49 protein-coding genes and 1 pseudogene (1 of these 50 only partly in view) are annotated in these 57671 nt (G+C 62.3%); 7 read left to right on the top strand and 43 right to left on the bottom strand.

The annotated features are described in order from the left end of the window. The 15 genes from GYH26_RS06070 to GYH26_RS06000 form a co-directional block, all read right to left on the bottom strand. Nucleotides 1-422, bottom strand: the 5' portion of a protein-coding gene (locus tag GYH26_RS06070) for a glycosyltransferase family 4 protein (protein WP_161540886.1). Its footprint begins 712 nt before the window's first position; 422 of the gene's 1134 nt are visible here — the first part of the coding sequence; its start codon is at nt 420-422; its stop codon lies off the left edge, out of view. Nucleotides 423-450: 28 nt separating this feature from the next. Further along, a complete protein-coding gene (locus GYH26_RS06065; protein ID WP_161540885.1) occupies nt 451-1710 on the bottom strand; it encodes a glycosyltransferase family 4 protein in 1260 nt (419 codons plus the stop codon). A 4-nt stretch (nt 1711-1714) separates the two neighbouring features. Continuing rightward, nucleotides 1715-2860, bottom strand: coding sequence for a glycosyltransferase (locus GYH26_RS06060; protein ID WP_161540884.1), 1146 nt, complete (start codon nt 2858-2860; stop codon nt 1715-1717). A gap of 8 nt (nt 2861-2868) precedes the next feature. Beyond that, nucleotides 2869-4029, bottom strand: coding sequence for a glycosyltransferase family 4 protein (locus tag GYH26_RS06055; RefSeq protein WP_012843647.1), 1161 nt, complete (start codon nt 4027-4029; stop codon nt 2869-2871). After that, entirely contained in the window at nt 4026-4961 is a 936-nt protein-coding gene (locus GYH26_RS06050; protein WP_242006619.1) for a hypothetical protein, read from the bottom strand. Before GYH26_RS06050 ends, GYH26_RS06055 begins: the two co-directional genes overlap by 4 nt. A gap of 169 nt (nt 4962-5130) precedes the next feature. Beyond that, on the bottom strand, nt 5131-6576 hold the full coding sequence (locus GYH26_RS06045; RefSeq protein ID WP_161540883.1) for a hypothetical protein: 1446 nt from the start codon (nt 6574-6576) through the stop codon (nt 5131-5133). Between the two features lie 15 nt (nt 6577-6591). Beyond that, nucleotides 6592-7176: a transposase gene (locus tag GYH26_RS06040; RefSeq protein WP_161542380.1), complete on the bottom strand. Its 585-nt coding sequence runs from the start codon at nt 7174-7176 to the stop codon at nt 6592-6594. A 56-nt stretch (nt 7177-7232) separates the two neighbouring features. Further along, the gene (locus tag GYH26_RS06035) at nt 7233-8393 is read right to left on the bottom strand and encodes a glycosyltransferase (RefSeq protein WP_161540882.1); all 1161 of its coding nucleotides are present in this window, start codon (nt 8391-8393) and stop codon (nt 7233-7235) included. Then, on the bottom strand, nt 8390-9544 hold the full coding sequence (locus tag GYH26_RS06030; RefSeq protein ID WP_161540881.1) for a glycosyltransferase family 4 protein: 1155 nt from the start codon (nt 9542-9544) through the stop codon (nt 8390-8392). The genes GYH26_RS06035 and GYH26_RS06030 overlap by 4 nt, the downstream gene beginning before the upstream one ends. A gap of 6 nt (nt 9545-9550) precedes the next feature. Continuing rightward, nucleotides 9551-10519: a hypothetical protein gene (locus tag GYH26_RS06025; RefSeq protein ID WP_161540880.1), complete on the bottom strand. Its 969-nt coding sequence runs from the start codon at nt 10517-10519 to the stop codon at nt 9551-9553. 6 nt (nt 10520-10525) lie between these two features. Continuing rightward, nucleotides 10526-11713, bottom strand: coding sequence for a glycosyltransferase family 4 protein (locus GYH26_RS06020; RefSeq protein WP_161540879.1), 1188 nt, complete (start codon nt 11711-11713; stop codon nt 10526-10528). Continuing rightward, nucleotides 11677-12744, bottom strand: a complete 1068-nt coding sequence (locus GYH26_RS06015; RefSeq protein ID WP_161540878.1) for an NAD-dependent epimerase/dehydratase family protein — start codon at nt 12742-12744, stop codon at nt 11677-11679. Before GYH26_RS06015 ends, GYH26_RS06020 begins: the two co-directional genes overlap by 37 nt. Nucleotides 12745-12749: 5 nt before the next feature. Next, nucleotides 12750-13529 (bottom strand): sulfotransferase family 2 domain-containing protein, encoded by a 780-nt coding sequence (locus GYH26_RS06010; protein WP_161540877.1) that lies wholly within the window; start codon nt 13527-13529, stop codon nt 12750-12752. After that, a complete protein-coding gene (locus GYH26_RS06005) occupies nt 13523-14542 on the bottom strand; it encodes a glycosyltransferase family 2 protein (RefSeq protein ID WP_161540876.1) in 1020 nt (339 codons plus the stop codon). The genes GYH26_RS06010 and GYH26_RS06005 overlap by 7 nt, the downstream gene beginning before the upstream one ends. 612 nt (nt 14543-15154) lie before the next feature. Next, nucleotides 15155-16096, bottom strand: a complete 942-nt coding sequence (locus tag GYH26_RS06000) for an NAD-dependent epimerase/dehydratase family protein (protein ID WP_161540875.1) — start codon at nt 16094-16096, stop codon at nt 15155-15157. 445 nt (nt 16097-16541) lie between these two features. Here GYH26_RS06000 and GYH26_RS05995 point away from each other — a divergent pair, with 445 nt between their 5' ends. Continuing rightward, nucleotides 16542-16973: a hypothetical protein gene (locus GYH26_RS05995; RefSeq protein WP_161540874.1), complete on the top strand. Its 432-nt coding sequence runs from the start codon at nt 16542-16544 to the stop codon at nt 16971-16973. Here GYH26_RS05995 and GYH26_RS05990 read toward each other — a convergent pair. The 17 genes and pseudogenes from GYH26_RS05990 to GYH26_RS05910 form a co-directional block, all read right to left on the bottom strand. Next, entirely contained in the window at nt 16931-18163 is a 1233-nt protein-coding gene (locus tag GYH26_RS05990) for a glycosyltransferase family 4 protein (RefSeq protein ID WP_161540873.1), read from the bottom strand. The two genes, GYH26_RS05995 and GYH26_RS05990, sit on opposite strands and share 43 nt — an antisense overlap. Before the next feature lie 11 nt (nt 18164-18174). After that, the gene (locus tag GYH26_RS05985) at nt 18175-19029 is read right to left on the bottom strand and encodes a sulfotransferase domain-containing protein (RefSeq protein WP_161542379.1); all 855 of its coding nucleotides are present in this window, start codon (nt 19027-19029) and stop codon (nt 18175-18177) included. Nucleotides 19030-19125: 96 nt separating this feature from the next. Then, entirely contained in the window at nt 19126-19644 is a 519-nt protein-coding gene (locus GYH26_RS15200; protein ID WP_242006617.1) for a sulfotransferase domain-containing protein, read from the bottom strand. A gap of 387 nt (nt 19645-20031) precedes the next feature. Next, nucleotides 20032-20937 carry a sulfotransferase domain-containing protein gene (locus GYH26_RS05975; RefSeq protein WP_161540871.1) on the bottom strand — a complete coding sequence of 302 codons (906 nt, stop codon included), beginning with the start codon at nt 20935-20937 and terminating at the stop codon, nt 20032-20034. Nucleotides 20938-20941: 4 nt separating this feature from the next. Then, nucleotides 20942-21811 (bottom strand): sulfotransferase domain-containing protein, encoded by an 870-nt coding sequence (locus tag GYH26_RS05970; protein WP_161540870.1) that lies wholly within the window; start codon nt 21809-21811, stop codon nt 20942-20944. Then, nucleotides 21811-22770, bottom strand: a complete 960-nt coding sequence (locus tag GYH26_RS05965) for a glycosyltransferase family 61 protein (RefSeq protein WP_161540869.1) — start codon at nt 22768-22770, stop codon at nt 21811-21813. Before GYH26_RS05965 ends, GYH26_RS05970 begins: the two co-directional genes overlap by 1 nt. 157 nt (nt 22771-22927) lie before the next feature. After that, the gene (locus GYH26_RS05960) at nt 22928-23773 is read right to left on the bottom strand and encodes a sulfotransferase family protein (protein ID WP_161540868.1); all 846 of its coding nucleotides are present in this window, start codon (nt 23771-23773) and stop codon (nt 22928-22930) included. After that, the gene (gene hepA, locus GYH26_RS05955; protein WP_242006616.1) at nt 23770-25653 is read right to left on the bottom strand and encodes a heterocyst formation ABC transporter subunit HepA; all 1884 of its coding nucleotides are present in this window, start codon (nt 25651-25653) and stop codon (nt 23770-23772) included. The genes GYH26_RS05960 and hepA overlap by 4 nt, the downstream gene beginning before the upstream one ends. A 521-nt stretch (nt 25654-26174) precedes the next feature. Then, nucleotides 26175-26681, bottom strand: a complete 507-nt coding sequence (locus GYH26_RS05950) for a hypothetical protein (RefSeq protein ID WP_161540867.1) — start codon at nt 26679-26681, stop codon at nt 26175-26177. A 59-nt stretch (nt 26682-26740) separates the two neighbouring features. Next, a complete protein-coding gene (locus tag GYH26_RS05945) occupies nt 26741-29113 on the bottom strand; it encodes a GumC family protein (RefSeq protein WP_161540866.1) in 2373 nt (790 codons plus the stop codon). Between the two features lie 45 nt (nt 29114-29158). Next, nucleotides 29159-30670, bottom strand: coding sequence for an undecaprenyl-phosphate galactose phosphotransferase WbaP (wbaP, locus tag GYH26_RS05940; RefSeq protein WP_161540865.1), 1512 nt, complete (start codon nt 30668-30670; stop codon nt 29159-29161). A gap of 50 nt (nt 30671-30720) precedes the next feature. Beyond that, nucleotides 30721-31875: pseudogene (locus tag GYH26_RS05935) on the bottom strand (glycosyltransferase family 4 protein); the annotation flags it as partial. A 199-nt stretch (nt 31876-32074) separates the two neighbouring features. Beyond that, on the bottom strand, nt 32075-32803 hold the full coding sequence (locus GYH26_RS05930; protein ID WP_161540863.1) for a response regulator transcription factor: 729 nt from the start codon (nt 32801-32803) through the stop codon (nt 32075-32077). Nucleotides 32804-33074: 271 nt separating this feature from the next. Continuing rightward, nucleotides 33075-33779: a response regulator transcription factor gene (locus GYH26_RS05925; RefSeq protein ID WP_161540862.1), complete on the bottom strand. Its 705-nt coding sequence runs from the start codon at nt 33777-33779 to the stop codon at nt 33075-33077. A 77-nt stretch (nt 33780-33856) separates the two neighbouring features. Then, nucleotides 33857-35776, bottom strand: a complete 1920-nt coding sequence (locus GYH26_RS05920) for a sensor histidine kinase (protein ID WP_242006614.1) — start codon at nt 35774-35776, stop codon at nt 33857-33859. A 199-nt stretch (nt 35777-35975) separates the two neighbouring features. Then, on the bottom strand, nt 35976-36491 hold the full coding sequence (locus GYH26_RS05915) for a BrxA/BrxB family bacilliredoxin (RefSeq protein WP_161540860.1): 516 nt from the start codon (nt 36489-36491) through the stop codon (nt 35976-35978). A gap of 74 nt (nt 36492-36565) precedes the next feature. After that, the gene (locus GYH26_RS05910) at nt 36566-36856 is read right to left on the bottom strand and encodes a YtxH domain-containing protein (RefSeq protein ID WP_161540859.1); all 291 of its coding nucleotides are present in this window, start codon (nt 36854-36856) and stop codon (nt 36566-36568) included. On the opposite strand from GYH26_RS05910, the gene GYH26_RS05905 reads away from it, so the two are divergent. From GYH26_RS05905 to GYH26_RS05890, 4 genes are all read left to right on the top strand, one after another. Further along, entirely contained in the window at nt 36855-37424 is a 570-nt protein-coding gene (locus GYH26_RS05905; RefSeq protein WP_161540858.1) for an NlpC/P60 family protein, read from the top strand. The two genes, GYH26_RS05910 and GYH26_RS05905, sit on opposite strands and share 2 nt — an antisense overlap. A gap of 132 nt (nt 37425-37556) precedes the next feature. Further along, nucleotides 37557-38036: a transcription elongation factor GreA gene (gene greA / locus GYH26_RS05900; RefSeq protein ID WP_012843620.1), complete on the top strand. Its 480-nt coding sequence runs from the start codon at nt 37557-37559 to the stop codon at nt 38034-38036. 13 nt (nt 38037-38049) lie between these two features. After that, entirely contained in the window at nt 38050-38721 is a 672-nt protein-coding gene (mtgA, locus tag GYH26_RS05895) for a monofunctional biosynthetic peptidoglycan transglycosylase (RefSeq protein ID WP_161540857.1), read from the top strand. Continuing rightward, nucleotides 38715-39749 (top strand): threonine aldolase family protein, encoded by a 1035-nt coding sequence (locus tag GYH26_RS05890; protein ID WP_161540856.1) that lies wholly within the window; start codon nt 38715-38717, stop codon nt 39747-39749. Before mtgA ends, GYH26_RS05890 begins: the two co-directional genes overlap by 7 nt. 175 nt (nt 39750-39924) lie before the next feature. Here the strand turns inward: GYH26_RS05890 and GYH26_RS05885 are convergent, their stop codons facing one another. From GYH26_RS05885 to GYH26_RS05875, 3 genes are all read right to left on the bottom strand, one after another. Then, complete coding sequence (locus GYH26_RS05885; protein ID WP_197738549.1) at nt 39925-40122, bottom strand: type II toxin-antitoxin system RelE family toxin; 198 nt, start codon at nt 40120-40122, stop codon at nt 39925-39927. Continuing rightward, on the bottom strand, nt 40122-40337 hold the full coding sequence (locus GYH26_RS05880; RefSeq protein ID WP_054684747.1) for a hypothetical protein: 216 nt from the start codon (nt 40335-40337) through the stop codon (nt 40122-40124). Before GYH26_RS05880 ends, GYH26_RS05885 begins: the two co-directional genes overlap by 1 nt. A gap of 121 nt (nt 40338-40458) precedes the next feature. Further along, entirely contained in the window at nt 40459-41118 is a 660-nt protein-coding gene (locus tag GYH26_RS05875; protein ID WP_161540855.1) for a fumarylacetoacetate hydrolase family protein, read from the bottom strand. 131 nt (nt 41119-41249) lie between these two features. Between GYH26_RS05875 and rplU the strand changes: the two genes are divergently transcribed. Next, complete coding sequence (gene rplU / locus GYH26_RS05870; protein WP_161540854.1) at nt 41250-41606, top strand: 50S ribosomal protein L21; 357 nt, start codon at nt 41250-41252, stop codon at nt 41604-41606. A 34-nt stretch (nt 41607-41640) separates the two neighbouring features. Next, nucleotides 41641-41901 carry a 50S ribosomal protein L27 gene (rpmA, locus tag GYH26_RS05865; protein ID WP_012843615.1) on the top strand — a complete coding sequence of 87 codons (261 nt, stop codon included), beginning with the start codon at nt 41641-41643 and terminating at the stop codon, nt 41899-41901. Between the two features lie 64 nt (nt 41902-41965). On the opposite strand, the gene GYH26_RS05860 is transcribed toward rpmA, so the two are convergent. The 8 genes from GYH26_RS05860 to rplK all read right to left on the bottom strand — a co-directional run bounded on the left by GYH26_RS05860 (nt 41966) and on the right by rplK (nt 57582). Next, nucleotides 41966-44065, bottom strand: coding sequence for a thioredoxin domain-containing protein (locus tag GYH26_RS05860; protein ID WP_161540853.1), 2100 nt, complete (start codon nt 44063-44065; stop codon nt 41966-41968). A gap of 89 nt (nt 44066-44154) precedes the next feature. Continuing rightward, nucleotides 44155-46743: a M14 family metallopeptidase gene (locus GYH26_RS05855; RefSeq protein WP_161540852.1), complete on the bottom strand. Its 2589-nt coding sequence runs from the start codon at nt 46741-46743 to the stop codon at nt 44155-44157. Nucleotides 46744-46859: 116 nt separating this feature from the next. Then, nucleotides 46860-51158, bottom strand: a complete 4299-nt coding sequence (gene rpoC, locus GYH26_RS05850; RefSeq protein ID WP_161540851.1) for a DNA-directed RNA polymerase subunit beta' — start codon at nt 51156-51158, stop codon at nt 46860-46862. Nucleotides 51159-51202: 44 nt separating this feature from the next. Beyond that, on the bottom strand, nt 51203-55042 hold the full coding sequence (gene rpoB, locus GYH26_RS05845; protein ID WP_161540850.1) for a DNA-directed RNA polymerase subunit beta: 3840 nt from the start codon (nt 55040-55042) through the stop codon (nt 51203-51205). A 276-nt stretch (nt 55043-55318) separates the two neighbouring features. Next, nucleotides 55319-55702, bottom strand: a complete 384-nt coding sequence (gene rplL, locus GYH26_RS05840; RefSeq protein WP_161540849.1) for a 50S ribosomal protein L7/L12 — start codon at nt 55700-55702, stop codon at nt 55319-55321. A 102-nt stretch (nt 55703-55804) separates the two neighbouring features. Then, the gene (gene rplJ, locus GYH26_RS05835) at nt 55805-56335 is read right to left on the bottom strand and encodes a 50S ribosomal protein L10 (protein WP_161540848.1); all 531 of its coding nucleotides are present in this window, start codon (nt 56333-56335) and stop codon (nt 55805-55807) included. Between the two features lie 35 nt (nt 56336-56370). Further along, nucleotides 56371-57081 (bottom strand): 50S ribosomal protein L1, encoded by a 711-nt coding sequence (rplA, locus tag GYH26_RS05830; protein WP_012843608.1) that lies wholly within the window; start codon nt 57079-57081, stop codon nt 56371-56373. Nucleotides 57082-57141: 60 nt separating this feature from the next. Further along, nucleotides 57142-57582 carry a 50S ribosomal protein L11 gene (gene rplK, locus GYH26_RS05825; protein ID WP_012843607.1) on the bottom strand — a complete coding sequence of 147 codons (441 nt, stop codon included), beginning with the start codon at nt 57580-57582 and terminating at the stop codon, nt 57142-57144. Between the last annotated feature and the right edge of the window lie 89 nt (nt 57583-57671).

Raw genomic sequence — 57671 nt, 5'->3', positions numbered from 1 at the left:
CGGTAAACCGTGCGTTCCAGCCAGGTCTTGACGGCCACCTGCAGGCCGCCTTTTGCCTCCTCGCGGCCCTCCCATGCCCAGGGTCCGTGGAAATGCACCACCAGCGGGAGATCGCGCACCAGATCCAGCACCGGGAACGTGTAGAGCGCAAAGTGGGCGGCCACCAGATCGAACGATGTCGTCCGGCGGAGTTGCCGCACGGCCTGCCGCATGCCCTGCCAGCGCTGCCAGAGCGGCGCATCCGGACGCGCCGCCGCCACGAAATGCCCTTCGGTGGCCTGCGACACCGCTTCAGATCCCACCACAACGCCCCGGCACACAACCCCGGCCCCCGGCAGGTACCGGCACAGCGCCTCGTAGACCCGCTCCAGTCCCCCCGGCGCCTCCGCAAACCACCCGCTACCCACTTGAAGGACCTGCATGTTTGCTTTACCGCCCCCTAAGCTATGTTCATCCGGTCTGCCGTGCCGGCTCCCGAAGGGACTGCACGCCTGCCGTCCACGTCAGAATCTCCTCCAGCCGATCCACCACCCGGCGCACCTCGAACTGCTCCTCCGCGATCTGACGGGCCATGGCCGCCAGGCCGGCCGGATCGGTTTCGATAGCCTGCAGCGCAGCCTCCAGCGCCGCGCAGAGCGACGCGGGCGTGTAGCGTTCGAACCGAAAAGCAGCCGCTCCGCAGTATTCGCCGGTGCCGTTCGTGGGACCCACCACCACGGGCTTGCCGCAGCAGAGCGCCTCGGCCACCGTGGAACCAAAATTTTCGTCTTCGCTGGGCTGCACAATCACATCTACCGAACGCAGCAGATCCGGCACTTCGGTTCGCGCGATATAAGGCGCGTAGGTCAGATGCTCCGGGAACGGAAAATCCTCGATCAGCCGCCGGTACTCGGGGGCATAGGTGAAGCGTCCGATGATCTCCAGATGCACGTCGCGGCGTTTTTCCAGCAGCAGGGCAAAGGCTTCCAGCATCAGATCCAGTCGCTTGCGCGGGTCGATACGCCCCAGCCAGAGGAACGTCCGTCGGCCCGGATGCCTTGGCGGTACGTTCGGCTCAGGCCGAAACAGCTCCAGATCGAACGGATAGGGCAGCGCGAACACACGCTCGGCTGGCACGCCAAAGGCGATCACGTGCTGCCGACTCCATTCACTGCCGCAGATCACGGCCCGGCAGCGGGTCAGCTCACGTCGCGCCACGCGCTGCCGGTGTCGGTAAAAGACCCGGAGCTTCCAGTAGAGCATCCGGCCGGCCAGTTCGATCAGTCGGTGCCGGAGCCGATGGATCGCCTGCCATTCGGTCTGCGGAGGGCCCTGCAACCAGGCCACCGCCGGAAGCCCCGCCACCTCGAACTGAGCCCCCACGCCCAGAAACAGCAACACGTCGTAGGGCTGCTGTCGGTGCCGTTCGGCTACCCGACGGGCAATGGCCTCCAGATGTCGGCGATAGATCCAGTCTTCCACCACACGTTCCAGACCGCCACGAAGGAGCGGACGCCACCGGTCGCGCAACGCCCCCAACCGCTCCAGCAACACGCCTTCGTAGTGGAAATTCGGCCAGCGTTCCAGCCCTTCCGGCCGACGCACAAAGTCGGCCTTGGCGAACAGGTCCACCTGATGCCCCCGCCGCAGCAGTTCCTCCAGAATCAGGTAGTTGGCCGACGCCACGCTCCCGGCGTGCTGCTCCACCAGCGCGTAACAGGCAATCCGCATATCATTAAAATCCTCTCAGAACGCGCTTAAGATTACAGACAAAGGCTGAAGCTACAGCTTCCAGAGAATATTCATTTCTAACCACATTGCCACCTCTGATTACCAGGTTGTTTCTAAGCGCTTCATCATTCAACAATTTAACAATACACTCAGCTAACTCTTCGTAATTTCCTTCACGGAAGATCAATCCGCCTCCTGTCTTCTGGATAAGATGAGGTATTTCTCCACAACTTGAACCAATCACTGGTGTCCCACAGGCCATTGCCTCAATAATGACGCGCCCAAATTGCTCTTTCCAGTTTTTTTGAGTTTCAGAAGGCAGAATCAACAAATCCATCAAAGACAGATAATAAGGGATATTTTCATGCTTAATGTAATCCATAAATATTACTCTTCTATCAATTCCCAGACGCACAGACTCGCTCTTTAAAAAATCTAACAAGTTTCCCTTTCCGATAAAAAAACATACCCAATCAAGCCTATCATCAAGCAAGCCCAGAGCCTTAACTAAAGTAACAACACCTTTTTCCCTTACTAATCTACCAACAAAACCTATAACATATTTATCTTCAACACCTAATTCTCTCCTTATTTTTCTGGCTTCCTCCGGATATGGCTTGTATATATCGAGATTCACAAAGCCCGGCTTGTAATATACTGGTCCTTTATATCCTTTCTCGCGCAACACTTCTTCGGCTCCTTTAGAACCCACAAAAGCAAAACTGCTATTTCTATAAACCCATTGTTCTCCCACCTGGATAGGTAGCGGATAATTCTTCAGAATGTTCTGCCATGAAAAAAAACCTATGGGAACACTTTTTGCGATCTTATTAGCCAGATACCATTGGAAAGTTGCCAGTCCGTAAGGCTCATGATGGACATATACAACATCTGGATCAACTTTCTCGATCACTTTGTCAAGTCTTGCCCTGTAAATATGCAATGGAACAGATCCTGAAAATAAAACAGGTAACTTCCATATTCTGCCTGTAAAGCTCTTCCATCTCTGTGCAGCAACAAGACCATATTCTCCTCTCCATGTTTCTGGAACAACAAGATCTATATTCCACCCATATTTATGCATGACAAAACTCCAGAAATCCTGATTAATAGGAGTAACACATGCATGGCTGATCACCAGTAACTTCATTGTGCCGCTTATTCTACTGTGTACAGTTCCGGCAACGGAAACTTGCGGCCCATCAGCCGCTCGAACAGCGCCGCATAGCGCGAGGCCATGCGCTCCCAGCTATGCTCCTCGGCAACGGCCCGGGCCTTCCGACCCATTTCATGTCGGAGGTCAGGCTCCCGCGTCAGCGTGGTCATCGCCTGCGCCAGCGCCTCGTGATCTTCCGGGTTTTCGATCACAAAGCCGGCTTCGCCCACCAGGTTGGCCGTCCCCACCTGTCGCGAAACGATCACCGGCAGCCCGCTGGCCATTGCTTCGAGCAGCACCAGCGGACACGAGTCGCGCCGCGAGGGCAGCACGAAAAAGTCCACGGCCCGCATCAGCGAGGCAACGTCGCGCCGGAAGCCCAGAAAATGCACACGGTCGGCCACGCCGAGCTGCTCGGCCAGCGCGGGATACGGGCTGCCCGGCAGCCGTCCGACCACGGCCACGTGCAGCGCCGGCACCTGCTGCAGCGCATGCAACACGCCGTCCAGGTTCTTGATGGTCGAGCGAATGTCGCCCACAAACAGCGCCAGCGGCACTCCTTCGGGTAATCCCAGGCGGCCCCGGTCGGCCCGACCGGGATGAAATTCGGCCAGATCCACCCCGTTTACGATCACCTCGATGCGCTCCGGCGGCACCCCCACGGCAATCAGCTCGTCCCGTACCATCTCGGAAACGGCCACGATCTGCCGGGCCTGAATGAACGCCTCCTGCTCCCACTCGGCGTTGAGCTGCGAGAACAGTTTCTGATACAGCGCGCGGGGGTGCCGGCTCTGCCGGGCGGGATGGTAGGGCGAACGCAGCCAGGTACCGTGCACGAAGTGGACGGCGTTGACCGTGTGCGGAAAGCGCGTGACCACCCCGCAGCCCATGATCACGTCGAACAGGTGATCCATCGTGGCCAGGATGCGATCGGAAAGCTCCCGGAAGCGCCAGACCTTGTAGAGATCGACGGCCTCGCCGAGCGGTCCCGTGTGCACGGGCACCCAGGAAGCGCCCATTTCGAGCAGCCGCCGGTCCACTTTATCGGCAAACAGCGTCACCGTGGCGCCGCGCAGCAGAAAATAGCGCGCCAGCTCGAAGTTGACACGTCCCTGCCCGTCGCCGGGAATCACATTGTGCGTGATGAACGCCAGATGAATCATCCTACCGGTACCGTTTCAGACGAAGCCGTGGCGACCTGTTGCCGTCGCTCCCGGATCCGTTCGGCCATCCAGCGCCCGATGGCTTCTTCGGAGGCGACCGACCGCCACCAGTGCAACGCCGCCTGCGAAAGCTCCCGCAGACGCCGGGCGTCTCCCAGCAATTCCGGCACCAGCCGGTGGAGTTCGCGCCAGTCGTCGATCTGGACGACCGGGGCATTCCGATAGAACCAGCGGGCCGGTAACCGCTCCGTGATCACCACACACCCATACCGCAGCCCTTCGAACAGCCGGAACGTATCGGCCGAGGTGCCTCTCGGCGCCAGACAGATCTTACTGTCCATGAGCGCCCGCGAGTAGGCCTCGGTATCCAGCACTTCGCCGGGCTCGGTCAGCCCGTACTCCAGCGCATTGAGCACAAAACGGGCGTTCGTATGCACGAAAACACGCAGTTCCGGAAAGCGACGCTGCAGGGCCTCCAGCGTCCGGAGCATACGCTCTCGGGAAACCCGCTTTGGGCTGGGAAACCAGCGGTGCGGCGACCAGAGCCATCTCGGGAACCCCTGTTCGACGCTTCCGGCAAAAAATAGATCGATCGGCCGCGTTTCGATGGGCTGCACGGGCAGCGGCAACTGGTTGCCGTATCCCAGCGGCAGATCGTAAACCGGCGGCATGGCACTGCCCTGCAGCCGCCGTTGCAGATAGCGGCCGCCGTACCGAAACGCACCGGGGAGCCAGTGCGCCAGCACACGCAGATGCCGCAAAAATACCAGCATGTTCAGGTAAGAAGGCCGACGCAGGGGCCGCACGCCGAGCCGCGGATAGATCCCGTAGCACTTGAACGTCACCAGCACCCGATCGACGTAGGCCGGGATCTGGCTCCATTCATCCCCCATGACGATGGCCACCACATGATCGCCGTACTCCGGTAGCACATCCAGCTTCCATGTAATGAAAAAGGTGAGCCCGGCCCCTCAAGCTCCGACTCCACCACCTGCAGCACCCGGTGGAGATAGGACGGCCGTGCCGGCGGTCGGGAAAGCGCCACCGGCTCCGGCGTCTCCCGATACCTCAGGCATCGGTAATATTGATTGGGCGCACCCATCAGGTTGGCTCGGCGGGCTGATCAGACGCGAGGCGATCCACAGCCCCCGCACACAGCGCGGTCAGTGGTCCGACGGCATAGGCTTCCCCGTTCAGCAAATTGGCCATCGTCACACCCAGGATGCCCAGCATCGCCAGCGCCGTCAGGCTACGGGTTCGTATCCAGTAGCGCAGCGCTGTCAGGAGCAAGAGCCCGATGATCAGATGATAAAGTATGCCCCCGGGCAAACCCAGAGCCACAAAGCTGTTGCCCAGATGTGTTTCGGTGTTGTACGAGCGTCCTCCGAATTTTCCGGCCGCCTTGGTAACCGCCCCGATCCCCAGCCCCAGTGGTTCTTTGAGGGGATACAGATAGCCCCGCACCATCATCATGAAGTGATTTTCCGCGGAGCTGTACTCGACCTCACCCTTTCGGGCGTGAACGAATTCCTGAGCCTGGCGCTCCAGCCTTGCCTGAACATGCGGATCCAGCCCCAGTTGCGTCGCCTGGGTCAGACTCCAGACCAGCCCCACGGCCGCCAGCACGGCGGCCAGTGCCCCGCGCAACACCCAGGCCGTCGTCGAACGTGAAAGCACGGCCCAGAGGGCCACCATTGCGGCCAGCGAGAAAAACAGGGGACCGCGGCTTCCGGTCAGCGCCACGGCTACCAGGAGTGGCGGCACCAGCAGTCCAGCACTCCGGTTTCCCTTGAGAAAAGCAGCCCAGCTCAGCACAGCCCCGATGCTGATGAACATGCCATACTCTGTATTCGATGCAAATAGCGAGATGGGCGCCGGATTGTTCGGGTCGCCCAGCCCGGCGTACCAGTTCATTTCCAGCCAGCGCTGCTGGTGCGGCAGGTAGCCAAAGAAAACCTGATAGGTACCGTAGGCGGCGGCCACCAGCGCCATGGGAAGCACCAGACCGTACAGCAGCGTGCGCAGGAAGGCCGGCGTGGCATAGGTGCGTCCCACCCAGAACCAGCAGATCGGCACGATCAGAAACATGGCCCCGGCCAGCCCCACCATCAACCCGCCCTGCTTCGGGTTGAAAATCTGCAGCACCATGATGGCCATGAGCGCCAGCGTCCATTTTGCCAGCTTCGTGTCGAAGCGGATCTCCCGGTTGACCAGCGCCCCGGCCACCACTACCAGCGCAAAGGCACTCCCCACCACCAGCAGCGGATCGGTACCCGACCAGCCAAACAGCGGAATCAACAGCCGCCGCAGGTCGCCCAGCACGATCAGATAGGCGAACACGGCCAGGATGGCCACGCGCACGTTGAAGGTGGCCATGGCCACGAACAATTCCAGCAACATGAGCGTCAGCGCCAGTCGGCCGTGGCCCGTCAGCAGCAAAAACAGCACGGCGCCGATGCTGAGCGCCCCAAGCAACCACAGTCCCAGCGCCCGCCGCCAGGAAATGGCCGTTGCCGTAGGGCCCGATATGGAAAATGTCAACCGCATGGTGTTCTGTTATGGTTATCGATAGGGATTTTCACGATCCATCTGCCAGCGGGCCGGGTTGGTCACAATGTATCGACGAATACGTTCCAGGGCCTTTTCATTTCGGACGATATGTTCCCAGTAATTGCGTTGCCAGACGCGGGCACCCGGCGTACCCCGCCATTCGTTGATCCGACGCGTGGTGGCCGATTTGAACGCCCGGATGATGGTGGGAATCGATCCTGACACAGGGCGCCCGAATTGTTCCAACGTCGTCCCCGATGTAGGGGCACGGCGGCGCCGTGCCCCTACAGGGCGGCGCCGTGCCCCTACATTGTTATCATCGATTATATCCACAATCCGAATGATGCCGTGAATATGGTTGGGCATGACGATGAATTCGTCCGGGCGTAATTCCACGTAGGGCCGCAATCGTGCCGTTCTAAACCATTCCTCGTACACAATTTTACCCGGCCTGTTCAACCGCATACGTCCGTCAACAATTTCCCCGAACAGACACACCCGATCCTGCGTCACGACGGTGACGAAATAGGCACCGGGTTGCGTGTAATCGTATCCCTTCAGGCGAATCGATCGCCGATGATACCGCGCCCCGTCCATGATGTCACGACACGTGATCGCATCTTGCAAAATGCAACCATTCACCGCCCGGCGCATCATCCGTCACGCCGTTTTTCATGCGCCTCCGGCGCAATCCGATTGGCCATTTCCCCGAAATCTCGCAGGACGTCCGTGACCCGCCGCGCAAACGCTTCCGGCGAGAAATCCCGGGCGCGGCGGCGGGCCGCCTCGCCTACCCGTCGGGCAAAATCCGGGTCATCCAGATAGCGCAGGATTTGTCGGGCCAGCGTTTCGGCGTCTTCGTAGGGGGTCAGCAGGCCGTCCACACCCTCGGTAATGATCTCGCGCGGACCGCCTTCGGCCCCGGCCACCACGGGTTTGCCCAGCGCCAGGGCTTCGACCACCACGATCCCGAACGGCTCCCGGTCCGAGGCATGCACGACCACATCCATCGCCTGCATCCACAACGGGATGTCCGTCTGAAACCCCGCCAGCCAGACCCGATCCTGCAGGCCAAGCCGGGTAATCAAGCTGCGCAGCCAGGGTTCGTAATCCGGCTCCAGCTCGTGGCGTCCCCCGACGATCACGGCCCGGGCCTCAGGGTGTCTCTCCAGAATATGCGGCATGGCCTGCACGAGCGTATGCATGCCCTTCCAGCGCTGCAGACGCCCCACCATACCGATCAGCGGCCCGCTTTCGGGCAACCCGAGCTGGCGGCGGGCTTCCGTAGGTGCAGGTAGCCGATCGGGATCAAACGCCGTCAGCTCGGCCGCCGGATGGACGACGACCACCGGACGCACCGGACGCAACCGCCGCTGGGCCGCGGCGGCCGCCTCGGAACAGGCCAGCACGCCGGCGGCCGGCATCCGCGTAATCCATCGATCCATCCACGAATCCCGCATCGGAATCCCGTGCTGAAACCAGACCGCCGGGACCCCTGCCAGCCGGGCCGCCACGCCGCCATACAGGTGCGCTTTGCCCATCCAGCTCAGCACCAGCGTAAGGCTTTCCTGCCGGAACCACCGCGCAAGCCGCCGGACCGTCTGCAGATAGCGGACGGGCTGCCGCAACCGACCGGCCCGGATCACCTGCGCCGGGAAGCCCAGCGCACGCGCTTCTTCCACCAGCGGTCCGGGTTCAAAAAACACGAGTGGCCAGGCGTCCGGCGCCCCGGGGGCATGGCGGAGAAACAGGCGCAGAAGCTGCTCGGCCCCACCGCGCTGCTCGGCCAGGGGCATGAGAATCGCCACCTTCATGACACCTGCACGACAACGTTCGAGGCCGCTTCTTCCAGCGTCTGCATCACCCGCCGGGCCAGTACCGGCCAGTCAAGCTGTGCCGCATAGAAACGCCGGGCGTTCTGCCCCAGCATCTCCTGCAACGCCGAACGTCGCGCCAGCTCCAGCGCCGCTCCGGCAAACGCCTCGCGGTCTCCTACTGGCGTCAGCCACAACGACCGCCCGTGCTCGGCCCGCAGCATCGAATCGGTCAGCGGTCCGTCGGTGCTGAGCACGGCCAGCCCGTGCTGCAATCCCGCGATCATCGAACCCCGCCGCGTCGAAGCCCCGTCAACAAACGGTGCCAGCAGCAGATCCATCGCCGAAAGATGCACCGAAACCGCCTCGCCAGGTAACGCCCCGGCGTCCCGAAACGAAACACCGGGGGGCAACTGTGCGCGAAGTCGCTCGCCGTGTGGGCCCACGTACCACACCGCAAAGCACACCCCGGCATTGTCCAGCTGTTCGATGGCCGCCCGGATGTAATCGGTCAGCCGGCCGGACCCGATCGTTCCGAACACCCCCACCACGAGCGTTTCCGGGTCCAGACCCAGCCGCTGGCGTGCCTCCTCGCGCGCACAGCCCACGTCCGGAATATTCGACCCCACCGGCCAGTGCACCACCTGCGCCTGCGGAAACCAGCTCCGGTACCGCGCCACCCACGGCTGGATCGAAAACGCCACCACGTCGGCCATTCGTCCCAGCGCCCGAAACTGCGGAATCTGCCACAAACGAAACACCCGGTTCTTCCAGCTTGAAGGCGGCACAAAGTCCTCATGGAACATCACGGCCAGCCGCATCGAGGGACAGCGGCGACGCAACAAGTGCAGCGCAATTGGCAAGAATGGGTTCAGTCCCCAGCGGCCGTAGCTGAACTGATTGAACTGCACGACCAGCCAGTCGGGCGGATCGGCCGATACGGCCGCCACCAGTGCCCGGACGCCACGCCGAGGTGGATAGCGAAACGCCCGCACGACCTCGACGCCCGGGATCGACGTGGCCTCCGGCTGTGCCGTCCACACCCGCACCGACGCGCCTTCGGCCGCCAGCGCGGCCGCCAGATGCGCCGTGTGATCCCCGATGCCGTCCAGCGCCGGCGGCAATGCCGGAAATAGCAGACCGATCCGCATACAGACTCAATGTCGGTGGTAGAACGTCCCCACGGCTTTGCTGGCCAGGTAGTTCAGACGCTTCAGGCGCAGCCGCAGGGGAGAATAGAGCCGGATGGGACCGTCGATGTACTTCAGAAACTCGGCGTCGGCCAGCACGGGCAGCCGTCCCCGCTTCAGAAGCAGCCAGAGGAAGTTCTTCTTCCAGGGCTTCGGGGCGTCCACCGCGTGCGACATGGTGAAACCCGCCCCGGTAAAATCCATGGCGTCGGTGCCCATCACGCTGAGCGGCACGTCGGTCACCATCACGCTCAGGTTCAGCATGTCCTGATCGGCCACGTAGAAGGGATGGCTCCGGTCTCCGATGTTGTAGCCTTCAAAATTTTTGAAGCTGGCAATGTTAATCCCTTCCTCACGCACCGCTTCCATGAGGGTTCGCCAGGCCTCCAGCAGGGCACGGTGCTCACGACGGACGCCGATGAACCCGCCATTATAGTACTCATCGGGGCAGCGTCGCACCTGTAAACCATGGCGGCAGGCAAACGCCTGCCACTGGCGACGAAACGGATGGGTGGCCGGCATGTGCGCGTAGGCTCCGTCCAGACAGAGCGCCACGCCGGTATCGACCCATTCCTCGAAGAAAGACCAGCGGCACTTGACGACGATGTCCGGATCGAAATAGAACAGCCGTTCGGCCTCCAGGCCGTAGCGGTCCCAGAGGTCCAGCATGAAATACGGCTTGTAGTTCGAAAAGAAGATTTCGGTCAGAAGGGGCAGAAAGCGAACGATGCAGCCCGACGCCACCTCCAGATCGTAGCCCGATGGGGTCCGGCGGGCCGTCCGCGCCCAGGGGGGCAGATCACCGCGATACCCCACCCATACGACCCCGCGAAAGCCGTGGCGGTAAAGGGAATTCACCAGTGCGCCCACCCCGTAGTGGTAGTGCCCCTCGAAGAGCGTGCAGACGGCCGAACGCGATGTGTCGAACTCTGCCATAATCACTCAGTCTGTGGATGCCTCGACCGGAACCCCGGCCAGCAACTTCCAGAAACGCGCGCGCTGATCCGAAAGCCGGAATCGCTCGCGTGCCAGACGTAACGCCCCGGCGACGAGTTCGTCCCGGGCTTCCAGCGCCTGTTCGATGCCCCGACACAGGGCGTCCGCCTCCAGCTCGTGCACCTGCACGGCCGCTCCATAACGGGCCAGCAGTTGCGCCGCGGCCGCATCCTCGGGGCCGTGATACAGGATCGGCAGACCGCTCCCCAGGTACGTCACCAGTTTGGTCGACAGACTGTAGCGCGTAAACCAGCTGTACTGCGCGCCGAACGGCAGCGGCATGTAAAGCACGTCCACGCGATCCAGATCGCGCGCCACCTCGGCCTCCGGCGCGTAGGGCAGTTCCTGCACCGGGACGGTCCGGGGACGAACGGGCGTCCGGCTTCCCCGGGTCACAAAGGACACTTCCCAGTCGGGTCGTCGTGCCCGGAGCCTGTCGAGCGCCTCGGCCAGCACACGGAAGTTCGGATGGTAGGACAGATGCAGCGCGCCCATGAAATAGACCACGGCCCGCCCTTCCGGACGCGGCCGCGGCGCTTCGGGCAGTTCGTCGGGCAACCCGTCGGTGACAATCTCATAGGGCAGGCGGCCGAACCACCGGCAATAGGCCTCCCCCATGGCTTCAGAGATCACGATCCGTCCGGTAGCCCGCTGCCAGACGTACGCCAGCCGGTCCATCAGAAAGTTCAGCTTCGGGTGACCGGCCAGGTTGTAGCGCATGTCGTCGTGCACGTTCAGAAAATACGGCAGGCCGTACCGCTCGGCCACCTGAAATGCCTGCCAGAACGCCTCGCCGTGGGGAATGGCATGGATGGCCGTCGCACCGGCCTCCAGAATCGTTCGCTCCAGCGCTCGTTCGAAGGCCGGCCGCCGCCACTCGGCAATCCAGCGCAGGTAACGGGCAAAGCGCGTCGCTTCGATGCGTCCGAAGTACGGCCGGGGGGGCAGATGCACCTCGCGCCCGAACGGCGGCGGTGCCGGCGGCCGCACGCTCGTGCAGATGCTCAGAAACGGCACCGGTGCCTCCTGCAACAGGGCCCGCAGAATGCGTCCGCCACCGCTGCTGTCGCGCAACCCGAACGGCTGCACAAAGGCGATCAGGCCGCCTGTCCGGCTTTCATGCGCTCGACCCATCCCCGGTAGATCTCCTCGAAAATGTCCGGCAGCTTCTTCGTGATGTCCCACTGCGGGTAGTGGGTTTTCATTTTGGTCAGATCCGAAATGTAGCAAATGTGATCGCCCTCGCGCGCTTTATCCACGTAGTCGTAGATCATTTTTCTGCCCGAAAGCGCCTCGATCATCTCGAAGGCTTCCAGGATCGAGCAACTGTTCCCCCGGCCGCCGCCCAGATTGTACACCTCGGCCACGCGGGGTTCTTCGATGAAGCACTCGATGAACCGGGCCACATCGTAGGAATGGATGTTATCCCGCACCTGCTTGCCCTTGTAGCCGTAAATCGTGTACTTGCGACCGGTTACGTTGCATTTGATCAGATAACTCAGAAAGCCGTGCAGCTCCACGCCCGAGTGATTGGGGCCGGTCAGACAGCCGCCGCGCAGGCAGCAGGTCTTCATGCCGAAGTAGCGGCCGTATTCCTGCACCATGATGTCGGCCGCCACCTTGGAGGCGCCGAAGATGGAGTGCTTCGACTGGTCGATCCGGAAGGTCTCCGGGATGCCGTTGTAATAGGCCGGATCGGCGTAGTCCCAGCGCTTTTCCAGTTCGACAAGCGGCAATTCGTTGGGCGCATCGCCGTAGACCTTGTTCGTGGACATGTGCACGAACACGGCCTCGGGCGCATAGCGCCGCGTGGCCTCCAGCAGGTTGAGCGTCCCGACGGCATTGACGTCGAAGTCCTCGAACGGAATCTGGGCCGCCTTGTCGTGCGAGGGCTGAGCGGCCGCATGTACGATGGCATCCGGGCGCAGCGTTTCGATCAGTTCGAGCACGCCCTGCCGGTCGCGGATGTCCAGTTCGTGATGCGTGAAGCGCGGAAGCGTCTCTTCGAGCCGGCGCTGGTTCCAGCGCGTGTCTCCCTCCGGCCCGAAGAAAAACGCCCGCATGTTGTTGTCCACACCATGTACATCCCAGCCCCGATAAGAAAAGTACGTGGCCACTTCGGAGCCGATCAGTCCCGACGATCCGGTTACCAGCAGTCTGCGCATAGCTTTCATATTGAAGTTGACGATAGATGCAATTGGCGTACACGCTCGTTGAAAAGCCGACGTGCAAAGCGATAAAGGATCATATCTAACTCGTTGAGTTCCGCCAGTGTCCTATAAATCGCGGGTGGAACTTCCTCCAGCCGCGGTCGCGATCTCGTTTGCTTCGCACGCACGTCTTTTGGAAGAATTTTCCAACCAAATGTATGGGCCAAGAGCTGCAGCGACTCTTCAAATCGTTCCTGTAATCCAAAGCAGGCAAAACGATTTTGCAGATTGTAACAGGCACGCTGCAGGGCCCACCTCCCGAAAGTTGGATGCGTGATGTAGCGCTGCAGTTTGTGCCAGGGAATTCCTGCCAGCATCATGGTCATTTCATTTTGAAACGGAGGCTGCCGGTAGAATGTTACCAGGTCCATGGACATGGCCGCCTCATACCGATTGTGTCGGCATTTTTGGGGATCGCACTGTCTGATAAAGTAATAGTGCGAAATGGCTCGGTCTACCGGATGGCGCAAAAAGGTGAGATAAACAACGGGGCGCGTCGTAAGCCAGTGCAACCCATAGGCGACATGCCCATGGGCAAAGCGATGAACAGGTTGTAAGGCTTCCCGAAAGGTGCGAATACGCACCCCACCAAGAATCTCCTCCGGTGCAAAGTTTGGGTAAACGACCCGGTACAAGAAAGAGGTGCCGGCCGTCTTTGGCACATGTACAAAGAAATACAGCACCTCGGAATCCGCCCCGGGCCATGAACCTTCTGGATATGTGAAGTTAGCTCCTACCATCCCAGTAGCTGCAGCAGTTTCTGCACCATGCGTACGGGCAGCGTCTGGCTCTTACCCTGTGTGGCACGGAGCCAGGCATGCACCGCCTTTTCAAAGGGGGTGCGCGGGTCACGCAACGTTCCGTTAACGGCCAGTCCTTTCTGCGCTGCCAGCGCGGTCCAGTCGCGATCCCAGATGTTCAGCTTGCGAAAACGTTCCGGACCATATTCCATCAGGAGCTTCAGCACCTCTTCGTCCCAGTAGTAATGGGAAGTCTTCGGGATCGCGCGCATGTCGATGCCAAGCGCTTCGTAGCCGGCCAGCCATTCGGGACGTACCGGTCCCGCCCGCCGAATGGCCGCCTCCATGTGGTGGTACTGGCGAAAGATGGTCACCGGACGCTTCTTCGGGTCGTTCAGCCGTTCCCAGACCTGATACCAGCGTTGCTTGCTGCGCATGCGATTCCAGTCGGCGTACTGGTAATGCAGCACTTTGATCTCGTCGAAGTACAGCGCCGGAGCATCTTTCGGGACCGGCACGCGGGGGCTGTGGATGGGCCTCCCTTCGTGTGGTGAGCCATCGTCCACGAACCCGAACGGCTTGTAATCCGCATCCACCCAGGCACAGGTCACATCCGGCCCGATATTGGCCCACCGGAAGTAGAGCACGGTACCGGGTGGTGCCGCCAGCAACTGCTGCCACTCCGGGCTTTCCATCCAGTTGGCCGAAAACATCTCGTCGGCATCCAGCGCGATCAGGATGCGCTTGCCCGAGACCGGCAACTGCCGCGCCGAATCGATCAGCAGCCGCTGGCGCGCACCCTCATCGTAGGCCTCATAAGGATTATCCACAAGCACCACCTTCTCAAATCGCCGGGCGATCTCCCGCGAGCCGTCGGTCGATTGCTGGTCGGCGATCACGATGTAATCGGCCCAGGTGGAGGCGCACTGCAGGAAGCGTTCCAGGATCCACGCCTCGTTACGCACCGGCGTCATACAGATCAGCGTCGCCTGTTTTTCCGCCGGCTGCCACATGGATTCCCCGTTCACGTTTTTATCTGCAGCGCCGTTGACGCTTTCGTTCTTCACAACAATCGTACTATTTAGCAGCGCTTCTGCCCCTTATATGTGATCGCTGATTTACTGGTGCATGAGGGAGCCACATCCCATGCACCCGTGCTTTCAGCCCACCACAAGCGGCGCCAACCGCCAACGCCAGCGCCCCGAACGTCGGTGCCCGCAACCAGCAGGCGCACTCTCCCCCTGGCCCCCTCCCTGGCAGGGAGGGGGAAGCACATGAGGGAAGACAGTGATACTGAAATGCGCCCAGGCACCCGTGCTACCGCCAGCCGTAGCCCACAGATCCTGCTCCCCCTTGCAGGGGGAGCTGCCGCGAAGCGACTGAGAGGATGATTTTTACGCTTTGACCATTCCCACTTAACCCTCCCCCCGTCCCGCACCCCTTCAGGGAGGGGGTGGGCAGCAGGAGAAACGCCGGCGTTAAACCGGACGCATGCGCCCGTATCCGACTCCAGCCGCCAACTACCAGACCCGCTCCCCCTTTCAGGGGGAGCTGTCGCGAAGCGGCTGAGGGGGTAAAACGTCATCTGCACACGCATTCCCCGTTTATACCTGCGCTCCGGATGTTCACGGCCGCACGGGCAAACCTTCGTGCTGCAGCAGACGCGCCAGGCCTTCGCGCAGCGTCACCTCGGGCAGCATCCCGGTCAATTGCTGCAGGCGGGTCGTGTCGGCCCGCTGGTGCAGCTTGTCCACCGGACGCACCCGCGCCGGATCGATCCGGATTTCGATGGGCTGCCCCATCAGTTCGCTCAGCGTCTCGATAATCTCCTGCGCCGAGTACTCCTGACCCGTTCCCACATTGACCACCTCATAGCCCTCGGTCACACGCTCACCCAGCGCTACCAGCAGTCGCGCCACGTCCTCGACGTAGATGTAGTCGCGTTTCGTGTGGATGTTGCCCAGCTCGACCACCGGTCCCTGCTGGAGCGACGCGATGATGTGAGGGATCAGATGCGGGTTCGTTTCATAGGGGCCGTAGGTGTTAAAGAGCCGGACCGCCACGCAGGCCATCTCCGTCGTGCGCGCAAACTGCTCGGCCACCTGCTCGGTGAGCCATTTGCTGAGACCGTACACGTCGACCGGCGCCGGCGCGAGCGTTTCGGGAATCAGTCCCTCCACGCTCGGATAGATGGCCCCGCTGGAGGCGACGACGACCGTACGCACACCGCCCCGGGCTGCCGCGTCCAGCACGTTGTAGGTGCCCTCGACGTTCACCCGCAGCGTCTCCTGCGGATGCGCATTGCAGTACGGAATGAAATGGAGGGCGGCCAGATGAAAGACGATCTCCGGCCGCGTCTCGTCCATGACCGCCTGTAGCGTAGCCGTGTCCAGGATGTCGGCCTCGTAGAAGTCGATCCGATCGGAGAAAGCCAGCAGATGATCCACGGAGCCGGCCGTCAGGTTGTCGTAAACGGCCACCTGATACCCCTGCTCCAGACACCGTGCCACCACCCATCGTCCGATAAAGCCGGCACCCCCGGTTATCAGAACCCGCCGAATTGCCATGAAACTGCCCGTCGATGATTTTCAGGATTCGCAGCTATAGTTTACAGGATCGGCGTTCACCTGGCGCACGCGATTTTTCGGCAGCGCATAGGTCGTTCTGGCGCATGCGATATGCGCCTTTGCGCGCATACCGGCACCTGCTCGTAGTCAGGCACGAAGCGGAGTGTCGACTCGGGTGACGCCACTTCGGCTGGCGCCTTCGTGGCTTATACGATTACGATTTCCGGGCAATCAGAGTGCATGTGAGAAAGCACGGGCGCACACGGCGGCGCGCCCCTACAGATCCTTGACGTCTTTCCTATCCCGTAGGGGCGGCCCCCTGGGTCCGCCCGATCATACCCGCCGGATCACGTCCGCCACACGGGGTGTGGCCCCTCATGCACCAGTAGATCAGCGATCCCATATCATTCTTTGCACGTCAGGAGACGAGCACAATGGCCTGCCCATGCCCTGGAGGAGCGACCACAGTGTCCGCCTGAATATCAAGAGCACAACGATCCCGTATCAGATCCTCGAGCAGATGCGCGCGACCGACGCCCTGCGTCCCGACAGCCTCATCCCGGACTGGGACCGCACCGTCTTTGCCGACCTGGTGCGCCTGATGCAGCGCCATGGCGGCCGCGAGGTGGTCTTCAACGTGCCGCTGACTTCCTGGCATCGGCTGACCGACCGCCCCACGCCGGAGAAAATGCAATCCTTCCACAGGTGGGCCCGGCAGCATGACGTGCTCGTCCTCAACGTACCGGCCGACTACCCCGACGAAGCCTTTCCCGACCTGGTCCACCTGGCCGATGCCTACGCCCCGGACTTTACCCGGAAGCTGGCCGAAGGTTATCAGGAAGCGGCGGACGTTGCACGAGCCAGAAGTGCACCGTAAACCCGCTCCAGGGTATCGACCAGCGCTTCGCGGGTGTAGCGCTGGCGGACCAGGCGCCGGCCGTTTTCGCCGAACCGACGTGCCTGCTCCGGATGCTCCAGCAGCTGCAGCAGTCCTTCGGCGATCGCTTCGGGCGTCTGCGCCACGACAAGGCCGGCTTCGTTCCCTTCGATCAATTCCCGCAACCCCGGGGCCGGTCCGCCGACGACCGGCTTGCCGTAGCTCCAGGCTTCCAGATACACGGCCGGCAGGATCTCATGCCGCGAGGGCATACAGAACACATCACAAGCCGCGTAGGCATCGGCCTTTTCCTGATCGTCCACGCGCCCCAGATAATGCACGCGGGCGTCGGCGCCTTCAAAGATGTGCCGTTCGTCTTCCGAAGCCGGACCGATGAAGACAAAATGCACATCCGATCGTTTCGTCCACACCAGCGGGGCCGCCTGCACCAGGGCCGGTGCGCCCTTGTAATCATTCATGCGACCTACGAACAGCACGACCGGCGCCTCGCCCAGACCATGCCGTGCCCGGAAGCCGGCCCCATCGGCCCGATCGGGAAGAAGCGGCACCACGCCGTACAGATGTACCTTTTCGGGCGGTACGCCCAGTCGCTCGACAAGCACCTTTCGGTCGGTTTCCAGCAACGCCAGCACGGCGTCGGCCGTCTGCCAGTGCCGGGCGTCGTCGGGTCCGTCGCCGTACTGGCCCGGATGCACGTAGGGCGTCACCACGAACGGACGGCCCAGCGCTCGGGCCACCTCCTGCGCCATCCAGCCCAGGTAGTTGCCCGCCACAGAGTGCACCACGTCGGCCCACGCGACGAACGGTTGCAGCTTCGGCGCGAAAACCCGTCGGAAAAACGGATAGCCGAAGCGTCGCAGCGCATGATAGCGCCGCGCAAGGAGGGGCACGGTCCGCAGCGCGATCGGCAACATGCGCAGCCGATCCCCGAGGCCGGGCGTCAGCACATGCACGGGCACCCCTTCGTCGTCGTAGGAGCGGCCGTCGGGTAGCAGCAGGCTGTCACCCAGCACGCGCAGACGGGCCGGCAGGTGCGGCTCGCGGAGCGTGGTCGCTACCACCTGGACTTCGTGTCCCCGCCGGGCCAGTTCGTGCACCACCAGCCGCGTCTGCGTCTCCACCCCCCCGACGAACGGATGATACCGTTGCGCGACAAAGAGAATGCGCATGGCTTCAGCGATCAGCGAGGCGCCGTCGGCGTCTGTGCGACCGGTTCACGCGGGATCAGGCCCCAGTCGTTGTCCGGCTCATATCCCAGTCGCACGACCAGATCACCAAATTTCTCCTTGAAGGCGGCCACGTGTTCTTCGGTAAAATGATTGCGCCAGTCGCCCGGCTGCCCCTTCCGATAATGACTCCGAGGATCCTCCTCCCCTCTCCGACGACGCGCCTTCTTCTCAAACCGATGATCCCACACCCGTCCCAGCAACAACTCCCCCGGCACCGACATCGGCCGACGCAACCAGCGCAACCACCGATACCGAAAACTCGCCCGGTTCAACATCTCCCGCACAAACAACCCGATCCGCCGACGCGCCGAATAACTCTCCCCCTCATCCAGCAACCCCAGAAATTCAAAAATCCGCACAAACCCCTCATAGGGCCGCGCCGTCAACTCCTCCATCTTCACCTCCAGAATGTCCGGATGACCATAAGGCCACGCGCCCATATCCTGCAACACCGGCGCAGAGAACTCCATCTCCAGAAACAGGCCCTCTTCTTTCGAAACAGCAGCCAGCCGCTTTCGGTGGGGCTCCAGTTCAGGCAATGGTTCAATCGGATGACTGTACCGATGGGAAAAGTAGGCCGAGACGATCAGATCTCGTGGATCCCGAACCACATGAAACCCCCGAAATGGGATGGTCTGCAGATTTTCAACCAGTTCAGAAACCGCGATCGGAAAGCTGGCAAAGACTGCGTTTTGTTGCTGCAGATACGTCGCCAAATCCTCAAATGGTAAACGCTGTTGCGAAGCGGTTATCAACGCCGTGCGCTTCTCTGGCAGATAAGGGCAGAAGACTTCTTCCAGGGTCAATCCTGCGGCCCACGTTACCTCGCGCAGAATGGATCGAATCCAGGTAGAAGCGCACTTATGATGGCCAAAATAACAGTAAAGCATGGCTTTTCTCGGCTAAACGGTGTGTAGCTCGGCTTCCCAGGAATAGCCCAGCTTCTCTACAAGTCCCGGGAATTTCTCTTTGAAGGCTGCCACGTGTTCTTCGGTAAAGTGATTGCGCCAGTCGCCCGGCTGCCCCTTCCGATAATGACTCCGAGGATCCTCCTCCCCTCTCCGACGACGCGCCTTCTTCTCAAACCGATGATCCCACACCCGTCCCAGCAACAACTCCCCCGGCACCGACATCGGCCGACGCAACCAGCGCAACCACCGATACCGAAAACTCGCCCGGTTCAACATCTCCCGCACAAACAACCCGATCCGCCGACGCGCCGAATAACTCTCCCCCTCATCCAGCAACCCCAGAAATTCAAAAATCCGCACAAACCCCTCATAGGGCCGCGCCGTCAACTCCTCCATCTTCACCTCCAGAATGTCCGGATGCCCGTAAGGCCACGCGCCGAGATCCCGGAGTTCCTGTGCCGAAAAGTCCATCTCCAGCAACAACCCTTCTTCTTTGGACACTTCCTGCAATCGTTGCCTATGTTCAGCCAGATGTGGGTATCCCGCAGTCGGATGACTGTACCGATGGGAAAAGTAGGCCGACACGATCAGATCTCGTGGATCCCGAACCACATGAAACCCCCGAAAGGGGATTCCACTCAGTGCTTCTACCTGCGCTCGATAAGCATTTCGTACCATACAGAAATCAACTCCGGCTTTCCTGAGATACGTACCGAGATCCGCACAGGAAAGCCGCCGCCCTTCCATTGTAAGCAATGGTCCGTGTGCCATCGGCATCAGTGGATCCCGCATCCGCTCAGTCCGGAACCCTGCTTGCCAGCAGATCTCGGACAGAATGTCTCGGATCCAACGCGTGGCGCATTTATGATGCCCAAAATAAAAATAGACCATAACCTCTCAGGTTAAAGAAGGCACGATAGAGGAATCCCAGGAATAGCCCAGTTTTTCCACAAGCCCCGGGAATTTCTCCTTAAAGGCGGCCACGTGTTCTTCGGTAAAGTGATTGCGCCAGTCGCCCGGCTGCCCCTTCCGATAATGACTCCGAGGATCCTCCTCTCCCTTCCGACGACGCGCCTTCTTCTCAAACCGATGATCCCATACCCGTCCCAGCAACATTTCTCCGGTGATCGGGATCGGACGGCGCAGTCGCCGTAGCAACGGGTGGCGAAAGCTCAGACGATTCAGCATCCGGCGGACGAAATTGGCCACGCGACGGCGGGCCGGATAGTCGCCCTCCCAGTCCATGAGTCCCAGAAACTCGAAAATCTGCAGGAAGCCATCGTAAGGACGGGCGATCAGGTCCTCCATCTTGAGTTCGCGTATGTCCGGATGCCCGTAGGGCCATTCGCCGAGATCCCGGAGTTCCTGCGCCGAAAAGTCCATCTCAAGAAGCAACCCCTCCTCTTTGGAGACCGCCTGCAACCGCCGCCGGTGCTCGGCCAGATGCGGCAATCCTTCGGTCGGATGGCTGTTGCGATGGGAAAAGTAGGCCGATACGATGATGTCCCGCGGATCCCGGATCACATGAAAGCCCCGAAAGGGCACGTCGCCCAGTCCCTCCACGTGTGCCCGGTCGGCCGTAATGCAACAGGCGAAATCGACCCGCTCACGCGTCAGGTACGCCCCCAGCTCTTCCCGCCGGATGTCCCACCGCCGGTAATCGGTCAGCGGACCGTGGGCGTGCGGCGTGAGCGGATCGACCAGCAGCCGCTTCTGCAATCCGGCCTCCCGGCACACCTGGCCGATGATCTCATGGATCCACGTCGAAGCGCACTTATGATGCCCGAAGTAAACGTACAGCATAGCGTCATCCTGCTTCGGAAACGACTCGCGGCGTGAGCGACCAGTTCTCATCCGACTCATACCCGAGCCGCACCAGCAATCCCGGATAGCGCTCCTTGAAAAGTGCCACGTGTTCTTCGGTAAAATGATTGCGCCAGTCGCCCGGCTGGCCTTTTCGATAATGGCTTGTCGGATCTTCCTGGCCTTTCGGGCGGCGGGCCAGCCGCGCAAACTGCAGCGCATGCACGATACCCAGCAGCTTCTCGGCGGGAATCCGGTGGCGGGTCCAGCGCCCGAAGCCACCCCAGCGTCGCGTCAGTCGATTCCACACAAACCGAGGCGTATCGATGAGCTGCTGCCACCAGGGCCATTCTTCTTCATCCAGCAGCCCCAGGAATGAAAACATCTGCAGCACCGACTCGTAAGGCCGCGCCGTTACTTCTTCGAACTTCAACTCCAGCACATGCGGCATTGAGAAATCCCAGCTCATCAAGGGGCGCAGGTAGCGTTCGCTATAGGCAATCTCCAGCGCCAGTCCTTCGTCTTTGGGAACCTGCCGCAATCGCTGCCGGTGTGCGTAGGCCTCTTGCCTGAGAGAGCTAAGCTCGCTGTTGCGATGGAAGAAGTAGCCCGATACAATTACATCCCGGGGATCACGCACCACATGCACCCCCCGAAAGCCATCTATTTGCCGCACCTCATGGATTTCAGCATTGGCGCAACTTAGAACTTCATAGGAGGTGCGCCGATAGAACGCGACAAAATCCTGTCCAAGGCGCGTGCTCTTGTAAAAGTAGATATACCGCTTCCCCATCAGGGCACAGGCCCGCTCGGCAATCGTGCTGAGCCACATCGAGGCGCTTTTATGCCGCACAAAAAAGATTGCTCGCTCCATTACCCCCCGTGTCGTTGTGAAGACATCATTTCCTCCAGGGCCTGACGCAGCACGTCCAGGTCGATGACAAAATCGCGGTCGCGCCAGACCTCATCGGCATGCCGCCGGAAGTAAAGATTCCCGGTCGCTTTACAGAGAAAATAGTACGACGGCACTACATGAGGTGAAGGAAACCACTCAAGTACCTTTGCGCCTCTGGCGTAAATGAGGTTAGCAAATCCGGCACCATGCGCCCCCACCACCATCTCGGCGTCGTAGAATAGCTCGGCCTGCGCCTCATAAGAAAGCTCTTCGAGCAGATACGCCCGAAAGCCCCATCGTTCCAGCTCGGCCACCACTTCCGGTTCGTTCAACACCCGGCGGGTCCCCCGGGTCCGTCCGGCCCGGGAAATATAAATGCGGTGCCGGGGACGCCGCGGTCGATCCGGACAGAACGCCCGCCGAAACGTCTCCAGATAGGCCGCGTCGAGATAGGCCGCATGTCTGCGATTCATGTAACTCACAAACACGAAGGTGTCGATGCGGTACAGGCGCCGCCGCTTCAACCGGCGTACTACCACATTGGGCGGCCGGAGTCCTTTCAGGATGTACTGTTCGAGCGGGGTGGGCCCATCGCGGAGCAGCAGTTCAATGGTACCCAGATGGGCCAGGGCTGGATGCCCGAGCGCCCACAGACGCGGGGGGTTGTCGATCAGCGCATGATAAAACTGATTATGGACGGAGCGCAGCGCCGCCGCCGGTCCCCTGATCCGCTCGATGCGCCGGGCCGAAAGCGCATAATGATCAAGATACTCGGGCCGGGGAATCGTACTGATGCTTTCGGCCAGCACCTGACCCTGCTCGGTCAGAATGACATTGTTGGCGGGACAGTAGAGCACGTCGTGCAGAATCGCCGCAAAGACGCCCGGCGTCCGATACACCGGCTGGCGGTAGTGCGCCACGCCCGGCACAAACTCCATATCAATCGCCTCCGGCGTGGGCACCTCCTGCGGCGGAACAATCCAGATTTTTTCTACCCTCGGGAAAAGGGAGTCAAACGGGACAATCTCTACAAGTCGCTTCTTTCGAAAAAAAGAAAGGACCTTTCTTCCTAGTTCACGTATCATTCTTCAGACACTATGGATACCATATATTTTTCTCTTCTAACCAGGAAAATAAACGTTCATTTTCTCTGTGATACAATTCGTACAGACGATTTTTACAATCTATCGAAAGAGTAAAACGGTCAGGCTTAAATAGCCGATGATCCAGAGCAATGGCTATTCGCTTGATCCATGTTGACTCTGGAAGATAATATTGCAATGCCAATCCCCATTTGCTTCGTCCATATCGAATATACGCATTCTCAATATGATCAAGATATTTGAACTCAAAATCAGAATCTACTCCAATAAATGAACAAACTTTTTGCAACCCTCTACGCACATCATCTCGTACATATTTCTCAAAAATCAATACCAAAATTCTTTCTTCTCTATAATATTTCAAAAAATCACTTATGTACTTAAAATAAAATCCTTTTTCTAAGATAGCATATTTTTCTCCAAGGTATCTATACCGCCCAAACAGCACCTCGTCTGGTGAAACAAACGGCGAAATACGATGGGTACGAATCAGGTGGTTTATGTGGGACTCAGCACGATCTACAGGGTTACGAACCAGAACAATCAGGCGTGCATCAGGGAGCAATGCATGGATGCGTTCACTTATTACTGAGCGCAGGCTTACATCTACAGGACAGAGATAGTCCGGCGTTTTCTCTCCGATAGCTCTTTTGCCTGCTCCCTGCTCAAACAACGAAGCATACCACTCTACTCCTCTGGCATAATTTTCTGCCCTGTCAAAAAAATGAACCTCTCCGGGGCACACATAGACCTGAGGATGTTGCGCCAGTTTGGCTGCAAAATAAGAAGTCCCACATTTCTGCGCGCCGATAATCAGGAAATTCGGCAATGTGCTCATGCCTCTTGCATCACCTCACCCTGCTGTAGCTGATAAAACTTCCAGAACGCGCCTCGACGACTCACCAACTCCTCATACGTCCCCTGCTCCACGATGCGGCCGGCTTCGAGGACGACCACAAGGTCGGCGTTTTCGATGGTCGAAAGGCGGTGGGCGATGACGATGACCGTACGGCCGGCCATCAGGCGTTCGAGTGCCTCCTGCACCAGCCGCTCCGAGACGCTGTCGAGCGCGCTGGTGGCCTCGTCGAGCACCAGGATGTCGGGATCACGCAGGAGCGCCCGGGCGATAGCGATCCGCTGGCGCTGTCCGCCCGAAAGCCGTGCGCCCCGGTCGCCCACCACCGTGTCGAACCCTTCCGGAAGCTGCTCGATGAACTCCAGCGCATTGGCCTGCGCGGCCGCCCACCGGATGCGCTCCTCCGGTACATCCGCCAGCCCGTAGGCAATGTTGGCCCGGATCGTGTCGTGAAACAGGAACGTATCCTGGCTCACCATGGCCACCCGACGGCGGAGCGTGTCGAGCCGGTACTGTCGGAGGTCGATGCCGTCGTAGAGGATCTGCCCCTCGTCCGGGTCGTAGAGGCGCACGATCAGGTCGGCCAGCGTGCTCTTGCCGGCCCCTGAGGCGCCCACAAAGGCCACGGTCTGCCCTTTTCGGATCGTCAGATTGATGTCGTGCAGCACGCGCTGGCCGGGCTCATAGCCGAAGCTGACGTGGCGCAGTTCGATGGCCTCGCGCAGGCCCTCGAACGGGATGGTACCGTCGGGCAGGTAGGGTTTGTCATCGCGCCGGAGGATGGCGGCCACCGCGTCCACGGCTCCGCGCTGCTTGGCCCACATGGCCCGCAGGCCGTTGATATTCTGCACGATGGGCAACATGCGGAAAAATGCAAACAGGAACGTGATGAGCACGGCGATGCTCATGCGCCCCGGCAGCACGAAGAACTGCACGGCCACAATGATCAGGCCGATCAGCGCCGCCGAAGCCACCGCCTGGGAAAGCGGTCCGATGAGCGACTGTTTCCGGCTGAGCCGCACGACCACGTCGGCCGCCTCTTGGCTGACCTGCTTGAACCGCGCCGACTCGAAGGCTTCAGCACCATGCGTCAGCACCGTACGAATGCCGGCGATCAACTCCTGCGCCCGGGAGGCAATCCGGCTGTTCGTAACCGTAATGCCGCTACCTTCCTGCTTCAGACGCACCACCAGTACACGCACGACCACAAACAGGCTGATGGTCAACCCGACGGCCACCAGCGCCAGCGGCCAGGAAAGTGCAAAAATGGCCGTGCCATAGACCACCAGCAGGAAACCGTTAATCAGAATGGCGCTGGACGTGCCAAAAAGCATACGCAACCGCTGGATTTCGGCCGTCAGGACGTTGAGCAGGTCACCGGCGCGGCGGTGTGCATAGAACCGGAGCGAAACGGCCTGCAACTGGTCGATGATCTGACAGCGCAGGCGGTGCAGAATGGACTCCTGCAGGCGAATGCTGAACTGCTGGGACGCGTAGCCCAGAACCGCCCGTAGCAGGATGGCCGTCAGGATCAGCCCGGAAAACCAGTACAAGCGCGTCATGACCGGGGCATCGACGCGCAGCAGGTGCTGGTCCACCCAGGTCCAGCCCGTGGCAAAACCCTTCGCGTCCGGATTGGTCAGGCTGTCCAGAAACGGCACGAGCAGGCCCAGTCCGACTCCCTCGAAAGCCGCACCCAGGCCGGTCAGGGCGACCGTCAGCACGAACAGCCTCCGGTGCTCCCAGAGCTGGCGCAGCACCAGGCGCGCGCCTTCATCCACACGCCAGAACCGACGGCGCAACAGTATTTTCACCCCCTGTTTCATCCCCACCACAACCTGCAATCTATCAGTCTTCAGCATAGTGGTAACTGTTGTCCGTAAAGCCCCATTGATCAAGAAGCCCGACCGATCATTCACCCCCTCAGCCGCTTCGCGGCAGCTCCCCCTTCGAGGGGGAGCAGTGTCTATGGACTACGGCCGGTGGTAGAAGTCGGCACTTGCGCGTCTTGCAGCGCCGATGCTTTCCTGCTTATGGCCTTTCTTCTATGGAGTCAGAAAATTTTGTTGACCTCCTCAGGCCCTTCGGGCCAGCCCCACTCGAAAGAGGGCAAAGCCCATGGGCTACGGTAAGCGGTGGAGGCCCGCGCTTACGCACATTTCAGCGTCAACGCTTCCGCTTATTTTCTTCCCCCTCCCTGCCAGGGAGGGGGTCAGGGGGAGGGTATTTCCCGGTTGTTGCCTGCCGCATTGTTCGAGTCGATCGGCGCCGGTGACGGCTTCGGGATTCCTCTTTCAGAGCTCTCAAGCCCGCTCCTTGCATACAGAGTCAGCGAAACGGGTCCATGCAGGTATCGTGGCGTTTGTATTGCTGGATCCATCCATCAGAATTCCCGTCGGATCAGCAGATAAAGCGTCAGCATCTGGGCGATGGTGCGGGTGATTTCGAAGGCCGTCCCCCACCCGAACCGCGCCCGCTGGCGCATTTCCACCACCAGGATGTCGCCTTCCTGAAGCGGCGGATAGGGTCGGGCACCGCCTCCTACCAGGCGTTCCAGGCGCTCGTTGTAGATTTCGCGCCGCTCACCGTTTACATCCCGAAACAGACGCACCAGATACTGCTGGCTGACGCCCTGAGGACTGCTCCCCACACCCGGCACCTTTGCCGCCGACAGCAGCGGAATCAGATCCACGCCCCGTTCGACCCGCCAGATGCCGGGCTGCCCGACCGCCCCCCAGATGTACACGATCATCGTGGGCCGGCCCGGCCGGTAAAACTCAAATTCGAACGAACTGCTGCCACCTCCCAGTCCTCCGATCGGCTGGGCATGGGCGATACCAAACAGCCCCCAGCTCAGCAGCAGTAACCACCATCCTGTTTTATAGCGCATGGGTTTCGTTTTCCTGGTTGACGGAACAACGAACGGGCCTGCCCGCTCCTCCGCACGCATCAGCCGGTGGCCGCTTCCCGGGCATAGTAGCCGTAGCCCTTATGGTATCGACGGCCATAGCCGTAACCATAAGCGTAGCCTTTGCGTTTGTCAGCCCGGTAGCGATTGAAGATTACTCCGGCAATCGACACGTTCACCGACTCCAGCGTCTGGCGCGCGATGTCCAGCGCCTTCGCGTCGGTGCGTCCGGCCGAAATCACCATCAGCGTGGCCTCGCAAAGCTGCGCCAGCAATACTGAGTCGGTCACGGCCAGCACCGGCGGCGAGTCGATCACGATCACGTCAAAGTGCTTGCGCAGAAACTCCAGCAATTGCACCATGCGCTGCGATCCCAGCAACTCGGGCGGTGGTTGATCGACCACGCCGGCCGGGAGGAAGTACAGGTTGGGGATGTCGGTCGCCCAGCTTTCCGGATCGGGCCGCACTTTGCCCAGCAGCAGTTCGGACAGACCGGGCTGATCGGCCACCCCCAGCACCTCGTGCGCGCGCGGACGCCGCAGGTCGGCGTCGATCAACAGCGTGCGCTGGCCGCCATGGGCCGTCGCCACCGCCAGGTTGGCCGCTACCACCGTCTTGCCGTCGCCCATCTCCGGGCTGGTCACCAGCCAGGTCACAGCCCGTCCTTTTGCCGGGGTATGCTGCTGCAGGTTCGTGCGAATGAGCCGGAAGTTTTCGGCGATCGGCGACCAGGGATCCAGCAGTGTAATCAGTGTGGTGCTACGCGGCCGCTCGTCGACCTCGACCACCTTGCGCCCGCGGAAATGCTTGCGAATGTAGGGCTCCATGGCCGGCACTACTCCCAGCAACGTGTAGCCGTGCTCCCGCACCTTCTCCGGATCGTCGAGCTGCGTGTGCATGGCCTGTCGCAGAAACGCCAGCCCGAGCCCGAGCCCCAGGCCGATCAGGATGCCCAGCACGATGTTCTGCGCCCGATTCGGCCGCACCGGGACGGTCGGAACGAACGCACTGCTGACGATCTTGACGTAGCCGAGCTCGGACTGCTCGGCGATCATGATGCGCTGCAGCTCCTGCACGAACGTCGTGTACCACTGCTCGGCCATGGCCCGGCGCCGTTCGAGTTGCTCCAGTTCGATCTGCTGCCGCGGCAGGCGGGCCAGCTGATCTTCGTACTTGGCCAGCTCCTGGTTGAACGCCTCGACCTGACGCTCCAGCTCCTGGATGGCCAGTTGCTTTTCGATGCGACGGGCCCGGAGCTGCTCGACGTAGCTCAGTGGCTCCGAAGCCGGCGCCTGGCTGTCGCGGCCGATCATTTCTTTGACGAGCTGCGCCTGCAACTGCTCGCGCTGCTTTTCGAAGTGATCGATCTGCCGCACGATCTCGACAAGCTGCTGATCGCCCAGCTTCTCTTCGTTGCCGCGCAGCTTCGGATTGAACACGTAGTACTGCTCGGCCTGCACCTTCAGTTCGGCGATCTTCTTCGAGAGCGCGTCGATCTGCGCCTCCAGGGTCGATACCTGCCGGCTTTTGACCAGTTCATCAACCAGGCCTGGCTCCAGCTTCTGCAGCTCCTGTTCGATGAACTGCAGCGCCGACTTTTCCTGCTCCAGCTGGAAGCGGGCGGCATCGCGCTGCGCTTCGAGCTGTGCCACCTCGGCGACCAGACGTTCGCCCTGCGGTCCCAGCCGCACCACCTGGCGCGAACGCGCAAACGCCTCCCACTGCCGCTCCAGCTCCTCCAGCTCCTGGCGCCGCTGCTCGACCTGTTTTTCGACAAACTCGCGGGCGGCCGCCAGGCTTTCCCGGCTGCGCTCCCGACTGAAGCGCTCGTATTCCTCGGCATAGCGGTTGGCGATCACAGCCGCCTCTTCGGGCGTCGTGCTCTCGGCCGTGATCACGATCATGTCCTGATCCGAAAGCGGCTGGAAATGGACACGCTCTCGCAATCGCAGCGCGATCTCCCGGATGGTCGGTTCGCGCCCATCTTCCGTGGGTGCCAGGATCGGAAAGCGATCCTTCGCCCCCGCCGTCTCTGCCGTGGCCACGATCGCCTCGGCCACGCGCGTGGCCAGCTCGGCCGAATTGCGCAGAATGCCCAGCTCGTTCGAGAGCGCCCGCCGCTCGATGGGCGTAAAGGCCGCCACACTGACCGGTGCATTCTCACCGCCCCGCGTATCGACAAAGACGATCGCGCTCGACTCGTACACGGGCGGCAGCGTGTAGGTGTACGCACCGATGGCGCCGGCCACCACCAGCGTGGTCAGCAGGATGATCCACTTGCCCCGCCGGATCGTGTGCCAGATCTCGGCAAAGTTGATGCGGCCCTCGTCGCGCTTCTCGTCGGAGGCGGGCGGCAATCCCCCCCGTTGCCCGCCGCGCGCCACGATCAGCGAATGATGTCGGTAATGTGCCATGATTCCCCCGGGATACTCCCCTGAAATTTACTACATTTTCGGCACTTAGCAAGCGCCTTCGCCGGTCAAAACGACCGGCACCGTACGCGCCAGGATGTACAGGTCCAGCCAGGGCGTCCAGTTGTGGATGTAATGCACATCCATGCGCACGCGGTCTTCGAAGGTAAGCCCGTTGCGTCCGGAAACCTGCCACAGACCGGTCACGCCGGGACGTTTCTGCAGGATGATGCGGTCCATGCCGTCCATTTCGTGGCGTTCTTCCGGCATGTAGGCCCGCGGCCCCACCAGACTGAGATCGCCCCGCAGCACGTTCCAGAGCTGAGGCAGCTCGTCGATGCTGAAGCGCCGCAGGTAACGGCCTACGCGGGTTACGCGCGGATCGTTGCGCAGCTTGTGAAACAGCTCGTACTCGGCACGCAGCTCCGGATTTTCGCGCAGCAGTTCCTGCAGGCGGCGATCGGCATCCTGGTACATCGTGCGGAACTTCAGCAGCGGGAAGCAGCGGCCACCCCGGCCCATGCGCATCTGACGATAGAAGACCGGTCCGGGCGAGTCGAGCTTGATCAGCAGGGCCACCACCGCGAAAAGCGGCGACAGCAACAGCAGCAGGATCGAAGCGCCCACAATGTCCATGGCCCGCTTGAGCATGCGAGCGCGCAGGTTCCAGTAGGAGTGCTGCACGCCATAGCCGAGCAGTCCTTCGAACGAACGGGCCGTGCTCCAGAAGGCAATCATGCCCGGATTTTCCGGCAGCACGAAGAGCTGCCGGAAGTAGCGGCTGTAACGTTCCAGGAGTTCCAGCACCTCGCGGTGGCTCTGGCCGGAAAGTGCCACGATGGCATGACGCACGCCCAGGCGGAGTCCGGCCCGCGGCGCATCCTCGATGCGACCGACCACCGGTACTTCGCCCAGCATCTCGCCCACCGGGTGGTGATCCGAGAGCACGCCGACGGGCCGCAATCCCAGCTCGGGCCAGCGCCGCATGGTGTGCACGGCCAGTTCGCCGGCCCCGCCGGTGGCCAGCACCAGCACGGGCACCCCCCACCACTCGGTGCGGGCCAGCAACAGGCGGGCAAACAGGTGGCCCATGGGTACCATGACCACCGCCGCCAGCCAGCTCCCGCCCAGCAGGGTAGCGTGCGCGGCACTGAGCGGCGTGGCGATCAGCAGACTGCCCACCGGCAGCGCGTAGACCAGTCCCGTTACGATCGTCAGCCGTCGCAGTTCGGCGGCCGGATGCATGACCACCGTGCTGTAGCAGCCCAGCAGGCTGATGCCCAGCAGCATCAGCCCGGCCGTCACCCATGTAGCCAGCGCGAACGTGGGGTACACGCTTCCCAGCACCTCCGCGCCCCATCCCTGCAGCAGCAGCGTCAGACCCCCCAGAATCAGCAGATCGGCTCCGAGCAACGAAAGTCCGGAGAAGAACTGTCGCGGATAGAGGCGCCGATAGCGGGCCGGCCGCGACCAGGCCGCTTTACGGACGGGCGTTACCTCAACGGCTTCCCTACCGTTACGTCCGTCTCCTCCCACTTCTGTCAGTACCAGTTCCTTCATAACGAAACTTCGGAATGGACTTGCTGCTTGCGCTTCGAAAACCGCTCGAAAGCCCGCGCGACCAGCTGGCCGAAGGCTTTCCGGAAGCGTGCTACGGAGAACCGTTCGGCCTGCAGGCAGATGCGCTCGGTGCTCAGCGACGGCGCCAGGCGCTCAAAGCGTTCCACCGCCTCGCAGAGGGCTTCGGGCGTCTGCTCGTAGAAGAACAGGCCCGTTTCGCCCTCGACCACGGATTCCCGCACGCCCCCGCGCCCGTAGGCGATGACGGGTGTACCACAGGCCATCGCCTCGACGGGCACGATGCCGAAGTCTTCCTCGGCCGCAAAAATGAACGCCCGGGCCCGCTGCATGTAGGTGCGCATCACCTCGAAGGGCTGGTAGCCCAGCAGCTCGACGTTGGGGGTGGCCAGCCGGGCGATCCGGTCCATTTCCGGACCATCGCCGATCACCACCAGCTTACGCCGAGGCATACGGGTGAAGGCCTGCACGATCAGATCCACCCGCTTGTAGGGGACCAGGCGCGAGACGGTCACGTAGTAGTCGTCCTTTGCGCCGTCCGGCCCGAAGGCGGTCGTGTCGACCGGCGGGTAAATCACCCGGGCGCGGCGGCGGTACGTCTTCCAGATGCGGCGGGCCACATGGCGCGAGTTGGCCACGAGCACGTCCGGACGGCTGGCCGTCGTGGCATCGTAGAGCCGCAGGTAGTGCAGAATCATCCGGGCCAGCCAGCTTTTCGGCCCGCGCACCAGACCGCCCTGCTCCAGATACTGAAAGTACAGGTCCCAGGCGTAGCGAATCGGGCTGTGTACGTAGCTGATATGAAGCTGGTCGGCCGTGGTCAGCACCCCCTTGGCCACCACGTAGCTGGAGGAGATCACCAGGTCGTAACCGCGCAGGTCGAACTGTTCGATGGCCAGCGGGGCCAGCGGCAGGTAGTAGCGGTAAGCCCGTCGGGCAAAGGGCAGGCGCTGGATGAACGAAGTCTGCACCGGCCGCCCCTGCAGAAAGGCCCGCTGGTCGGGCGGCAAAAATTCGATCAGGCTGAACAGGTCGGCGTTCGGAAAAAGATGCAGCATCTGCTCCAGCACGCGCTCGGCGCCGGCATAGACGGGGAGCCAGTCGTGTACCAGCGCCACACGGCACCCCGACCCTTCCTGCTTATCGGTTTGAACCGCGCCGTTCAACCGGACGCCTGTGACCTGCATACACCCTGTCCCCGTTCGTTTAAACCAGACCTGACCGGCTTTCAGTCAGGCTACGAAAAGATACTCATGGGCCGACTTTTCGGACGTCCGGTTTCAGCGCCTCCGGCGACGGCAACTGACCCAATAAAAGTGCGCCAGTGGATTTCACAGAAGGTAGAATTGGCGCATACTTTCTGCGTTTTCTGCGCCAGAAGCGCATCTATTCCTGGCGGGTATGCCGATAGGTCCACTGCACCGCAAACTGCAGCAACTCGCCGACCGACGAAAAGCCCAGTTTTTCCTTGGCGCGGCGGCGGTAGGTCTCGACCGTCTTCCGGCTCAGGTTCAGTCGCTGCATGATTTCTTCGATCGAATAACCCTGACCGAGCAACTGAAAGACGGCCATCTCCCGGTCGGTCAGCATATCAAGCGACAGCACATGCGGCTGGACGCTTCGGCCCCGGACCACCTTGCTCAGAATGCGCGAGGCCATGCGGTGGCTCAGGTACACCTCGCCCTGCATGACCGTCCGGATGGCCTCCACGACGCTCTGCGTCGACTCGCTTTTCATCACGTAGCCCATGGCGCCGGCCCGGATGGCCCGTTCGGCATAGGCCACCTCGTCGTACATGGAAAAGACGACCACCTGCGTTTCGGGCAGCTCGGCCCGAATCTGATGCACCAGGTCCAGTCCGTGCGCATCTTCCAGCGAGATGTCCACCACCACCACGTCCGGCCGCAACGCTCGGATTCGCTTCATGCCCTCGGCGGCCGTGCGCGCACTCCCCACCAGTTCCAGATCCGCCTCGCTGCTTACCGTGGCCGCAAGGGCTTCCTGAATGGCCGGATGATCATCTACCACGAAAATGCGGATGGGTCCGCGCCGCACACGGGGTGTATCTTTCAGCTCCGGATCGGAGCGCTGGAACAAAACTTCCAGAGCCATCATGCGCCTGCCTCAAATGATAAAAGAAATCCGCTGATACCTGTTACAACAAGGGTGACGCTTTACGAACCCTTCCCTTCAGTCCCGATAGGTCTCTCGGTGAGACAACGAAAAGTTAACGGCAGGCGCTGTCGTTCAATTCCAAACTTTAGCGGAAAGGGGTATGTAGTTTCAGCGCATAGGCGTGCGCCGGAGACTGAAGCATTTCGAGAGAGAAGGACGCGCGCAACACGCCATGCATGTTGCGCCAGATCACCTATGCATCAAAACTTCTTCACAATTTGCCGCCCCGTCCCTGCGCGTGCGTCCACTGCACGGCAAACTGGAGCAATTCGGCCACCGAGTCGAAGCCGAGCTTTTCCTTGGCGCGGCGGCGGTAGGTCTCGACCGTCTTCCGACTCAGGTTCAGCCGCTCCGTGATTTCCTCAATCGTGTAGCCCTGGCCGAGCATCTGGAAGACGGCCATCTCCCGGTCGGTCAGCTCGTCGATGGCGAAGCCGGGCCCCGGTGCCCGCCCCATGGCCACCTTGCTGAGAATGCGTGAGGCCATACGTCGGCTCAGGTACACCTCGCCGCGCACGACGGCCCGGATGGCCTCCACGACGCTCTGCGTGGGCTCGCTCTTCATCAGGTAGCCCGAAGCGCCGGCCCGGATGGCCCGCTCGGCATAGACGCTTTCGTCGTACATGGAAAAGATGACGACCAGCACTTCGGGGAACTGTGCCCGGATGTTCTGGACCAGATCCAGCCCGTGCGCATCCTCCAGCGAGATGTCGACAACCGCCACCGTGGGGCGCTCTTTTTCGATCAGGCGGAACGCTTCGGCGGCCGTGCTGGCCTGCCCCACGACCTCCATGCCCATGGCACTGTTGATCGTGTCCGAGAGCGCCTCCCGGATGGCCGGGTGGTCGTCGACAATCACCACGCGGATGCGGTCGCTCTGCATGCCCGTGTTTTCTCGTAGCAAGGAATGCATCATCAGCCCACCTCTCTTTTTTATGCCACTTCGCCAGAAATATACAACAAAACGGAGGCAATCAACATCTGTATAAAGAATCAAGTAGTTCCGCTCATTTCGCCCACCGGGATGCGACAGCAGATGGTAGTCCCTTCGCCCGGTTGCGAATGAATGCGCAGCGTACCGCCGATTGTGCGCGCCCGGTAGTACATGGTTTTCAGTCCCAGCGAGTCGGCGCGGGCCCGGCCCGGATCGAGGCCGCAGCCGTTGTCGGCCACGCAGAGTTCAATGGCATCGTCCCGACGGCACAACGTCAGCACGATCTCCGAAGCCCGCGCATGTTTGAGCGCGTTGTTGACGGCCTCCTGAGCAATGCGGTACAGGTGCAACTTGACTTCCTGGTCGTCGATCGACACCTGCCCGTCGGTTTCGAACCGGCAGCGAATGCCGGGCAGGGCGTTCGTGTTGTAGGCCAGTTCTTCCAGAGCCAGCGTCAGATCTTCCGTATAGAGCTGGGCCGGCGTCAGCCCCCGGTAAATCATCCGTACGCCGTCCGAGGCTTCCTGGGCGAAACGCACCACCTTCTGAGCCAGCTCGGCCAGTTCGTGCTGCTCGGCCTGCAGGCGTGTGGACAGGTTCTCGCTGAGCATACGGACACTTGTCAGCAACTGCCCGACGCCATCGTGCAGATCGCGCCCGATGGCCTGCTGCTGCTCCTCCAGCGTCTGCACCATGCGGCGCTCCAGTTCCACGCGCTCCGTCACTTCGACAGCACTGCCCCAGACGCGCACCAGCCGGTCGCGCTCCACCGTCCCTACCGCATTGACCACGAAGTAACGCATACCCTGCTTGCCCGGCAGCGCATACTCCTCGCCATGCACCTGATAGCCCCGCTGCACGAACTCACGCAGATAGCGCGGGCGGAAATAGTGCCGGAGCGACGAAAGCGAACGCCCGGCCACCTCCTCAGGGCGCTCGGCGCCCAGCCAACGTGCCATCACCGCATTGCATTCGGCCAGATAGCCATGCTGATAGAGGTGCTCCACCTGTAAATCCGGCAGCGTGGTCGTAGCCACCGGCTGCCGCAACTCGATCCGAAAAATGCCCTCGGTGATCGTGCTGACGAAAGCCCGGTAACGCTCCTCGGCCCGCCGCCGCTCGGTCAGATCGCGCAGAATGAGCTGGACCACGGGATAGCCCTGGAAGACCACCCGTGCCGCCGTGATCTCGACGATCCGCTCCTCGCCGTCAAAACGAATCAGCGAGCCTTCGAAAGGCGGCACCGCCTCGCCTGCCTCCAGGCGTCGAAGCTGGCGGGCGACCTCGTCGTACTGATCCGCCGAGAAAAAGTCCAGGAGCGAACGCCCGGTCAGGTCTTCCTCGGCCTCGGCCCCCAGCAGCCGCCGTCCGGCCGGGTTGAGATAAACCAGCGCGTCACGGGCTACCAGCAGGATCGGCTCGGGCAACTGCTCTACCAGCCGCCGCCACCGTTCCTCGCTTTCCCGACGGGCCGCTTCGGTAGCCCGGCGGTCGAAGTAGGCGGCCAGCAGGCCTCCCAGCACTTCCAGCAGTCGGACCTCTTCCTGACGCGCCTCCGATAGTCCGTCGGCGAATTCCACTCCCAGGTAGCCGTAAAATCTATCTTCGGCCGAGAGTACCGGCACCACCAGCAGGTTTTCGCCAAGCTGATGCACTTCGTCCTGCGTGGCTGGCGTCGGAAAGTATTTCCGGAGCCGCGCTTCCAGCTCCTGCCACCAGTGCGGTGTCTTCGGCTGCTGTCGATGCCAGACGGTATAGGAATAATCCTGCGCCTCCCCCGATTGCGGCACCCCTACGAAGTAGACCGACGCCGCGTCGGTCGCCTCGCCCAGAATCCGCAGCAGGGCCTCCATGTCGAGCGGATCCGGGGCTACCAGCAGCCGGGCTGCCTCCACAATGGCATGCTCTACCCGCACACGCCGCTGCTCTTTCGAAACCAGCGCTTCCTCTTTCATGGGGATGGTTTCGTCATCCAGCATGGCAGGGACCGAAAGGCTCTGCCTTTCCCCTGCAAATAATGTACGAAAAGACACGCGCGGCCACATACGCTCCTCCGGAAAATATCGACCAGCTCACCTTTCGATAAAGACACCACTTTCCGGAAGTTGTAACGGGCCGTAACAAAAAAAGCCGCCCGGAAGCGGGCGGCTTCTGGAAAATCGGGCCTTTCGGCTGAATTCAGAGAATCGAACGGAAGGTTGGCGGCAGCACCGAGGGGCCGTATGTATCGACTTCCGGCATTTCCGGTCCATCTTCGGGCATGGTGTCGGTGCCACAGTACTTCTCGAAGGCCCGCACCAGATCGGCTGCAATGGCACTGGCGCTCCGGCCTTCGATGTGACGGCGCTCCAGCACAAAAACCGGCTCGCCGTACTTGAACAGGGCAATAAACGGCGACGAAGGCGGAATACCGGCCAGGTATTCCCGCGCGCGGGCCGTGGCTTCCAGGTCCTGTCCGGCAAACACCGTCACCCAGCGGTCCGGTTTGTTTACCGGCGCCTGCAGTGCCAGCGCCACGGCCGGGCGGGCATTGGCCGCCGCGCACCCGCATACCGAGTTGATCACCAGCAGCAGCGTCCCTTCCTTCGCCGCTTCAAAGGCGGCGTCGACGGCGGCCGCATCGCGCAACTCCTCAACGCCCAGCCGCGTGAGCTCCTCACGCATGGGCCGGACCAGTTCTTCCGGATAAGGCATTGGTCTGCCGGTTTTGGTTTTATCCCTGCGACACTACAATCCTCGAACGTGCAGCTTCTGCAAGAGATCCGGTTTCAGCCGTGGGGCATGCGGGGCAGCTCGCGGGCGATGTCCTTGTTTTCCAGTTTCCAGGCCTCCGACGCGGCGGCCTTGCGGAAGCGTTCGCCCAGCACCTCCAGCTGCTGTTCCAGTCGCCGGAGGTGCGATTCCACACTGTGAAGTTGCTCCTCCAGCTCATGAAACCGGGCACGCGCTTTGCTTGCCAGTTCGCGACGGGTTTCACGACCGGCCTTCGGGGCCAGCAGCAGGCCGGTCACCACACCGGCCGCAAACGCACAGATTGCAACAGGCCAGGATACACGCATGATCGGATTCGTTTCAATTCAACCGACAACCCTGCAGGTTATACGAGTCGCTGAACTTCGGTTCCGCCATCTGGTGCTGCTCCTGAGCTGGCTGGCGCTTGCCGGTTGCCGCACGGCCACCCCGCCGCCGGCGCCGACGTCCGGCGACGCCGACGTGCAGGCGCGTCTGCTGGCCGAGCTGGAGCGCTGGGAGGGCACGCCCCACCGCTGGGGCGGCCTCGACCACAGGGGCATCGACTGCTCGGGGCTGGTTGTGCGCGTCTACCAGGACGCCTTCGGGATGACGCTGCCCCGCACCACCGAAGCGCAGGCCCGCATCGGCCGACCCGTATCCCGCCAGGCGTTGCAGGCCGGCGACCTTGTGTTTTTTCGACTGGATCGCAAAAACCGCCATGTAGGCATCTATCTGGGAGACGACCGCTTTTTCCATGCGGCCAGTTCCACCGGCGTTACCGTCTCGCGCCTCGATGAACCCTACTGGCGACGCCACTACTGGACGGCCCGGCGCGTGCTCGGCGAAACAACCGGCGCACCCCCGACGGACCCGCCCCCGGCTATCGGCTGGTAGCCGGATCTCTCGGTGGCGACAGGCGTTGGAAAGATACAGCCGTAACCTTTTTCCGGATCGCCGCAGCCGAAAGGCCGTGGCGTTCTCTTTTTCTGTACCGACTCGTAGCGCAGCAAACACTGTGGTAGATCTATGCAGGATCCGAAGCCGGTTTACCTGACCAGGGAAGCGCTCCAGAAGCTCAAGGAAGAGCTGCACGAGCTGAAAACCAAAGAGCGGGCGCGCATTGCCAAAGCCATTGCCGAAGCGCGCGGTCATGGCGATCTGTCGGAAAATGCCGAATACGACGCGGCCAAAGAAGCCCAGGGCCGCCTGGAAGCCCGCATCGCACAGATCGAGCAGACCATCGCCAACGCGCGCATCGTCGACGAGAACAAGATCGACACGAGCAAGGCATACATCTTTTCCAAAGTGCGCGTCAAGAACCTGCAGACCGGCGCCGAGCAGGTCTTCACGCTGGTATCGCCCCAGGAAGTGAACCTGAACGAAGGCAAGATATCGGTCAACAGCCCGATCGGCAAGGGACTGCTGGGGCGCTCGGTGGGCGACGTGGTCGAGGTCAAGGTGCCGGCCGGCAAGGTCAAGCTGCAGATTCTGGAGATCTCGCGCTGAACAGCGTCCGGCCATGCGCCGCCTGTTGAAACGACTGGCGCAAGGCATCTTTTTTCTGCTGGCTTTTTATTACGGACTATGTACGCTGGCCCTGCTGGCCTACCGCTTCTGGTTCCCGCCGATTACCGGAGTGCAACTGCAACGATGTATCGAGAGCTGGCTGGCGGGAGAGTCCTGCCGGCGCACCTATTTGCCGCGTCCGCGCGCACAGCTTTCCGAACAGCTGGCCTGCGCCGTCGTGGCGGCCGAAGATACACGCTTTTACACACACTGGGGCTTTGACTGGGAGGCATTGCGCGAAGCCTGGGAAGCCAACCGCCGCCAGCAACGCATCCGTCGCGGGGGTTCCACCATCACGCAGCAGCTGGTCAAAAACCTGTTCATGACCACGCACCGTTCGTATCTGCGCAAAGCGATGGAAGCCCCGCTGACGCTCCTGGCGGAACTGCTTCTGTCCAAGGAACGCTTGCTGACGCTATACCTGAACGTGGTGGAATGGGGGCCGGGCATTTACGGGGCAGAAGCAGCCGCCCGGTACCATTACGGTAAACCGGCTCGCCAGCTCACCCGCTATGAAGCGGCAGCACTGGCGGCCTGCCTGCCGGCTCCCCTTCGGCGCCGTCCCCAGCAGATGGGGTGGTACACCAGCATCATTCTGGAACGCATGCACCTGCTGGGATGCTGATCGACCTGCGTAGCGACACGGTGACCCGCCCTTCACCCGGCATGCGCCGGGCCATGTACGAGGCGGAGGTGGGCGACGACGTCTTCGGTGAGGATCCGACCGTCCGGCGCCTGGAGACCCGCGTGGCCGAGCTGCTGGGCAAAGAGGCGGCCCTGTTCGTCCCCTCCGGCGTCATGGGCAACCAGCTCGCCATCAAGGTGCTGACGCGCCCGGGCGACGAGGTCCTCCTCGGCCGCGAAAGCCACATCTTCAATTACGAGTCGGGCGCCCCGGCGCTGATCTCGGGCGTCCAGCTCCATCCGCTGGACGACACGCCGGGTTGGTTTTCGCCCGAGGCGCTGGCGCTGGCCGTGCGCCACGGGCACGACTGGGAGCCGCGCTCCCGGCTGGTGTGCCTGGAAAACACGCACAACCGGGCCGGTGGTGTGGTTATTCCACCGGACGTCGTCGAAGCCGTTACCGCCGAGGCACGTCGCCACGGCCTGGCCCTGCACCTGGACGGCGCCCGGCTCTGGCACGCCAGCGTGGCCCTGGGGGTGCCCGAACACCGACTGGCCGCGCCGTTCGATACGGTGAGCGTCTGCCTCTCCAAAGGACTCGGCGCGCCGGTTGGCTCCGTGCTGGCCGCTTCGGCCGACCTCATCGCCGAAGCACGCCGGTTCCGCAAGCTGCTGGGCGGCGGTATGCGCCAGGTGGGCGTGCTGGCCGCTGCCGGACTCTACGCGCTGGAGCACCACCGTCCGCTGCTGGCCGAAGATCACGCCAAAGCCCGGCGCCTGGCCGAGGGCATTGCCGAGCTACCGGCCTTCGAGATCGACCTGGAGCGCGTGCAGACCAACATCGTGCGCTTCGACGTCCGCCGGGGCACCGCCGAAAGCGTCCTGACGCAGCTCCGGGAGGAAGGGGTGCTCATGGTGCCTTTCGGCCCCCGGACGATCCGCGCCACCACGCACCGGGACGTGTCGATGCAGGACATCGACCGCGCGCTGGCCATCCTGCACCGACTCTTCGGCCGCGCAACCGCCTGAGTCAGGCGCCGGCGTGCATGCCAAACGACACCTTCGCCCTGCAGGAGAAAAGACATCTACAGAGAAAAAAATCGAAACGAGCTCTGCCCAAGCGCCTGTCTGCATTCACCGGCGGTAAATCTCCCTGCGATGACCAATGAGATGCACCACGATCGTACGCTCTTCCCAGAGCACCTCATAAAATTACCCGATAATCACCCACTCGAAGTTTATACAACCCGGCTAAATCGCCCTGCAACGGCTCGAGTCTAAGCTGTTCCAGATGCTCGGCCAGCCATTCAAGGCGTCGCACAACGCGACGAGCGATCGCACGATCTAGGCGCTCCAGATCCTCGACAGCGGCTCGAAGCAGGCGAACCTGGAACGCAGCCATCACTTCAGGTCCATTTGCTTCACGACCTGCTCCAGCGAAATGCCTCGCTCATCGGCCGCCACCGCACGCTGCTGACGCAGGAGGCGCTCGCGCACTGCTTTACGGAGCGCATACCCTTCATCCGGGTCTCCCAGCAGTTCCAGCAGCTTCTCTTCAATAATGGATTCAATCAGAGCCCGGAGTTCTTCCGGAGTCATTTCCGCGATGGTTGCCATTGCTGCATCGGAATGTAGCGGTTGTCACTGATGACAGAGGTCACCCCGGAGCGTTCTCCATGTTCCTGAACTGTATTTTTTACCCCGGCGCCGCCGTTTTCAGCAAGCAGGTCTGGCGAAATCAAGCCCGTCGCACGTTTACCTGGAAGACCGGGAGCACGTCGCTTTCGGCCACCAGCACGTCGCCGTCCTGCACCGGTCCGACCCCTTCGGGCGTGCCCGTAAAGAGCAGATCGCCGGGCTGCAGCGTGAAGATCTCCGAGCAGTAGGCGATCAGCCGGGCCACGGAAAACACCATATCGACCGTATTGCCATCCTGGCGCACCGTGCCGTTGACCCGGAGCCGGAGCTGCACCCGTTGCGGGTCGGGCACGGCCGTCGCCGGCACGATGGGCCCCAGCGGCGCGAACGTGTCGAACCCCTTGGCCACCGTCCAGGGATAGCCTTTCTCCCGGGCCTGTTGCTGCAGGTCGCGGGCCGTCATGTCGAGCCCCAGCGCATAGCCCGCCACGTAGTCAAGCGCCTCACTTTCCGGAATGTGCTTCCCCTCGCGACCGATTACCGCGACCAGTTCCACTTCGTGATGCACCTCGCGCGACTGCGGGGGCAATAGCACGGTCCCGCCCGGACCGATCAGCGCCGTCGATGGTTTCAGAAACAGAATCGGTTCTTCGGGCACCGTGCTGTTCAACTCGGCCGCATGGCGCGCGTAGTTTTTGCCCACGCAGAGGATCTTGCGGGGCACGATGCGCAGCTCCGAACCGGGAAGTACAATCTCCATCAGCGTTTAACAACTCTGGTTGGCATTGAACGTTGAAGCGTCGTAACTTTGGAAGCTACGACTTTTTTCCCGAACAAACCGTGAACTCTCGCGTCGGTACCCAACCCGGCGCCCCAAAGCAGAGGGAAGCCATGTATGCCATTGCTGACATCGCCGGAAAGCAGTTTCGCGTAGAGAAAGGTCGTTACCTCTACATTCCGTATCACGAGCAGGCCCAGCCGGGCGACGAACTGGTTTTCGACCGTGTGTTGCTGGTGGTTGACGGCGATCAGGTGTATCTGGGTCGCCCCGTCGTGGCAGGGGCCGCCGTCAAAGCCCGTGTGCTGGAACACGTCAAGGCCGACAAAGTCCTTGTGTTCAAGAAAAAGCGGCGTAAGCGGTACAAGGTCAAGCGCGGGCATCGCCAGCGTTATACGAAGGTGCTGATCGAAGCGCTGACGCTGCCCGAAAATGCGCAGCCGCTTGCCGTCGAAGCAGCCACTGCCTGAAGTTTTCGTCTAACGGCCAACCAGCGAGGGTGTTATGGCGCATAAGAAAGGAATGGGATCGACCCGGAACGGCCGGGACTCCAACCCGAAGATGCTGGGTGTCAAGGTCTTCGGGGGACAGTTCGTCACGGCCGGTAGCATTCTGGTCCGCCAGCGCGGGACCAAGTTCCATCCGGGTCTGAACGTAGGACGCGGGGGCGACGACACGCTGTTTGCCAAAGTCGACGGTGTGGTGCGTTTCTCCCGCGGCCGTGGCGATCGGCGCTTTGTGCACGTCGATCCCGTCGAAGCCTGACCGATCGGTTTTGCCAGAAGCGGGGGCCGGTTCCGCATCGGACGGAGCCGGCCCCCGCCATTTTTCAGGCCGGCTGGGTGGTCTGCAGCGCGTCGAGCTGGCGAGCCAGCGCCTCCGGATCGGTGACGGGCTGCTCGCAGCGGTAGTCGTGGCATACATAGGCGGTGGCCCGGCCGTCAAGCGGCACCTGAGCGGCCACGAACGGCGCCAGCCGAACGAGTCGCTCGCCGGCCGCACCGGGCCGACGCAGCAGCAGCACCTTGCGGGGCAGATAGCGTCGGTGAATCGTGCGCAGCATCTCCCGGAGCGTCGGGTCGTCCGGTTCGCCGGCCAGCACCAACTCGTAAATGGGCCCGAAGGCCAGGTCGATGGCGATCAGCATGCCCGTGAAGATGGGCGGTTGCTGCTTGACCGGCCCCGAGAAAAAGCGAATCATCGCGTCGGCGTGCTCTTCGTAAACTGTCCGTCCGGTCATGTGTCCCAGCCGCACCAGGTTCATCAGCGCCACGGCATTGCCCGACGGCAACGCATTGTCCAGCGTCTCCCGGGGACGTACGATCAGCGGTTCGCCGTCGTCGGGCGTCATGTAAAATGCACCGCGCTGATCCCAGAAATGGGCCAGCATCTGCTCGGTCAGCGCCAGCGCTGTCTCCAGGTAGGACGTTTCAAACGTGGTCTCGTACAGATCCAGCAGTCCCCAGGTCAGAAAGGCATAGTCGTCGAGCATGCCCGGAATGCCCGCCTCGCCCTCCCGGTAGCGATGCCACAGGCGGCCTTCGGGCGTGTGCATCGTGCGCAGCAGGAAGTCGGCGGCCGACCGGGCCGCTTCGGCATACGACGCCTCGTCGAACACCTGGGCGGCGCGGGCCAGCGCGGCGATCATCAATCCGTTCCAGTCCGTCAGGATTTTCTCGTCCCGTCCGGGCCGCACGCGCCGCGCCCGATAAGCAAACAGGCGCTGCCGAATTTCTTCAAGCTTTGCCTCCAGTTCTTCCGGCGTCCAGCCCCGTTCACGGGCCAGCGCCTCCGGCGGCCTGCTCAAGTGCAGAATGTTTTTGCCGGTGCGCTCGCCCGTCGCCTCCTCCTCGTAGTTGCCCTCGGGATCCACGTTGAACAGCTCGATGGCCAGGGGGGCCAGCTCCGGCCCCAGCGCCTCCCGGAGTTCTTCGACGGTCCACACGTAGAATTTTCCCTCCTCGCCCTCGCTGTCGGCATCTTCCGAGCTGTAAAAAGCGCCTTCCGGCGCGCGCAGGTCGCGCAGCACGTAGGTCAGGATTTCCCGGGCCGTGCGCTCGTAGAACGGCTTGCCGGTAGCCTGATAGGCTTCGGTGTAGGCCATCGCCAGCAGCGCCTGGTCGTAAAGCATCTTTTCGAAATGGGGCACGCGCCAGGCTTCGTCCGTCGCATAGCGGTGGGAACCGAACCCGACATGATCGTAGATGCCGCCCAGGCGCATTTGCACCAGCGTGTGCTCGACCATCTGCAGCGCGTGCGCCTCCCCGCTCCGGTGCCAGTAGCGCAGCAGAAACAGCAGCGTGTGCGGCGTGGGAAACTTCGGCGCATGCCCGAAGCCCCCGTGTTTCCGGTCGAAGATGTCATCCAGACGCCGGTAGGCGATCTCCAGCCATTCCGCATCGATGATCTGGCTGGGCGCCTCGAACGACATGACCTTCTGCAGCGTGCCGGTCAGCTTTTCGGCCGAGGCGATGATCTCGTCCCGGTGCTGCTGCCAGGCCTCCTTGATACGCGGGATGATCTCCAGCAATCCCGGCCGTCCGTAGCGGCTTCGCTTCGGGATGTAAGTGGCCGCAAAGAACGGCTTTTTGTCGGGCGTCATGATGATGGTCAGCGGCCAGCCGCCGTGCCCCGTCACCATCTGGCAGACGGTCATGTAGAGGTGGTCGATGTCAGGCCGCTCCTCGCGATCCACCTTGATGTTGATGAACGCATCGTTCAGCAGACGGGCGACCTCTTCATCCTGAAACGACTCGTGCGCCATCACGTGGCACCAGTGGCAGGCCGCATAGCCGATCGACAGAAAGATCGGCTTGTCTTCGGCCTTTGCCTTCTCGAAGGCTTCCTCGCACCAGGGCCACCAGTCGACCGGATCGTCCTTGTGCTGCTGCAGATAGGGGCTTTTCTCAAACTGAAGGCGATTCGGCATGACGGTTTCCGGTTTGTGCAAAAAGAAAAAGCGTAGCAGCCGACAGACTGCTACGCTTAAGCCCGAAGCGGCGATTTGTGCCCGCGGGTTCAGAACGCGTCGCCGAAGCAGATCGCGTTCAGAAACAGTCGGCTCGAACCCACCCAGAAGGCGCGGAAGTTCGGGTTGTCCATGATCAGGATGATGCGGCCGCGTCCGTAGCGCTGCGCCACAACGGCGGCCGCACCCGGTGCCTGCTTTTGCCGGGCGGCCGACAGGTAGCCGCTGAGCAGCGGCTGCTCTGTGTAGGTGGCCACGTTGGCGCCCGGCGTATCGGAGGGTTCATAAAAGGTTTCTTCGGTGCGGAAGACCGGCAGCGTGGCTCCCAGTCCGAAGGCCAGCGGGTGCGTGGTGTCGAGCCGGGCTTCCAGGATGGCGCCGCCGATCACCTGCGCGCCGCGGGCGCGCTCCAACTGGCCGTACGGATAGGGCCGCAACAGCGAGTCGAGATCGAAAGGTTTTTCCTTGAGACTGACCATTCCCTGCGCGACCACCCAGTCGACGGCGTCCGTCAGGGCGATCAGCACGCCCCCCTGCCGCACCCAGTTTTTGATTTTTTCGGCCGGGAGCGCGCTGTACGAGCCGCCGGCCAGCACCAGCCGGTTGTAGCGACTCAGATCGGCCCAGGCGACGTTGTCCACGTCCAGCAGCGAGACGGGCATCTGCATGCGCTCGGAGAGCAGGTGCCAGACCTCGCCCGCATTGTAGGCACGCGTGCCCTCGCCGGTCAGCAGCGCCACGCGAGGCTGTTCGAGCACCTGACCGTAGTCGCGCGTGCCCAGATCGGGTCCCTGCTCGGTAAGTCCGGTCTGGACCGCAAAGAAGCGCACGTGATAGGTGTCGGCCAGCGCGCGCAGCAGGGCCTGCAACGAGTCGGACGCCGGCCCCTTGCCGTCGCGTTGCACGACCGGGATCAGCACGGTGCCGGGTGGGAACGTGCGGCGGCTGCCCGCCACGGGCAGCGTGACCGCCTCGGTGAGCACGCGCGCCCGCACGCCGGCCTGCTGGAGGCGGTAGAGGGCCGCCGGCGCGTAGAACCGATCCCAGGTCATCAGATAGGCATAATCGGAGTGGCCCCCCACCAGTTCACCTCCGTCCAGCCGGACCGAGTCGACGGGCGTCCCCAGCAGCTCCGACGGATCGCGCCGCCACTCGGCCCAGACTACGTCGTAGGCCAGCGGCAGCGTCCAGGCCGACACGTCGTAGAAAAGCGAGTCCTCGAACGTGGTGCGCCGCTCCATCAGCGCCTGCAGCATGCGCACCTGCGGCTGCTGCGTGGGCACCACGTAGGCCTGACCGGCCTGGAACGTCCTTCCGTCGACCGTCACGTCGCGGGCCAGCGTGTACACCCGGATGCGGTGCCGCCGGAGCACCTCGGCCAGCATCTGGGCCCGCGTGCGGCCCGGCTCCAGCGCGATGAGGTAGGCCTTGACCGGAAGGCGACGGGCAATCTCTTCGGCCTCCCGGTAGAAGTCGCGCTGGTAGCGCAGCAACTCCAGCCGCAGCGCGCGAAGCGCCCGCAGCGTCGAAAGCGAAGTGGCAAACTGATTGCGAATCGTGAAAGCATAGGAAAGCACGCCATCGCGGGTCTCCCGAAGCAATGCGCGCGACGAAGCCTGCTCGAAGAGGATCCCGATGGCGCCGTTGGCGTCCGGGTAAGTCGATCCCTTGCCGTAGTAGAAGTCGTCGTAGCCTTCTTCCGAGTAGTAGAGCGAGCCGATCTGGTTGAGCGCCTCGGCATGGTAGCGGGCGATGGCGGCCGTCAGCTCCTGGTTGCGGGCCGGCGTGAGTGGATGGGTCCGGCTGGGCACGCCCGGCATGAAGAAGAACGTGGACTCGCTCCCCATCTCGTGGTGGTCCGTCAGCAATTGCGGCCGCCAGTGATGGAACAGCCGCAGGCGTCCCTGCGACTCCGGATGCTGGCCGGTGAGCCAGTCACGGTTCAGGTCGAACCAGTAGTGATTGGTACGGCCGCCGGGCCAGGGCTCGAGGTGTTCGCGGTCCTGCGGGTCGGCCACGGGCACACGGCCCCGGTTGCGGTTGGCCCAGTCCACGAACCGATCCCGGCCGTCCGGATTGAACATGGGATCGATGATGAGCACGGCCTGTGCCAGCAGCGAATCGATCTCCGGTCCGCGGGCGGCCGCCAGGTAGTAAAGCGTCAGCAGCGACGCTTCGGAGCCGCTGGCCTCATTCCCATGAATGCTGTAGCCCAGGTAGGCGACGGCCGGCATACGGGCTAGTTCGGCGTCGCTCACGGAGGCCGGGTCATCCGAAAGCCGCAGGTTGGCCCGACGGATATCCTCCAGACGCATCAGGTTTTCGGGCGCCGAGACGATCGCGTGAATCAGCGGCCGCCCCTCGTAGGTGCGGCCGTGCTCCTCGACCAGCACCCGGTCGCTGGCCGCTGCCACGGCCTGGAAGTAGGCCACGATCTGATGCGGGGCGGTATGGCGCGTGCCCACCACGTGCCCGATCACCTCTTCCGGCTTCGGGATGGCGGAATCGTAGGACACCGCTTCAGGCAACGCCAGGGGCAGCGGAAAGGCGGGCTGACTCTGAACAACTTGCGAGCTCCAGAGGCTCCATCCCAGCAGAATTCCGGGAAGCAAACGTTTGAACAGACACTTCACGGCCATCTTTCGGTCTGATCGACGATTCCGGTTCTGCCAGAAGATAAAAACGGCGATTCAACAAAAAAGCCCTGGCGGGCGAAAGCCCACCAGGGCTCAGGTTTTTCCGGTCAGGATAGTGTTCAGGAGGCTTCGACCGATTCGGTCGCCCCGTCGCCGGCGCCGTTGCCGGCCGCGGCGCTTTCGCTGATGGCGGCCTGCAGCGCCTCCAGCTCCTTGCGCGAACCGACGACCAGGTGCTGGAAGCGGCGCTGGCCGGTACCGGCCGGAATCAGGTGTCCGACGATCACGTTCTCCTTCAGACCGTAGAGATAGTCGGTCTTCGCGGCGATGGCCGCCTCGGAGAGCACCTTGGTGGTCTCCTGGAACGAAGCGGCCGAGATGAACGAGTCGGTCGAGAGCGCCGCCTGCGTGATGCCCAGCAGCACCGGCTCGGCCACGGCGGGCTGCGCCTCGCGCACCTCCACCGGACGCAGGTCGCGCCGTTTCATCTCGGAGTTCACCTCGCGCAGGCGCCGGCGGTCGATGATGTCGCCCACCTTCAGATCCGAGTCGCCCGAATCGACCACGACGAAGCAGTCGTAAAGCTTGTCGTTGATTCGGTCCAGCGTGTAGCGGTCGATCAGGTCGCCTTCGAGCAGGTTCGTGTCGCCCGGATCGGTGACGCGCACCTTCTGCATCATCTGGCGCACGATCACCTCGATGTGCTTGTCGTTGATCGACACGCCCTGCAGACGATAGACCTCCTGGATCTCGTTCACCAGGTACTCCTGGACTTTCCGCGGACCCAGGATGCGCAGGATGTCCTGCGGCGAGACCTGACCGTCCGAGAGCTGCTGCCCCGCCTGCACGTAGTCGCCCGGATGCACCAGGATGTATTTGCTGAGCGGGATCAGGTAGGTGCGCGACTCGGAGCCGTCGGGGCTGGTGATGATCACCTCCTGGGCACCACGCTTACGGGCGCCATACTCCACATAGCCCTCGATCTCCGAGACGATGGCCGGGTCGGAGGGCGTGCGCGCCTCGAACAGCTCGATCACGCGCGGCAGACCGCCCGTGATGTCGCGCGTCTTGACCGTCTGGCGCGGCAGCTTGGCCAGCACCTGACCGGCCTGCACCACGTCGCCTTCGTCCACCTGAATGCGCGAACGGACGGGCAGCGCATACTCGCGCACCGAGCCGTCGGGCAGCTCAATCAGGATGGCCGGCGTGAGCGAACGGTCGCGGCTTTCGATGACGACCTTTTCGCGATAGCCGGTCTGCTCGTCGGCCTCTTCGCGGTAGGTGACTCCTTCGATGATGTCCTGGTAGCGGACCGTACCGCTGACCTCGGTCAGGATCACGCTGTTGTAGGGGTCCCAGGTAACCAGCACCTGACCTTTTTCGACCAGGTCGCCTTCCTGCACGAGCAGTTCGGCGCCGTAGGGCACGTTCGCCCGCCAGAGTTCGCGACCTTCCTCCTGCGGATCCATAATGCGGATCATGCCCTGACGGGAGAGCACGACCTCCTTGGGTCCTTCGTCCGATTCGAAGGTGACGGTCCGCAGGTTTTCGAAGGCCACGCGACCGGCAAACTTCGCGTTGAGTGTGCTTTCGGCCTCGATACGGGCGGCTGTACCACCGACGTGGAAGGTCCGCAGCGTCAGCTGCGTACCCGGCTCACCGATCGACTGGGCCGCCACCACGCCGACCGCCTCGCCGACCTCCACCAGGCGGCCGGTGGCCAGGTTACGCCCGTAGCAGAGCGCGCATACGCCACGCGGCGCCTCGCAGGTGAGCACCGAACGGATCTCCACCTCTTCGATGGAGGTCTCGGCGATGCGCTGCGCCTTTTCTTCGTCGATCAGCTCGTTGGCGGCCACGATCAGCTCGCCCGTGAGCGGATCGTACACGTCGTGCAGCGACACGCGCCCGAGGATACGGTCGGCCAGCGGCTCGACGATCTCCTCGTTGTCCTTGAGCGCGCCAATCTTGATGCCACGCAGCGTGCCGCAGTCGTGCATCGTGACGGTCACGTCCTGCGACACATCGACCAGACGGCGCGTCAGGTAACCGGCGTCGGCCGTCTTGAGCGCCGTGTCGGCCAGCCCCTTACGGGCGCCGTGCGTCGAGATGAAGTACTCGAGCACGGAGAGCCCTTCCTTGAAGTTCGAGATGATCGGGTTTTCGATAATCTCGCCGGCCGACCCGACCATGCTCTTCTGCGGCTTGGCCATCAGGCCGCGCATGCCGCCGAGCTGGCGGATCTGCTCCTTCGAGCCACGCGCGCCCGAGTCGGCCATCATGAAGATGGGGTTGAAGCCGTCTTTGTCGTTCTTGAGCGTCTCGAAGAGGATTTCCGAGAGGCGGTTGTTCGTGCGCGTCCAGATGTCGATCACCTGGTTGTAGCGCTCGTTGTCGGTGATGACACCCATCTCGTAGTTCTGGCGCGCCCGTGCGACCTCCCGGTTGGCCTCTTCGATGAGCTGCTCTTTTTCCTTCGGAATGATGATGTCTTCAAGCGAGAAGGTCAGGCCGGCTTTAGTCGCCTGCTCGAAGCCCAACGCCTTGATGTCGTCCAGGAAGCGGGCCGTCCGTGGATAGCCCGTAGCCTTGAGCACGCGGCCGATGATCGTCTTGAGGTTCTTCTTGGTGAGCACTTCGTTGATGAAGCCCACTTCGTCGGGCACGACCTCGTTGAAGAGGACGCGGCCGACGGTCGTGTCGATCATCTGGCCATCCTTGAGGCGGACCTTGATCCGCGCGTGCAGATCGACCACCCCCTGGTCGTAGGCCTGGCGCACCTCCTCGGTGCTGGCAAAGCGCATCCCCTCGCCCTTGACGCCATTTTTGGCCTTGGTCATGTAGTAGAGGCCCAGCACCATGTCCTGCGTGGGCACGGCGATGGGCTCGCCGTTGGCCGGGCTGAGGATGTTGTGGCTGGAGAGCATCAGGATCATGCTCTCCAGGCAGGCCTCGTGCGAGAGCGGCACGTGCACGGCCATCTGGTCGCCGTCGAAGTCGGCGTTGTAGGCCGTACAGACCAGCGGGTGCAGCTGAATCGCCTTGGCCTCGGTCAGCACGGGCTGGAAGGCCTGGATACCCAGCCGGTGCAGCGTCGGCGCGCGGTTGAGCAGAACGGGCCGCCCCTGGATGACCTTCTCCAGGATGTCCCACACCTCGTCGGTGCGCCGGTCCACCACACGCTTGGCGCTCTTGACCGTCCGCACCACGCCCCGCTCGATGAGCTTGCGGATGATGAAGGGCTTGAAGAGCTCGACGGCCATCTCCTTGGGCAGGCCGCACTGATGCAGTTCGAGCTCCGGCCCGACCACGATCACCGAGCGCCCGGAGTAGTCGACGCGCTTACCGAGCAGGTTCTGACGGAACCGGCCCTGCTTACCCTTGAGCATGTCGGAGAGCGACTTCAGGGCCCGGTTCGAGTCGCTGCGCACGGCGTTCGCCTTGCGCGAGTTGTCGAAGAGCGAGTCGACGGCCTCCTGCAGCATGCGCTTTTCGTTGCGCAGGATGACCTCAGGCGCCCGGATGTCGATCAGCCGCTTGAGGCGGTTGTTGCGGATGATCACGCGCCGGTAGAGGTCGTTCAGGTCGCTCGTGGCAAACCGGCCGCCTTCGAGCGGAACCAGCGGGCGCAGCTCCGGCGGAATCACCGGAATGACCCGCATGACCATCCACTCGGGCCGGTTCTCCAGCTTCCGGTTCGCCTCGCGGAAGGCCTCGACGACCTGCAGCCGCTTGAGCGCCTCTTCCTTGCGTTGCTGGCTCGTCTCGGTTTTGACCTGGAAACGCAGCTCCTTGGAAAGCGCGTCCAGGTCCAGCCGCTTGAGCATCATCTCGATGGCCTCACCGCCGATCTTGGCGATGAACTTCTCCGGATTGTCGTCGTCGAGGCGGTTGTTGTCCTCCCGGATCTGGTAGAGGATGTCGTAATACTCCTCTTCGGTGAGGAGCTGGTTCTTCTCCACCCCGAGCTTCTCGGCGCAGCCGGGCTGAATGACGATGTAGTTCTCGTAGTAGATGACCTTTTCCAGGTCCTTCGACTTCAGCCCGAGCAGGTTGCCGATCTTGTTCGGGACGGTCTTGAAGTACCAGATATGGACCACCGGGACGGCCAGCGTGATGTGGCCCATCCGCTCACGGCGCACCTTCTTTTCGGTCACCTCGACGCCACAGCGGTCGCAGACGATGCCCCGGTAGCGAATGCGCTTGTACTTCCCGCAGTGGCACTCGTAGTCCTTGACCGGCCCGAAGATCTTTTCGCAGAACAGGCCGTCCTTTTCCGGCTTGAACGACCGGTAGTTGATCGTTTCGGGCTTGAGGACTTCGCCGTAGGAGCGTTCGAGGATGCTTTCCGGCGAAGCCAGGCTCAGCGTGATGCTGGTGAAGTCGCGCTTGATCTTGAGCGTCTTCCCTTGCGGCATAGCGTATATCGGCGGGTTGGTGTCGAATCAGGGGGAGCCTTCGTTCAGTCGAGCCGCACTTCCAGGCCGAGGCCCTGCAGCTCACGCACCAGCACGTTGAAGCTTTCGGGGATGCCGGGCTCGGGCAGGTTCTCGCCCTTGACGATGGCCTCATAGGCCTTCGAGCGGCCCTGCACGTCGTCCGACTTGTAGGTGAGCATTTCCTGGAGCGTGTGCGCAGCGCCGTAGGCGTAAAGCGCCCACACCTCCATCTCACCCAGACGCTGCCCACCGAACTGGGCCTTACCGCCCAGCGGCTGCTGCGTGATGAGGCTGTAGGGACCGATCGACCGGGCGTGAATCTTGTCCTCGACCAGGTGGTTGAGCTTCATCATGTAGATGTAACCCACCGTGGTCTTTTCGTCGAGCGGCTCGCCCGTACGGCCGTCGTAGAGCTGGACGCGGCCGTCCTCGGGCAGCCCCGCCTCGCGCAGCAGCGCCTTGATGTCGTCGAGCGTGGCGCCGTCGAAGACCGGCGAGGCGAACTTCCGGCCCAGCACCTTGCCGGCCCAGCCAAGGAGCGTCTCGTAAATCTGCCCCAGGTTCATACGGGAGGGCACGCCCAGCGGGTTGAGCACAATGTCCACGGGCGTCCCATCCTCAAGGAAGGGCATGTCCTCGACCGGGACGATCTTGGCCACTACGCCCTTGTTGCCGTGCCGGCCGGCCATCTTGTCGCCCACCTGGATTTTGCGCTTGCGGGCGATGTAGACTTTGGCCAGTTGCACGATCCCGGGCGGCAGCTCGTCCCCCATCTGGATCTGGTGCTTGAGGCGCTTGGCCTCGCCCGTGATCCGCCGGTGCACCTGCTCGTAGTTGCGGAGCAGCTTCTGTACCTTGCGGTTTACGGTCTCGTCCTGCGTGAAGGGGAACATCGGATTCAGCCGCAGCGGCGAGATCTTCTCGAAGGCTTCCCGCGTGAAGGGCATGCCTTCGGGCAGCACGATGTCGCCCTCACGCGTCTCGACGCCGGCCGAGACCTGTCCTTCGACCAGGTTGAAGAACTTCTCCCAGAAGCGACGGTCAAGCTCGGCCAGGTCCCGCTGCAGCTGTTCGTCGATTTCGGCCAGCCGCTGCTGCTCCCGCTTCTTCGAGGCCGGATCGAGCTTGCGGCGGCTGAAGAGCTTCGTGTCGATCACGACGCCCTTCATGCCTGGCGGCGCCTTCAGCGAGGCATCCTTCACATCGCCGGCCTTGTCGCCGAAGATGGCCCGGAGCAGCTTCTCTTCGGGCGTGGGCTCCGTCTCGCCCTTGGGCGTGACCTTGCCCACGAGGATGTCGCCGGCCTTCACCTCGGCCCCCACGCGGATGATGCCCCGCTCATCGAGGTCCTTCGTGGCCTCCTCGGAGACGTTCGGGATTTCCCGCGTGAGTTCTTCCTGGCCGCGTTTGGTGTCGCGCACCTGGCATTCGAACTCCTCGATGTGCACCGAGGTGAAGACGTCCTCAGCCACCAGACGCTCCGAGATCACAATGGCGTCCTCGAAGTTGTAGCCGCGCCAGGGCATGAAGGCGACCAGAACGTTCTTGCCGAGGGCCAGCTCACCCTTTTCGGTGGCAAAGCCGTCGCAGAGCACCGTGCCCTTCTCGACGCGCTGGCCGACTTTGACGATCGGCCGCATGTTGATGCACGTGTCCTGATTCGTGCGACGGAATTTGATCAGCCGGTACTCCTTGACGGGTTCCTCGAAGCTGACCTCGGCGTCCTCGGGGTCCTGATCGTAACGGATGACGATGCGCTCGGCATCGACGTACTCGACGACGCCCGGGCCTTCGGCCACCAACAGCGCGCGCGAGTCGCGGGCGACGCGGGCTTCCATGCCCGTACCCACGATGGGCGCCTCGGGCTGCAAGAGCGGCACCGCCTGGCGCTGCATGTTCGAACCCATGAGCGCGCGGTTGGCGTCGTCGTGTTCCAGGAACGGAATCAGGCTGGCCGAGGGCGAGACGATCTGGTTGGGCGCCACGTCCATGTACTGGATCTGCTCGGGCCGCATCAACGGGAAGTCACCGCGATAGCGGCACTTGACGAACTCGTTGAGGAAGTTGCCTTCCTCGTCGATGGGCGCGTTCGCCTGCGCGATGACCGCGTTGTCCTCTTCCTCGGCCGTCAGGTAGACGATCTCGTTCGTCACCTTGCCGTTGCGCACCACCCGGTAGGGCGTCTCGATAAAGCCGAACTCGTTAATCCGGGCGTGCACCGTCAGCGAGCAGATCAGTCCGATGTTGGGGCCTTCCGGCGTCTCAATGGGGCAGAGACGGCCGTAGTGCGTGTAGTGCACGTCACGCACCTCAAAGCCGGCCCGCTCGCGCGTCAGACCACCCGGCCCCAGCGCCGACACACGCCGCTTGTGCGTCAGCTCGGCCAGCGGGTTGGTCTGATCCATGAACTGGCTGAGCTGGTTCGTTCCAAAGAACGTGTTGATGACGCTGGCGATCGTGCGGGCGTTGACCAGGTCCTGCGGCGTGAAGCTCTCGGCGTCGCGCAGGTTCATGCGCTCTTTGATGGTACGGGCCATGCGGGCCAGCCCCACCGAGAACTGCGCCGCCAGCTGCTCGGCCACCGTGCGCACGCGGCGGTTGCCCAGGTGGTCGATGTCGTCCACCGTGCTGCGGCCGTTCTGCAGCAGCACCAGCTCGCGCACGATGGCGACGATGTCCTCCTTCGTGAGCGTGAGGACATCCATGGGGGTATTCTGACGCAGCCGCTTGTTGAGGCGGTAGCGTCCGACGGCCCCCAGGTCGTAGCGCTTCTCATTGAAGAACAGCCGGTCCAGCAGCGCGCGCGCCGTCTCGAGATCAGGCGTCTCCGTCCCGCGTAGCTGGAAGTAAATGTATTCCAGCGCTTCGGCTTCCGAGTGCGTGGGGTCTTTCCGAAGCGTGTTCAGCAGCAGGCTTTTGTCGAGCGCCTCCTCTTCGTCTTCGTCCTCCTTCAGAAGGTAGAGTTTCGTGATGCCGGCCTCTTTGAGCCGATCATAGTCCCCTTCCTGCAGCTCATGCTCGGCCGGCAGAAGCACCTCGCGCTCACGCTTTTCTTCCAGGACCTCGCCGGTGTCTTCGTCGACGATCTCGATGATGCGTTCCAGCGTGATCGACGAGGCCAGCTTGCGGCCGATATAGTTTTTGAAAGCCTTCTTCGTCGAAATATCGGCCTCTTCGGCCAGCTCGAAGAGCTGGATGATGTCCTCGTCCGAGGAGTAGCCCAGCGCGCGCAGCAGCGTCGTGACCGGAATCTTCTTGCGCCGGTCGATATAAGCCCACAGGATGCCGGCCACGTCCGTGGAGAACTCCAGCCACGAGCCGCGCAGCGGGATGACGCGTGCCGAGTAGAGTTCCGTCCCGTTGGGGTGGACACTCTGGCTGAAGAAGACGCCCGGACTCCGGTGGAGCTGCGAGACGATCACGCGCTCGGCACCGTTGATGATGAAGGTGCCGCGCTCGGTCATGTAGGGCAGGTTGCCCAGGTACACTTCCTGTTCGATTGCCTCCCCGGCCTCCTCTTCGTCCTCGTCTTCCAGGATCGACAGTCGGAGCTTGGCCTTGAGCGGGACCGAATAGGTCAGTCCCTGCGCCAGGCACTCCTCGATCGTGTGCTTGGGGGTGTCCAGCGCGTAGTAGAGGAATTCCAGGATGTAGCGCTCCCGACTGTCGGTAATCGGAAAGTGCTCTTTGAAGACCGCCTGAAGACCTTTGTCCTCACGCTCCTCCGGCGGCACGTCGTCCTGCACGAATTCCTTGAAGGCCTGCAGTTGGATCTCCAGAAGGTCGGGGTAGTCCAGGACCGTCTTGGTGCGGGCAAACGAAATCCGTCCGTTCGTGCCCGGCTGGCCGTTGAACTCAGACATAAGCGGGTGCGACTTCGATGGTTGAGTGACGCGTTGCTGTCAACCTACCAGACGAACAGCTTGCGCCTGCAAATTGGATAGAGGTGGATAACAATGTGGTAACGCGTTGGCATGGAGGTTGTTTCTCCATGAAAAAACAGATCCACGGAAGCATCATTTCCGGCGTGCAGGCTACAAGCAGGGAAAGCCGACACCCTCGCAGGAGGGGTCGGCTTGCCTGAAGGCTATTTGAATGCAGAGCAAAAATGCTGGCTGAAGCCGTAGGTTCCCGGACGGTTACTTGATTTCCACCTCGGCGCCGGCCTCCTCCAGCTTGGCCTTGATCTGCTCGGCCTCTTCCTTGCTGACGCCCTCCTTGATCGGCTTGGGGGCGCTGTCGACCAGTTCCTTGGCCTCTTTGAGACCGAGCCCCGTGATGGCGCGCACCTCCTTGATGACGGCGATCTTGTTGCCGCCGGCCGCCTTGAGAATGACGTCGAACTCGGTCTTCTCCTCGGCCGCAGCGGCGCCATCACCACCGGCAGCCGGACCGGCCGCAACGGCCACAGCAGCGGCTGCCGGCTTGATGCCGTACTCTTCCTCCAGGATCTTGGCGAGCTCGTTCGCCTCCTTGATCGTCAGGTTGACCAGCTGTTCGGCGAGTGCTTTCAGGTCTGCCATGGTTCCTCCTCCTTGGTTTTCCTGCAGCGGTCTCAGCCCCGAGGGGCTACGCTGCGCATTAAGGAATGCTGACGGTTGTTTCCAGGGTTACGGGATGATACTTTATGCGGCTTCTTTTTCGGCGATGGCCTGCAGGCAGGCGGCCAGCGTCTGGCCCGGTCCCTGCAGCGCGCCCACCACGTTGCGGGCGGGTGCCAGCAGCAGGCCGACGATATCGGCGATCAGTTCGTCCTTCGACTTCAGCGCGGCCAGCGTGTCGAGCGCGTCGGCCCCGTAGACAGCCCCATCGATGTAGGCAGCCTTCAGCCGGGGCAACTCGCCCCCCTGTTCTTCGATAAACTTCTTGATCACGCGGGCCGGTGCCGCCGGCTCGTCGCCCACGGCAATCGCCGTAGGGCCGTTCAGCGCCGGCAGCAGCTCATCGTAGCCGCCCCGCTGCTCCATGGCGATTCGGAGCAGCGTGTTTTTGACGACTTTGAATTCCACGCCGGCCTCCCGGAATCGACGCCGCAGGTCGGTGATCTGGGCCACGTTCAGCCCCATGTAGTCCGTCACGTAGACGACCGGCGCCGACTCCAACTTGGCGCTGATTTCTTCCAGGATGGCCGCTTTCTGGGCTCTGGTCAACGGCATGGCTTATTTCCTCCTCTTGCCAACAGGGTACGGTTTCATCGGAGCGTGTTGAGCACGCTCAGGCTCACCGGCACCGGCGGCCCCATCGTCGTCGAAAGCGTGATGGAACGCACATAGGCTCCCTTTACGGAAGGCGGACGCAGCCGGAGCACCTCGCGCAGGAAAGCCTCGGCGTTCTCGCGGATCTGCTGGCTCGTAAACGAAGCCTTGCCGATGGCGGTGTGCAGGTTGCCGGTCTTATCCACGCGAAAGTCGATGCGGCCGGCCTTGACCTCGCGCACGGCCTCGGCCACATTTTCGGTCACCGTCCCGCTTTTGGGATTGGGCATGAGCCCGCGGGGTCCGAGAATGCGGCCCAGCCGACCGATCTTGCTCATCACCTGCGGCGTGGCAATGACCACGTCGAACTCCAGCCAGCCGTTCTGGATCTGGTCGATATACTCGTCCAGACCGGCGTAATCGGCGCCCGCCTCCAGGGCTTCCTTCCAGCGACCTTCGTCGGCCAGCACCAGCACTCGCACCTTTTTACCCGTGCCGTGTGGCAGGGCTACGGTACCACGCACCATCTGATCGGCGTGGCGGGGGTCGACGCCCAGCCGCACGTCGATATCGACCGATTCGTCGAATTTGGCCAGCGCCGTCTTCTTGACCAGCTCGGCTGCCTCCTCCAGCGTGAAGGGACCGTCGCCGGCCTGCTGAATGATCTCAAGCGCCTGGCGATAGCGTTTTCCTCGTTTCTTGGGCATGGCTCGTTACGGTTAAGCGGTTCAATCGCCTGCGCAGGGCAGACTCCCGCAGGAAATTGCTCAGAGATGCTCGGGCTTTCCTTCCACCACGATCCCCATCGAACGCGCCGTCCCGGCGATCATCGACGCCGCCTTCTCCAGATCGTAGGCGTTCAGGTCGGCCATCTTCTGCCTGGCGATTTCCAGGCAATCCTCCCACGTCACTTTCCCCACCTTCTGGCGCAGCGGATCGCTGGCGCCTTTCTCGATACCGGCCGCTTTTTTGAGCAGCTCGGCCGCCGGTGGACTCTTGACGACAAAGGTGAAGGATTTGTCCGAGTAAACCGTGATCACGACCGGCAGGACCACCCCCATACGATCCTGCGTGGCCGCGTTGAACTGCTTACAGAACTCCATGATGTTGACCCCGGCCTGACCGAGCGCGGGGCCGATCGGCGGGGCGGGCGTCGCCTGGCCACCCCGAATCTGGAGTTTGATAATCTTTTCGACCTTCTTTGCCATGGCTCCTCCTGTTTGCGGTCCGATCGCCTGTCAGCCGTGCAGGCTCCCGCGTTTTGCAAAGCGCCTCTCGAATGCTTCTGTTTTCCGAA

This window comes from Rhodothermus marinus (genome assembly GCF_009936275.1).
Classification (GTDB): Bacteria; Bacteroidota; Rhodothermia; order Rhodothermales; family Rhodothermaceae; genus Rhodothermus; species Rhodothermus marinus_A.
The sequence above is the reverse complement of the archived record's forward strand: the minus strand, read 5'-3'. Positions and strand labels throughout refer to the sequence as shown.

Coding starts and splice junctions, on each gene's coding strand:
- GYH26_RS05880 (WP_054684747.1), bottom strand. CDS start 40,337: ATGGCAACCATCGCGGAAATGACTCCGGAAGAACTCCGGGCTCTGATT.
- rpoB (WP_161540850.1), bottom strand. CDS start 55,042: ATGTCTGAGTTCAACGGCCAGCCGGGCACGAACGGACGGATTTCGTTT.
- GYH26_RS05920 (WP_242006614.1), bottom strand. CDS start 35,776: ATGCTGGATGACGAAACCATCCCCATGAAAGAGGAAGCGCTGGTTTCG.
- GYH26_RS05970 (WP_161540870.1), bottom strand. CDS start 21,811: ATGGAGCGAGCAATCTTTTTTGTGCGGCATAAAAGCGCCTCGATGTGG.
- GYH26_RS06030 (WP_161540881.1), bottom strand. CDS start 9,544: ATGCGGATCGGTCTGCTATTTCCGGCATTGCCGCCGGCGCTGGACGGC.
- GYH26_RS05990 (WP_161540873.1), bottom strand. CDS start 18,163: ATGCGCATTCTCTTTGTCGCGCAACGGTATCATCCGTTCGTCGGGGGG.
- GYH26_RS06025 (WP_161540880.1), bottom strand. CDS start 10,519: ATGGCAGAGTTCGACACATCGCGTTCGGCCGTCTGCACGCTCTTCGAG.
- GYH26_RS06040 (WP_161542380.1), bottom strand. CDS start 7,176: ATGGACGGGGCGCGGTATCATCGGCGATCGATTCGCCTGAAGGGATAC.
- GYH26_RS05930 (WP_161540863.1), bottom strand. CDS start 32,803: ATGATGGCTCTGGAAGTTTTGTTCCAGCGCTCCGATCCGGAGCTGAAA.
- GYH26_RS05885 (WP_197738549.1), bottom strand. CDS start 40,122: ATGGCTGCGTTCCAGGTTCGCCTGCTTCGAGCCGCTGTCGAGGATCTG.
- mtgA (WP_161540857.1), top strand. CDS start 38,050: ATGCGCCGCCTGTTGAAACGACTGGCGCAAGGCATCTTTTTTCTGCTG.
- GYH26_RS06065 (WP_161540885.1), bottom strand. CDS start 1,710: ATGCGGATTGCCTGTTACGCGCTGGTGGAGCAGCACGCCGGGAGCGTG.
- GYH26_RS05910 (WP_161540859.1), bottom strand. CDS start 36,856: ATGCGTGTATCCTGGCCTGTTGCAATCTGTGCGTTTGCGGCCGGTGTG.
- rplA (WP_012843608.1), bottom strand. CDS start 57,081: ATGCCCAAGAAACGAGGAAAACGCTATCGCCAGGCGCTTGAGATCATT.
- GYH26_RS05925 (WP_161540862.1), bottom strand. CDS start 33,779: ATGATGCATTCCTTGCTACGAGAAAACACGGGCATGCAGAGCGACCGC.
- greA (WP_012843620.1), top strand. CDS start 37,557: ATGCAGGATCCGAAGCCGGTTTACCTGACCAGGGAAGCGCTCCAGAAG.
- GYH26_RS06000 (WP_161540875.1), bottom strand. CDS start 16,096: ATGGCAATTCGGCGGGTTCTGATAACCGGGGGTGCCGGCTTTATCGGA.
- GYH26_RS06015 (WP_161540878.1), bottom strand. CDS start 12,744: ATGCGCAGACTGCTGGTAACCGGATCGTCGGGACTGATCGGCTCCGAA.
- GYH26_RS06005 (WP_161540876.1), bottom strand. CDS start 14,542: ATGTGGCAGCCGGCGGAAAAACAGGCGACGCTGATCTGTATGACGCCG.
- GYH26_RS06035 (WP_161540882.1), bottom strand. CDS start 8,393: ATGAAGGTGGCGATTCTCATGCCCCTGGCCGAGCAGCGCGGTGGGGCC.
- GYH26_RS05860 (WP_161540853.1), bottom strand. CDS start 44,065: ATGCCGAATCGCCTTCAGTTTGAGAAAAGCCCCTATCTGCAGCAGCAC.
- GYH26_RS05965 (WP_161540869.1), bottom strand. CDS start 22,770: ATGGAGTTTGTGCCGGGCGTGGCGCACTACCGCCAGCCGGTGTATCGG.
- GYH26_RS05905 (WP_161540858.1), top strand. CDS start 36,855: ATGATCGGATTCGTTTCAATTCAACCGACAACCCTGCAGGTTATACGA.
- GYH26_RS05875 (WP_161540855.1), bottom strand. CDS start 41,118: ATGGAGATTGTACTTCCCGGTTCGGAGCTGCGCATCGTGCCCCGCAAG.
- rplJ (WP_161540848.1), bottom strand. CDS start 56,335: ATGCCGTTGACCAGAGCCCAGAAAGCGGCCATCCTGGAAGAAATCAGC.
- GYH26_RS05945 (WP_161540866.1), bottom strand. CDS start 29,113: ATGGCACATTACCGACATCATTCGCTGATCGTGGCGCGCGGCGGGCAA.
- GYH26_RS06010 (WP_161540877.1), bottom strand. CDS start 13,529: ATGGTAGGAGCTAACTTCACATATCCAGAAGGTTCATGGCCCGGGGCG.
- rpmA (WP_012843615.1), top strand. CDS start 41,641: ATGGCGCATAAGAAAGGAATGGGATCGACCCGGAACGGCCGGGACTCC.
- rplU (WP_161540854.1), top strand. CDS start 41,250: ATGTATGCCATTGCTGACATCGCCGGAAAGCAGTTTCGCGTAGAGAAA.
- GYH26_RS05995 (WP_161540874.1), top strand. CDS start 16,542: ATGCCCTGGAGGAGCGACCACAGTGTCCGCCTGAATATCAAGAGCACA.
- GYH26_RS06045 (WP_161540883.1), bottom strand. CDS start 6,576: ATGCGGTTGACATTTTCCATATCGGGCCCTACGGCAACGGCCATTTCC.
- GYH26_RS05915 (WP_161540860.1), bottom strand. CDS start 36,491: ATGCCTTATCCGGAAGAACTGGTCCGGCCCATGCGTGAGGAGCTCACG.
- GYH26_RS05975 (WP_161540871.1), bottom strand. CDS start 20,937: ATGCTGTACGTTTACTTCGGGCATCATAAGTGCGCTTCGACGTGGATC.
- GYH26_RS05950 (WP_161540867.1), bottom strand. CDS start 26,681: ATGCGCTATAAAACAGGATGGTGGTTACTGCTGCTGAGCTGGGGGCTG.
- rplL (WP_161540849.1), bottom strand. CDS start 55,702: ATGGCAGACCTGAAAGCACTCGCCGAACAGCTGGTCAACCTGACGATC.
- rplK (WP_012843607.1), bottom strand. CDS start 57,582: ATGGCAAAGAAGGTCGAAAAGATTATCAAACTCCAGATTCGGGGTGGC.
- GYH26_RS05890 (WP_161540856.1), top strand. CDS start 38,715: ATGCTGATCGACCTGCGTAGCGACACGGTGACCCGCCCTTCACCCGGC.
- GYH26_RS05855 (WP_161540852.1), bottom strand. CDS start 46,743: ATGGCCGTGAAGTGTCTGTTCAAACGTTTGCTTCCCGGAATTCTGCTG.
- wbaP (WP_161540865.1), bottom strand. CDS start 30,670: ATGAAGGAACTGGTACTGACAGAAGTGGGAGGAGACGGACGTAACGGT.
- GYH26_RS06055 (WP_012843647.1), bottom strand. CDS start 4,029: ATGATTCATCTGGCGTTCATCACGCACAATGTGATTCCCGGCGACGGG.
- GYH26_RS06020 (WP_161540879.1), bottom strand. CDS start 11,713: ATGGGTCGAGCGCATGAAAGCCGGACAGGCGGCCTGATCGCCTTTGTG.
- GYH26_RS05960 (WP_161540868.1), bottom strand. CDS start 23,773: ATGAGCACATTGCCGAATTTCCTGATTATCGGCGCGCAGAAATGTGGG.
- rpoC (WP_161540851.1), bottom strand. CDS start 51,158: ATGCCGCAAGGGAAGACGCTCAAGATCAAGCGCGACTTCACCAGCATC.
- hepA (WP_242006616.1), bottom strand. CDS start 25,653: ATGCTGAAGACTGATAGATTGCAGGTTGTGGTGGGGATGAAACAGGGG.
- GYH26_RS06060 (WP_161540884.1), bottom strand. CDS start 2,860: ATGAAGTTACTGGTGATCAGCCATGCATGTGTTACTCCTATTAATCAG.